The following is a 57,671-nucleotide window of genomic DNA, read 5'->3' on the forward strand; positions in this document are numbered from 1 at the left end:
GGTGTTCGGGGTGTGGTGGTCGGCCCGGCTGGACCGGCCCGCCCGGCCCGGTGGGTGGCCTGCCCGGCCCGGTGGGTGGCCCGACCGGCCAGGTGGCCCGACCGGCCAGGCGTCCCGACCGGCCCGGCGGCCCGACGAAGCGGACGGCCGCGACAGACCCGACGACCGCCGGGGTCAGCCCGCGAGGGCGGCGAGGCGGCGGGTGGCGAGTTCGACGAAGAGGCGGGTGCCGTCTCCGATGACGGAGTCGTCGAACGTCGCGTAGGCGGAGTGGTTGAAGGGGGCGGTGTCCGGGTCACCACCCTCGGGCACGGCGGACAGGCCGATGAACGCGCCGGGGACCTCGGCGAGCACCCGGGAGAAGTCCTCGGAGCCGCCGAGCGGGTTGCGCCAGCGCTCGTGCCGCGCGGGGCCGAACAGGTCCTCGACGACCTCCGCGACGAACTCGGTCTCGGCGTCGTCGTTGACCGTCGGGGGGTACTGACGCTGGAAGTCGATCTCCACCTGGACCCCGTGCGCGTCGGCGATCCCCGTGAGGACGCGGGGGACGAGCTCGAACAGCCGCTCCTGTGCCTGCGGGGAGAACGAGCGGACCGTCGCGTCGAACTCGCCGAACTCCGGGATGACGTTGTTGGTCGACCCCGCGTGCAGCGAGCCCACGGTGATGACGACGGGGTCGAACACGTCGAACCGGCGCGTGACGAGGACCTGCAGGGCGGTGACCATTTCGGCGAGGGCCGGGACCGGGTCCTTGGCGCGGTGGGGGGTGCTGCCGTGCCCACCCTCGCCGACGACCTTGACCTGGAGGCGGTCGGAGGCGGCCATCATCGCGCCCGGCTTGGTGTCGAACGTGCCGCCGGGCTCGAGGGAGGACCACACGTGGATCGCGTACGCGGCGTCGACGCGTCTCCCGGAGGCCTCGAGCACGCCCTCCCGGATCATGTGGCTCGCGCCGTCGTACCCCTCCTCGCCGGGTTGGAACATGAACACGACGTCGCCGGGCAGCTCCGCCCTGCGCTCGCAGAGGTCGCGGACGGCGCCGACGAGCATCGCCATGTGCAGGTCGTGGCCGCAGGCGTGCATCGTGCCGGTGGTCGAGGCGTACTCCACACCCGTCTCCTCGTGGACGGGCAGGCCGTCCATGTCGGCCCGCAGGAGCACCGCCGGGGCGTCGGCCTCGGGACGTCGACCGCCGCGGAGCACCGCGGTGATCGATGTGAGGGAGCTACCCGTCGTGATCTCCAGGGGCAGGCCCTCGAGCGCGCCGAGGAGCGTCCGTTGGGTGCGGGGGAGGTCCAGGCCCACCTCGGGGTCCCGGTGCAGGGTGCGGCGGAGGTCGACGAGCTCGGGTCGGGTGGCGGTCTCGGCGGTCATGACGATGTCCTCTCGGGAGCCGGTCGGCGACGGTGGCGGCCTGCCTCGGAGTCTACGGAGGTGGCGAGGAGGTCCGACCCCGTCGCCACTCAGCGCCCGTCCAGTTGGGAGTAGTGAGATGGGCTCCGCCGTCCCGGGGGAGTCGCGGGGCGCGGGCCTCGCGGCCTGCGGCGATCGAGGTGAGCTCGGCGTCGTGGTGCGCGGGGTTCCCGCGTCCCCGTGCGAATCTGGGGGGGGAGGGACGGGGGCCGCATCGCCCCCGACGTCGTCACGGACGTCGGGACGCCGCGGGGGCGCCGTGTGTCGGTGATTGGTGAGTTGAGCGAGGAAGTGACCGTAGCGATGCCGAGTTCGACAGCTCCACGTGACCGATCCACCGAGGACCGGGCGGTCGGCGGCGAGACCGACGGGAACCGGAGCCCGGTCGGCGTCGCGGATCCCCGGCGGGGGGACGGCCGGGCGTCGCGGGTCGAGCACGGCCCCCGCGACACCACCCGGCGGCAGGAGATCGTCGCCCGCGTGCTCGTGTGGACGTACGCGGTCGCCACGGTCGCGACGGTGTTCCTCTGGCTGTTCGAGCACTGGGGGCGGCGACACGTCTCCTGGCCGGAGATCCTCTTCCAGTTCATCAACGTGCCGGCGAGCAACTCCGCGATCTCCGTCGTCGTCCTCGCCCTCATCACCCGCGCGCTCGTCGGCCGCAAGCGCGTGGGTCTCGTCGCCGTGGCCCTGTTCCAGGTCTTCGGCATGCTCACAGCCCTGCAGGTCGCCTACCTGCTCTTCACCGACGCCGACATCACCTGGCCCCACGGCGGGTGGTGGTTCGCGCTCGCGCTCGTCGACCTCGGGGCGATGGCGCCCGCCATCGTCATCCTCGGGCTCTGCTGGTGGGCGCGACCCGCGTTCCCGGGACGCCTGCGCCGAGGCTCGTGGACGACGCTCGTCGCGGCCCTCGTCATCGGGTTCGGGGTCGCGGTGCTCGTCACCTGGGCGATGCTCACGTGGTTCGAGCGCGACGCCTCCGACCCGGCGCTCGTGCGATCGGTCGTCCTCCGGGCGATCGGGTTCACCGGCTCGTGGGCGCACTCGGTCCTCCCGGTGCCGCCCGCGGTGTCGCAGATCGCCTCGCTCATCGTCGGTGTCACGCTCATCGTCGCGGTCTGGCTGTTCACCCGGTCCTCCCGCGACCACAACGCGTGGACTCCCGACCACGAGGTCGAACTTCGGGCGCTGCTGCGGGAGTACGGAGACCGGGACTCCCTCGGGTACTTCGCCACCCGTCGCGACAAGTCGCTCGTCTTCTCCGGCGACCGACGTGCCGTCGTCGCCTACGACGTCGTCGGGGGCGTCGCCCTCGCGGCGGGCGACCCCATCGGCGACCCGGTCTCCTGGGGCGACGCCATCCGTCGGTGGAAGGCGCAGGCCCGGTGGTACGGGTGGGTACCGGCGATCCTCGGGGTGAGCGAGACCGGCGGCCGGGCCTACGTCGCCGCCGGGTTCGACGCGATCGCGATGGGCGACGAGGCCATCCTCCACACCGACGAGTTCCACCTCGACACGACGACGATGACGCCGGTGCGGCGAGCCGTGCAGCACGCCCGACGCTTCGGGCTCGTCGCCCAGATCCGTCGTCAGCAGGACATGGGGGAGGTCGAGCTCGCCGAGCTCGTCGCGATGGCCGACGCCTGGCGCGAGGGCGGCACCGAGCGTGGGTTCTCCATGGCGCTGGACCGTCGCGGAGACCCTGCCGACGGCCGCACCGTGTGGGTCACCGCCCACGACGCCGACGGCAAGTGCTTCGGCCTGCTCTCGTTCGTCCCGTGGGGGACCGGCGGGATCTCCCTCGACACGATGCGTCGCCATCCCCAGGCGCCCAACGGCACGACCGAGCTCCTCGTCACCACGCTCCTCGAGGGCGGACCCGACCTCGGGATCCGGCGCATCTCCCTCAACTTCGCGTTCCTGCGCAGCGTGTTCGTCGACGCCGAACAGCTCGGTGCCAGCGCCCTCACGAGGTTCAACTCCTCGGTCCTCGGTGGACTCGACCGGTTCTTCCAGCTCGAGCGGCTCTACCGCTCCAACCAGAAGTACCGCCCCCACTGGGTGCCGCGGTACGTGTGCTTCGACTCGCGCCTGTCGCTGCCCCAGGCGCTGCTCGCGATGGGCCTGGCCGAGGGTTTCCTCCCCTCGTTCCTGCGGACCACGCCGGTGCCGCAGCTCGACCCCGAGCACCTCGCCCGGGTGCGGGAGATCGAGGCGCGTCCGACGATCGACGCGGCCTCTCTCGGGCCCCGGCGCGGGGACCAGACCCTCGTTCGCCTCGCGCGCGTGGAGCAGTTGCGTGCCCGCGGTCTCGACCCCTACGCCGTCGGTGTCGCGCCTGCCGAGGGGCTCGCGTCGGTGGCGTCGCGCCCGCCGCAGGAGTGGTCCGGCGAGGTGCGCCTGTGCGGGCGGATCCGCGCGATCCGCAATCACGGGGGCGTCGTGTTCGCCCAGCTCGTCGACGGCCCGGACACCCTCCAGGTGGTGCTCGAACGCGGCTCCCTGACCGGCGACGTGGCCGTCGAGGTCTTCACCGCCTCCGCGGACGGCGGCGACCTGCTCGTCGTCGAGGGCGGCCTCGGCCACTCGCGCAACGGCACCCCCTCGGTGCTCGCGACGTCGTGGCGCATCGTCGCCAAGTCCCTGCACCAGGTGCCGTTCAAGGCGTTCACCGACCCGGAGACCCGCCTGCGCCAGCGTGCCACCGACCTCCTCGTCCACCCCGAGGCCGTCCGGATGCTGCGGGTGCGGAGCGCGGTCGTCGCCTCGCTGCGCCGCACCCTGCACGACGCCGGGTACCTCGAGGTCGAGACCCCGATCCTCCACACCGTCCACGGCGGGGCCTCGGCACGCCCGTTCCGCACCCACTCCAACGCCTACGGCGTCGACCTCTCACTGCGCATCGCGCCCGAGCTCTACCTCAAGCGTCTCGTCGTCGCCGGCATGGGGCCGCTGTTCGAGCTGGGCCGCAACTTCCGCAACGAGGGCGCCGACGCCACCCACAACCCCGAGTTCACCTCGTTGGAGGCCTACGAACCGTTCGGGGACTACACGACGATGCGCCTGCTCACCGAGCGCCTCGTCAAGGACGCCGCGACCGCGATCCACGGCGCGCCGCTCGTGCCCCTGCGCACCGGCGCGGGCGACGACCCCGACGCCTACGAACTCGTCGACGTCTCGGCGCCGTGGCCCGTCGTGCCCGTGCTCGAGGCCGTGTCGCGAGCGGTGGGGCGGGAGGTGAGCCTCGACATGGACTTCGAGTCGCTGCTCGGGATCGCCCGGCGTCACGAGGTCGCCGTCCACGACGGGATGGGACCCGGCGCCGTCATCGAGGAGCTGTACGCCGACCTCGTCGAGGCCACCACCGTCCACCCGACGTTCTACGTCGACTTCCCCGTCGAGACCTCCCCGCTCACCGGCCCGCACCGCAGCGAACCGGGCCTCGTCGAGCGGTGGGACCTCGTCGTGGACCGGATGGAACTGGGGACCGCGTACTCCGAGCTCACCGACCCCATCGAGCAGCGCCGACGTCTCACCGAGCAGTCGCTCAAGGCCGCGCTCGGCGATCCCGAGGCGATGGAGGTCGACGAGAACTTCCTCCGCGCGCTCGAGACCGGGATGCCGCCCACCGGCGGTCTCGGCATCGGCGTGGACCGCCTCGCGATGCTCCTGCTCGCCACCTCCATCCGCGGCGTCCTCACCTTCCCGTTCGTGAGGCCGCAGCGCTGACACGACGCCGGCCCCGCCGGTGTCGGGGCGTTCGTGCCCCGTCCCCTCGGCGTCGGGACACCCGCCGGACCGGGCGGGCCGGGGCGCCCGGGGGCACCGGGACGGGCGAGTTTCAGGGGCGTGGTTGGGTGGAGCCATGAAGATCGGTCCGGTGCGTCTCGACGGATTCCTCCTCGCGATCCTCGCGGCGGTGGCCGTCGCGGCGGTCATCCCGGCGACCGGGGACGCGGTGCCCGCCCTCGATGGCGTCGTCACCGTCGCGATCTTCGTCCTGTTCTTCATGTACGGAGGCCGACTGGAACCGCGTGAGGCGCTCGCGGGAATCCGCCACTGGCGGCTCCACGCGGTGATCCTCTCGTTCACCTATGTCGTGTTCCCGATGCTCGGGCTCCTGCTCGGGATCGCGATGCGACACGTGCTCACCGCGCCGCTCGCGCTCGGGGTGGTCTACCTGTGCCTCGTGCCCTCGACGGTGCAGAGTTCGATCACGTTCACCTCGATCGCCAAGGGCAACGTCGCCGGGGCCATCGTGAGTGCGTCGTTCTCCAACCTCATCGGCGTGCTCGTCACGCCGCTGCTCGTCATGCTCCTCATGACCGGCGGAGCGGGGGGCCTGCATGTCGAGACCTCCTCGATCCTCGATCTCGTCGTCCAGATCCTCGTGCCGTTCGTGCTGGGGCAGGTGTCGCGGCCGTTCACCGCCACGTGGCTCGCGAACAACAACGCGTGGTTGAAGTTCGTCGACCGCGGGGTCATCGTGCTCGTCGTCTACTCCGCCTTCTCCGCAGGGATGCGAGAGGGCATCTGGGGGATGGTCTCGGTCGGGCAGATCCTCATCGTCGCGCTCGTGAGCGCTCTGCTGCTCGCCGTCGTCCTGTGGGCGACCGCCGCCACCGCACGGGCCCTGCGCTTCTCTCGGGGAGACCGCATCGCGATCCAGTTCTGCGGCACCAAGAAGTCCCTCGCCACCGGCCTTCCCATGGCGGCCGTGTTGTTCGCGGGCGAGAAGGTCGGGCTCGTCATCCTGCCGCTGATGATCTTCCACCAGCTCCAGCTCATGGTCTGTTCCGCGCTCGCCTCCCGCTACGCGCGGGAGCTCGACGCCGAGACCGAGGGGGCGACGGCCGCATGACGGCCGGCGTGGCGGACGGGGCCGCAGGGTGTCGTCGACGTTCCGGCGGCCGCCTCTCCACGCTCAGGGCAGGCCGTGTCCGCCGTGAGCGGACAGCACCCGCCGCCTCCCAGGGAACACCCCTGCCCTGCATGACGTTGTGGACCCCGAGACCATCCCGTCTCCGTGCATGGTCGCCCGCCCCGCCGGGCACACATGACAAGTCGAGGATGCGCGAGGAGCACAGATAGCATCGAGTGATCTCGATAGCGAGGAGCGAGTTTTCATGTTCGAGAGGTTCACCGACCGAGCCCGCCGCGTGGTCGTGCTTGCGCAGGAGGAAGCGCGCATGCTCAACCACAACTACATCGGCACGGAGCACATCCTGCTCGGCCTCATCCACGAGGGTGAGGGTGTCGCCGCCAAGGCCCTGGAGAGCCTCGGGATCTCCCTGGACGCCGTGCGCGAACAGGTCGAGGAGATCATCGGCAAGGGTCAGCAGGCCTCCAGCGGCCACATCCCGTTCACGCCGCGGGCCAAGAAGGTCCTCGAGCTGAGCCTCCGCGAGGCCCTCCAGCTCGGGCACAACTACATCGGCACCGAGCACATCCTGCTCGGCCTCATCCGCGAGGGTGAGGGCGTCGCCGCCCAGGTGCTGGTCAAGCTCGGCGCCGACCTCAACAAGGTGCGCCAGCAGGTCATCCAGCTGCTCTCGGGCTACCAGGGCGGCAAGGAGACCGCGTCCGCGGGCGTCGGTGGGCAGTCGACCTCCGGCGAGGGCACCCCCGCCGGGTCCCTCGTGCTCGACCAGTTCGGGCGCAACCTCACCCAGGCCGCCCGCGAGGGCAAGCTCGACCCGGTCATCGGGCGCAGCCAGGAGATCGAGCGGGTCATGCAGGTGCTGTCGCGCCGCACGAAGAACAACCCGATCCTCATCGGCGAGCCCGGCGTCGGCAAGACCGCCGTCGTCGAGGGCCTCGCGCAGGACATCGTCAAGGGCGAGGTCCCCGAGACCCTCAAGGACAAGCACATCTACACCCTCGACCTCGGCGCGCTCGTCGCCGGGTCGCGCTACCGCGGTGACTTCGAGGAGCGCCTCAAGAAGGTCCTCAAGGAGATCCGCACCCGCGGCGACATCATCCTGTTCATCGACGAGATCCACACCCTCGTCGGTGCCGGTGCCGCCGAGGGCGCCATCGACGCCGCGAGCATCCTCAAGCCGATGCTCGCCCGCGGCGAGCTTCAGACCGTCGGCGCCACCACGCTGGACGAGTACCGCAAGCACATCGAGAAGGACCCGGCCCTGGAGCGTCGCTTCCAGCCCATCCAGGTCGCCGAGCCCACGCTCAGCCACGCCATCGAGATCCTCAAGGGTCTGCGCGACCGCTACGAGGCGCACCACCGCGTGTCCATCACCGACAGCGCCCTCGTCGCCGCCGCCAACATGGCCGACCGGTACATCAACGACCGCTACCTGCCCGACAAGGCCATCGACCTCATCGACGAGGCCGGCGCCCGCCTGCGCATCAAGCGCATGACCGCGCCGCCGGACCTGCGCGAGTTCGACGAGAAGATCGCCCACGTGCGCCGCGAGAAGGAGGCGGCCATCGACGGGCAGGACTTCGAGAAGGCCGCCAAGCTCCGTGACGACGAGAAGCAGCTCATCGAGGCCAAGAACAAGCGCGAGAAGGAGTGGAAGGCCGGCGACATGGACGTCGTCGCCGAGGTGAACGAGGAACTCATCGCCGAGGTGCTCGCCGCGTCGACCGGCATCCCGGTCTTCAAGCTCACCGAGGAGGAGTCGACCCGCCTGCTCAACATGGAGGACGAGCTCCACAAGCGCATCGTCGGCAACGACGACGCGATCAAGGCGCTCTCCCAGGCGATCCGTCGCACCCGCGCGGGTCTCAAGGACCCGCGTCGCCCCGGTGGCTCGTTCATCTTCGCCGGACCGACCGGTGTCGGTAAGACCGAGCTCGCCAAGGCGCTCGCCGAGTTCCTGTTCGGGGACGAGGACTCCCTCATCACCCTCGACATGAGCGAGTTCGCCGAGAAGCACACCGTCTCGCGGCTGTTCGGTTCCCCGCCCGGTTACGTCGGGTACGAGGAGGGCGGCCAGCTCACCGAGAAGGTGCGTCGCAAGCCGTTCTCGGTCGTGCTGTTCGACGAGGTCGAGAAGGCCCACGCGGACATCTTCAACAGCCTCCTGCAGATCCTCGAGGACGGCCGCCTCACCGATGCCCAGGGTCGCGTCGTCGACTTCAAGAACACCGTCATCATCATGACGACGAACCTCGGCACCCGGGACATCTCCAAGTCGGTCTCACTCGGCTTCGCCCCCGACGGCAACCAGGGTGGCAACTACGAGCGCATGAAGAACAAGGTGCAGGACGAGCTCAAGCAGCACTTCCGCCCCGAGTTCCTCAACCGCGTCGACGACATCGTCGTGTTCCCGCAGCTCTCGGAGGACGAGATCGTCCAGATCGTCGACCTCATGATCGGCCGTCTCGACGAGCGCCTCAAGGACCGCGACATGGGCGTCGAGCTCACGCCCGCGGCCAAGCGGCTCTTGGCCAAGCGCGGGTACGACCCGGTGCTCGGTGCGCGTCCGCTGCGTCGTGCCATCCAGCGCGACATCGAGGACGTGCTGTCCGAGAAGATCCTCTACGGAGAGCTCGGCACGGGCGAGCTGGTCTCCGTCGACGTCGAGGGTGAGGGTGACGCGGCGACGCTCACGTTCGCCGGCACGAAGAAGGACTTCGGCGACGCGCCGCTGCCCGAGCACGCCGAGGGCAGTGACCACGGCACTTCCGAGCACATCCACGGCACCCCCGGTGGTGCGGCCTGCGCGGCCGGTACCCCCTCGGTGCCGCCGACCCCGCCGTCGGCGCCGACCGGCGGGTCCGATGGTCAGGCCCACGCCTGAGACGTGAGGTCCGAGGTCTGACGGAAGGCCGATCCCCACTCGGGGGTCGGCCTTCCGCCACGTCGGAGTGAGGTCCCGGACGCCGTGTCGGGCGCGGTGTCCCGGGCGGCGTCCCACCCCGTCCTGGGACCCCGGTTTGTGACTCCGGACCCGCACGCTGGAGACTGACCCGCATGACGGACCGTGAGCTGCAGCAGCGCATCATCGACGAACTCGAGGTCATCGACCCGGCGACGTTCGACGCCGCCGCCGAGGCCGAGCACCGCGTCGCCTTCCTCGCCGACTACCTTCGCCGCACGAGGGTCAAGGGATACGTGCTGGGGATCTCCGGCGGTGTCGACTCCAGCCTCGCCGGCCGCCTGTGCCAGCTCGCGTGCGAGCGGGTGCGTGACGAGGGCGGTGACGCGACGTTCGTCGCGATGCGCCTGCCCTACGGCGTCCAGGCCGACGAGGCCGACGCCCAGCGCGCGCTCGGCTACATCCGGCCCGACGAGACCCTCACCGTCGACATCGCCCCCGCCACCGACGCGATGTGGGACGCGTGTCTCGCCGCGGGGATGACCCCGCCGGAGAAGGCCCACTTCGTGCGCGGAAACGTCAAGGCCCGCCAGCGGATGATCACGCAGTACACGATCGCCGGCGCCCGCGGGATGCTCGTCGTCGGCACCGATCACGCCGCCGAGGCCGTCGTCGGGTTCTTCACCAAGTTCGGTGACGGCGCGTGCGATCTCACGCCGCTCGCGGGGTTGCCCAAGCGTCGGGTGCGAGAGATCGCCCGGCACCTGGGTGCCCCCGAGGGCGTCGTCGAGAAGGTCCCGACCGCGGACCTCGAGACCGACAAGCCGCTCTTGCCCGACGAGCAGGCGCTCGGCGTCGCCTACGCCGACGTCGACGACTACCTCGAGGGCAAGGACGTCCCCGCCGAGGCCGAGGAGACGATCACCGGGTGGTACCACCGCACCGCACACAAGCGTGCCCTCCCGGTCACCCCGGGCCGCCGCGCGTGACGCGTCAGCCCATCGAGGTCGTCCGCGCCACGACCGCGGACGTCGACGGCATCCGTGACCTCGTCGAGCCACAGGCGGGTCGACGCATCCTGCTCGCCAAGGAACGGGTCGCCTACTACGAGACCGTGCCCGAGTTCCGGGTCGTGCGTGACGCCTCGGGCGAGGTGCTCGGCTGCGGTGCGCTCCATGTGATGTGGAAGGACCTCGCCGAGGTGCGGACGCTCACCGTGCGCCAGGACCAGCTGGGGACGGGCACCGGCTCGGCGATCCTGCGCCGCCTCCTCGACGACGCCCGCGAACTCGGCATCGCCCGCGTCTTCTGCCTCACGTTCGAGACGGAGTTCTTCGGGCGGCACGGCTTCGAGGCCATCGAGGGCATCCCCGTCGAGCCCCAGGTCTACGCCGAGCTCCTGCGCAGCTACGACGAGGGTGTCGCCGAGTTCCTCGACCTCGAACGCGTCAAGCCCAACACCCTCGGGAACACCCGGATGCTGAGGATCCTGTGAGCCGGCGCCGCACGGGTGTCTCGGGTGGCGCACCGGCGGGGAGCCCGGGTGGCGCTGCCCGCGCGAGTGTGGCGGTGTGCCAGGAGTGTTGGGCCGGCGACGGGCGTGAGGTCGTCGGCCGGGTGCCGTTGTGCGGTCTCGGCGATCGGACCGGGGTGCGCACCCAGGCCGTCGAGTGTTTCGACGTCTGCGAGGGCGACAGCGTCACCGTCGTCCGTCCCTCGCCGCAGGGTCGCCGCGCGGGCGGGCGACCCGGCTGGCTGCGCGAGACCCACGACCCCGACGTCCTCGACGCCGTGGCCTCCTGGCTCGAAGCGGGCGGCCCCGGCGTCGCCGACATGCCCGACCTCGTCGCCCTCCACTCCTTCACCCCACCCCGCCGCGTCCGCGTCGTCCACGAGGAGTGATGACGCGCTCGCCCGCGCCGGTGGGCGATCCGGTGACAGCGACGAGGCGCGGAGGCGTCAGGCCGACGTGACGTCCTCACGAACGGGACGCGGCGTCACGATGACGGTGACGCGGGTGCCCTCACGACCGGGGGCGCCGACGTCACGCCGCCGTCCTCAGGACCGGTTCGCGGCGCCGTAGACGCGGCGGACGACGTCCTCGATGTCGGGTTCCTCGATCGCGAGATCCCGGACGTCGGCGTGGGTGGAGACCGCGGCGAGAACGGCGGCGGCCGAGGTGCGGGTCGGGTCGAAGGCGAACCGGTGACGCAGGCCCTCGCCCTGGACACCGACGTGCGCGACGGACAGCGGCGCCCCACTGACGTCCGTGAGCGTGGGGAGCGCGGGGTGGGGCGTGGTGAGGTCGACGACGAGGACCCGCTTGGCACCGACCGTGCGCGCGAGGGAGGGCAGATCGCCGTCGTGGACGAGACGCCCCCGATCGACGAGCAGCACCCGGTCGCAGAGGTGCTCGATGTCGCTCATGTCGTGGGTCGTGAGCAGCAACGTCGTTCCGCGGCGGGCCCGCTCGCCACGGAGGAACTCGCGCAACTGGGCCTTGCTCAACACGTCGAGACCGATCGTCGGCTCGTCGAGCACGACGAGCTCGGGGGAATGCAGGAGTGCGGCGGTGAGTTCGCCCCGCATCCGCTGCCCGAGGGAGAGCTGCCGTACCGGCGTGTCGAGGAACGCCCCGAGGTCGAGCGCCTCGACGAGCTCGGCCGTGCGGCGGCGCTCCTGCGCGGGCGTCATCCCGTGGATCGCCGCGAGGATCGGGTAGGTGTCGCGTAGGGGCAGGTCCCACCACAGCTGACTGCGCTGGCCGAACACGACGCCCACGCGCCGCGCGAGGTCGCGGCGCTGCCGCGTGGGGTCCAGGCCGCAGGTGCGCACCTGGCCGCGGGTCGGCGTGAGGATGCCGGTGAGCATCTTGATCGTCGTCGACTTGCCCGCACCGTTCGCGCCGATGTACCCGACGGACTCCCCGGCCTCGACGGCGATCGTGAGATCGGCGAGGGCGGTCACCGTCGTCCGCCCGAAGCGACGTCCGGGAGCCCGCACCCGGAACTCCCTCGTGAGGGAACGGGTCTCGATCGCGAGCGGTCGACCGGCGCTCATCCGCCGCCTCCTTGGTAGTGCCGGGTGCCGACGCGCCAACAGGCGAGGGCGACGAGCCATGTCCACGCCGCGACGAGTGGGCACCACCATGCCGCCTGCGGGCCGAGCCAGGGCAGCGCGGGCGGGGCGGGCAGGTCGAGGAGTCCGAGCGTCGGGACATACCCCGTGAACGCGACGGGGACGGCCAGCACGAACGCCGCGATGAGACCCGGGGAGAAGATCGAGGCGGGTTGCTGCGAGGCGTACCGGCCGCCGTAGGTGAACGCGTTCGTCATCTCCTCGCCGTCGACGAGGAAGAACTGCAGTCCCGCCGCCGCGACGAACAAGGCCGCGAACAGGGCGGTCGAGGAGAGCAGCGAGAGGACGAGCAGGACGACCTTCGCCGGCGTCCAGACGAGGTCGACCGCGGTGAGCGCCCAGGAGAGGACGACGACCGAGAGCGCGGCCCACCCGAGGCGCCTCAGGGCGATCTCGCTGGTGATGAGCTGCCCGAGCAGGGACAACGGCCGCAGGTAGAACGCCTCGAGGGTGCCGGCGCGCAGGTACCGGGGGATGCGGTCGACGTGACCGAACATCACCTGCGAGAAGGCGAACCCGACGTGGGCGATCCCGAAGAGCAGACAGATCTGCCCGAATGAGAGACCCCCGAGGGAGCGCACGTTGTGGAAGACGATCCACACCTCCCCGAACTCGACGAGGCCGGTGAGGACCGACCCGACCACGTCGAGCGCGAACGAGGTCGTGTAGACCTGCTGGCTGCGCAGCCGCGACCCGATGAGCACGCGGTAGGCGCGCAGCGACGCGGTGGACACGGCGGACATCTCAACCGCCCTGGACGACGAGTCGCCGTGTGCCGGCGGCGAGGACGACCCTGGCGAGGACGGTGAGGGCGAGCACCCACAGCACCTGCGTGCCGACGAGTTCCCACGCCGCGACCCCGGTGGCCCGCGCCGACAGGACGTCGACGGGGTCCTGCAGCATGGCCGGGAAAGGGGTGCTCCGCGCCATCGTCTGCAGCCACGACGGCATGAGCGCGAGCGGGAACACGAGCCCGGTGAAGAACCCCGAGGCGACCATGTAGAGGGTCTGCAGGCCGCGGGTCTCGACGATCCAGAACGAGGTCAGTTGGAGGAGGAACCGGGCGAGGAAGGACAGGACGAGGCCGAGCACGATCGAGACCGCGCCCAGCACCCAGGGGCCGGGGGTGAGAGGCAGGACGATCCCGACGGTGAGACCGCCGACGAGCAGGGTGGGGAGGCCCCGGAGGAGGGCCACCGCGCCCGCCCGACCGAGGTCCTGGGCGAGGTAGGTGGGAAGCAGTCCGAGGGGTCGCGCGAGGTCGACGGCGACGTCACCGGTCCGCACGCGCTCGCTGAGTTCGGCCGTGCCCCAGAGCGCGAGCGGCCCGATCGCCGCCTGGGTGAGCCAGTTGTACGTCATGAGGCTGCTCGCCGCGTATCCGCTGCTCGCGACGGCGCTCGCGCCCGCGATCGCGAGGAGGACCGCACCGCGCAGGTAGCCGAAGGTGAGGTTCGCGACGATCCCGGCGAGGGCGGCGAGGCGGTAGGACGTCGTGCGTCGGAACCCGGCGACGGCGAGAGCGAGACATGCCCTGACCGGTCCGCCGGTGACGGCGCGGCGAGCGGTACGCCCCGGTCCGGTCGCGAGGGCGGGCACGGGGGACACGAGCGACAACGTTAGAGCACCCTGGGGATGCGGAGGACGCAGACGACCGGTGTCGTGCCCCGCGGGTGCCTCGCTCGATCACCCCCGCCTCCGCGCGGCCCGCCCTCATCGCCCCGAGGTTCGTCGCCCGCCCACGATCGCAGCCGAGGATGCGGTGAGGGGGCTGCCATGACGACCACGTCGCCACGTCCTCACCTGCATCCTCGGCCCGTCGGGGAGAGACCCGGTGCGTCAGCCCCGCGTGGACAGCCTGGACACGAGCGCCTCGGCGCGGTCGGCGACCTTGGCCGCGACGGCGGCGCGCTGGTCGTCCCGCACCGCCGCGACCCATGCCTTGTTCGCGGTGCCGTAGGCGGTCGTGGCGTTCTGCAGCGCGACCAGAGCGCCCAGGGCCCCGACCTGTGCGGTGCCCGCCGCCTGCTTGGCCTGCGAGAGGGCCGTCATGGCGGTCGACAGCGCCGTCTGCGCGGCGGTGAGATCGCCCTTGGCATCGACGGCGGCCTGAGCGAGGGCCACGTCCTGGGGTGCCGCAGCGGCCGCCCGGCTCGCGGCGGTCGCCTTGGCCTCGGCCTGGGTGACCGCGGTCGTCGCAGCGTCGACGGCGGCGGCGCGCTGGGTGACGACCTTCGCCGCGGACGTGGCGGCACTGCGTGCGCCGGCGGCGGACGTGCGGGCGGTCTGCATCGTGGTGTAGGCCTGGATGCGGGCCGAGCGGAGGGCCTCCGCGTCGGTCTTGGCCGCCTCGGCGGCGAGGCGGTTCGCGGTGGCACGCAGCAGGACTGCGCGCTCGGTGGCCTGGGCCAGCGCCCGGGCGGCGGCCGCCTGGCGGTCGAGCCGGAGGTGCGTCGTGACGACGACGTCGGCGGAGGCGGGAGCGGCGGAGGCAGCAGGGACGCCGGCGCCGATCGTCGTCGCGGCGAGGGCGACGGCGACGGCAGTGGTGAATCGACGAGACATGTCGAGACCTTTCGGGCTGGGATCCGGTCCTGGGGAAAGTCGACCGGGCACCAGCTCCTGTCGTCCTCTGGTGGAGCGTTCTGAACGGGAGTCCGAATGGCGCTCGTCACGGTGCCCGCCCGCGACGGCGAGATGCCGCCCCCGTGAGACGCGCCCTAGCGAGGCAGGGTGAAGCGCTCGCCGTCCAGCGCCTCGACCAGCCCATCCTCGAGGAGCCCGAGGAGGCAGCGTTCACGCCGGGCGTCGTCGAGGGGCCAGGCGGCGTGGAGGTCGTCGCCGGTGAGCGGGTCGCGCGTCTGCCGCAGGAGGGCGAGGATCCGGCCGCGGATCTGACGGTCGGTGCCCTCCCACGACTGGCTCCGGCGGGCCGGACCCTCGTAGACGGGCGAGCCGGCGAGCCGCCACACGCATCGGTCCGCGACCGGGCATTCCTCACACCGTGGGGTGCGCGCCGTGCACACGAGGGCCCCGAGCTCCATGACGGCGACGTTCCACCGGGCGGCGTCGGCATCGTCGTCGGGCAACAACTGTGTGGCCAGTCGGGACTCGGCCCGGGTCAACGCCGGGGCGGGGAGGGCGGCCCCCGTGACCAGACGGGCCTGCACCCGTCGGACGTTCGTGTCGACGACGGTCGCGCGCCGACCGTGGGCGAACGCGGCGACGGCGGCGGCCGTGTACGCCCCGACTCCGGGGAGGGCGAGCAACGCGGCCTCGTCGTCGGGAACCTCACCGGCGTGGCGCTCGACCATCACGCAGGCGGCCTCGTGCAGGCGTAGCGCACGTCGGGGATAGCCGAGCCGGTTCCACATCCGCACCGCCTCACCCGGCGCGTCGGCCGCGAGCTCGGCGGGGGTGGGCCACCGTGCCAGCCACGCCTCCCAGGCGGGCGCGACCCGCGCGACCGGGGTCTGCTGGCTCATGACCTCGGAGACGAACACCCCCCAGGGCGTCGTCTCCGCCCGCCGCCACGGCAGGTCACGGCCCGCCTCGTCGAACCACGCGAGGATCCGCTCGTGGAGGAGCGCGAGGTCACGGGGCGGCACGTCGGTCACGACGGGGGAGTCTGCCAGGTTCGAGACCGCACCGAGGTGTCGAGCCGGGCAGCCCGCCGTCAGGTGACGGATGGGGCGAGCCCGGGGTGCCCAGGGGACGACGCGGATCGCGCCGGCGGCACCGCGCCCGGCTCACACGTAGCGTTCGAGGATGCTCGACTCGGCGAGTCGGGACAGGCCGTCCCGGACGGCCCGGGCGCGGCCTTCACCGACGCCGTCCACGCGCTGCAGCTCATCGAGGTTGGCGGCGAGGAGGCGTTGGAGACCACCGAAGTGCTCGACGAGGCGTTCGACGATGATGCCCGGCAGGCGGGGGATCTTGGAGAGCAGCCGGTAGCCGTGCGGACTGATGGATTCGTCGAGCGTCTCGGGCAGCGTCGAGTACCCGAGGGCGGCGCTGGAGGAGGAGAGGTCGATGAGCGCGGACTGCGCGAGCGATTCGAGCGCACCGATGACGTCCTCACGGGTGCGGTCGAACATCGGGCTGAGGTAGTCCCGGATGACGAGATCGCGATCCTGGTCGATGTCACTGGTCAGCTCCGCGAGCTGGAGGCTGAGGAGCCGTCCGTCGGTGCCGAGTTCGACGACGTACCCCGAGATCTCGTCGCGGATGCGCTGCACCATCTCGAGGCGCTGGAGCACGGCGGCGACGTCGCGGATCGTCACGAGGTCCTCGACCTCCAGGGCCGAGAGGGTGCCCATGACCTCGTCGAGGCGGTTCTTGTACCGCTCGAGGGTCTGCAGCGCCTGGTTGCCCTTGCTGATGATCGTGGCCGCGTTCTCGAGCACGTGGCGTCGGCCGTTGAGGTAGAGCGCCGCGATCTGCATCGACTGGCTCACCGAGACGACGGGGAAACCCGACTGCGTCGACACCCGTTCGGCGGTGCGGTGGCGGGTGCCCGACTCGCTCGTCTCGATGGAGGCGTCGGGCAGGAGCTGCGTGGCGGCGCGGAGGATGCGGGTGACGTCCTTGTCGACGACGACGGCACCGTCCATCTTGGCGAGTTCGCGCAGGCGGGTGGCGGAGAACTCGATGTCGAGCGGGAACCCGCCGGTGGCGATGCTCTCGATGACCTTGTCGTGACCGAGGACGATGAGAGCGCCGGTGCGGCCACGGAGGATGCGTTCGATGCCGTCGCGAAGCTCGGTTCCGGGGGCCACGGCAGCGAGGGCCTGACGCAGCTCCTCGTCGATGTCGGCCACGAGCTCTCCTCCCGGGCGGGGCCGCGTGCCGGGCGGCCCGCGTGGTTCCTGCATGGTCCGCTCGGCCAGGGACTGACCGTCCGACGTCTCACCGACAGCTCGTCGAGGGACGGTTCGCACGTGTCGCCGACGGTCATCGACGGCGGGTACCGACGACGAGGTGGACGACGGGTGGCCTGAGCAGGGCGTATTCGGGAGTCTACCGGTCGGATCCGATGAGGCCGCGCACCGCCTCAGCGAGCCGTGCCACCTGGTGGACCTGCAGACCGCGCGGCATGTCCCCGGCCTCGACCGACCCCGCCGGGACGACGGCCCGGGTGAACCCGAGCCGCCCGGCCTCCGCGAGGCGGCGCGCGACGCCGGCGGTGGGGCGCAGTTCGCCCGCCAGCCCGACCTCGCCGATGACGACGGTGCCGCGCGGCAGCGGCCGATCGGCGAGGGAACTGGCCATCGCGAGGGCGGCGGCGAGGTCGCTCGCAGGCTCGGACAGTTTGACTCCGCCGACGGTGGAGACGTAGCAGTCGCATTCGCCGACCGGCATGCGCACGTGCTTCTCGAGCACGGCGAGGACCATCGCGATGCGGGAATGGTCGAGCCCGCTCGTCGTGCGCCTGGGCGACCCGGCCGAGGCGCGGGTCATGAGCGACTGGACCTCGCACACGAGGGGGCGGCGTCCCTCGAGGGTGAGGGTGACACTGGTGCCGGGGACCTCCATGTCACGGCTGGAGAGGAACAGACCGCTCGGGTCGGCGAGCCCGAGGATGCCGTGTTCGCCGAGGTCGAAGCACCCCACCTCGTCGGTGGGGCCGTATCGGTTCTTGACGGCGCGGACCAGCCGCAGCCGGGTGTGTCTGTCGCCCTCGAAGCCGATGACGACGTCGACGAGGTGTTCGAGCACCCGCGGCCCGGCGATGCCGCCGTCCTTGGTGACGTGACCGACGAGCAAGGTCGACATGTCGCGCTCCTTGGCCACGCCGATGACCGCGGCCGCGACCTCCCGCACCTGCGAGACGTTGCCGGCCGCGCCGTCGACCTCGGCCGACGAGATCGTCTGGACGGAGTCGAGGACGAACAGGTCGGGGGAGACCCGCTCGATCTGGGCGAGGACGGTACCGAGGTCGGACTCCGCCGCGAGGTACAGCCCGTCGGCCACGGCGCCGATGCGCTCGGCCCGCAGCCGCACCTGAGCGGCGGACTCCTCGCCGGTGACGTAGAGGACCCGGCGCCCCAGCCGGGCCGTGCGCGCGGCCACGTCGAGGAGGAGGGTCGACTTGCCGATTCCCGGTTCGCCCGTCACCAGCGCGACCGCTCCCTTGACGAGTCCGCCGCCGAGGACGCGGTCGAACTCCCCGACACCGGTGCTCGCCGCCTCGGCGGCCGTCGCGTCGACCGTGCCGATCGGTTGCGCCGGCCGGGCGACCGAGCCCGCGGGCCGCGTGCGCCCGGCCGGCGCACCGTCGAGCTCGACGACCGTGCCCCAGGCCCCACAGCCGCCGCACCGGCCGACCCACTTGACCGAGGTCCACCCGCACTCGGTGCAGCGATGCCCCGTCTGCGCAGGGCGGCCGTTCTTGCGGCGGGAGGAGGTGCTCGTCGTCATGGCCGGCACCCTAGGCGCCGCCCCCGACATGCCTTGGCACGGCGCGAGGACGGTACCGGCGGGACGGCCGCTCGGCGACGTCCGTGCACGGGCGGCGGGGTGGGCCAGGGATGCAGCCGAGGATGTGGCCAGGAGATCGCCATGGCAGCCGCGAACCTGCTTCCTTGCCTGCGATCCAGGAGGGGACGTCGCCGGTGGCGCCGTCGTTCACGCGCGCCTCACCCGGGGTGCCTCGACGGCGCGGGGTCGTGCGGGCGGCATGTGATGATATCAGCGGAGTCGAGGCTCGCCCGCCGCCCACCCTCCCCGCATCACCGCAGGTGACAGACGTTTCCCGCTGTCGCGCTCCCGATCGAGTCCGTCGATGTTGCCACTTACCCCCGCTGCGGAGCGGGCAGCCGTGACCTCATGGGCGAGTGGCCGGTCGGTCGACTCCAGTGCGGGTGGGTGCGGCGACCCGGTCAGAAGGTGCGCCACCAGAGGTCGACCGCGTAGTCGACGGTCGTGCCGGGGTGTTCGGCGAGGATCGCGTCGGCGAGGCCGGGAGTGAACTCGATCCGGACGATGGCCTCGAAGTCCTCGCGTGTGTCGGTCTCCCACGCGACGAGGAGCGGCTCGCGCGTCCAGCCGGACCTCCGCCAGAAGCGCGCGATGGCGGCGGGATCGTACTCGGGGAAGGCCCGTCGGAACCACGAGCCGAACGTCGAGCTCGACGCGTCGTTGTCGATGACGAACGCGACGCCTCCGGGGGCCATCACACGGTCGAGCTCGGCGAGACCCGGCTCGCAACCCGGCCCGAAGAAGTAGGCCCACCGGGCATGCGCGACGTCGATCGAGTGGTCCGCCACCGGCAGGTCCTGCGCCGTTCCCGGCCTCACCTCGATCCTCCCCGCGAGCGCCGGGTCGAGGGACGCGAGGCGCGACCGGGCCTGCTCGACCAGCGGCGGATGCGGCTCGATGCCCGTGACGCGCCTCGCCCGCTCCGCCCAGAGCGGCAGGTGGAACCCCGTGCCGCAGCCGATGTCGAGGACATGACCCCACGTGCCGCCGTGCTCGGCGACGAGGCGGGCCATCGCGGCCGGGATGAGACCCCGACGATCGACGGCGCGGTTCTCCACCTCATACGTGTCGGCGTGATGCCAGATGTTCGGGCTCGGCGTCGCGCCCGTCGCGGGCAGGTGTTCTCCGTGCTTCACGACACCGACCCCTTCACGACACCGGCCCCTTCACGACACCGGCCCCTTCACGACTGACGACCCCTCCCATGCCGCGGACTGCCCGATGCCGCGGCCGCCGCCACGACACGGGCGGCGTCACCACGGCCGACCCCGAAGGACTCCGACCCCCCTCACGATCGTCGTCCCTCGGCCCGCGCCGCGACCGTGGCGGGGTGGACGATCAACGGCAGGAGCCGTGCCCCCTCGGGCACCCGGTGCAGCGCGGCGACCCCGGCGAGGTGCGCCTCGGCGAGCGGGACGAGCACCTCGTACGCCTCCCGCCCCATGAGTTCGACGAGCTCGGCCTCGCTCGTGCGGAACAGGGGCGCGTCCCCGGAGTGCGCGAGGGGGGAGGAGGTGCAGTACCAGTCGAGGTCGTGGCCGCCCGGCCCCCAGCCGCCGCGGGTGTATTCACCGATCGAGACCTCGAGGTACTCGGTCTCGTCGGGCTGCGTCACCGTCCGGTAGGTGCGGCGCAGCGGCAACTGCCAGCAGACGTCGGGCTTGACCGTGTGCGGCTCCAGGCCCCGCGCCACCGCGTACTGGTGCAGCGCGCATCCCGCGCCCATGGGCGCGCCGGGCCCGTTGAGCAGGATGCAGGCGCCGTCGACGACGCGCGTCTTGAGCGCGCCGTCCTCGGTCTCGGTCCACCCGTCGGCGAGGGCGTCCTCGCGCAGCTCCCACTCCTCGTCCCCGAGATCACGCACGACGGCCTCGACGCGGTCGCGGTCCTCGTCGTCGGTGAAGTGCGCGCCGAGGACGCAGCACCCGTCGTCCGGGCGGTCGGCGTCGATGCCGGAGCAGCCCGCGCCGAAGATGCAGCGGTAGTCCGACGTCAGCCACGTGAGGTCGCACCGCAACCGACGCCCCTCCTCCGCCGGGTCGTCGAACTCCACCCACGTCCGGGACGCCGGCTCGCCGACCTCGCGCGCGAGCCCCGGCGCCGGGGACGGCTGTGAACCTCGTGCGGTCATCGCGCCAGGGTATCCGCCCACCTCTTGGCGGCACGGGGGCATGGTGGGTCCCCGGCGAGTGTCGGTGGACACGGCTCGGGGCCCACGCGAGTGGGAGGACCCGCGCAGGGCGGCCGCCGGGCTCTGACCAGCACGCGGGCGCCGGACCGCGGAGCGCGCGCGGTAGGTTTCCGTCCATGCGCATGGGAGTCATCGACGTCGGATCGAACACCGTCCACCTGCTCGTCGTCGACGCGTTCTGGGGCGCGCATCCCATCCCCGCGAGCAAGCACAAGGTGGATCTGCGGCTGTTCGACTACATGGACGAGCACGGCGTCATCAACGGCGAGGGCGTCGATCGCCTGCTCGGGTTCGTGCGCGACTGCCTCGAGGTCGCCGACGACTACGGGGTCGAGTCGCTCATGGGGTTCGCGACGAGCGCGATCCGGGAATCGCCGAACGGCGACGAGATCCTCGACCGCATCCGCGCCGAGACCGGCGTCGAACTCAAGGTGCTCGCCGGGGCCGACGAGTCCCGACTCACGTTCCTCGCCGCCCGCCGCTGGCACGGCTGGTCGGCGGGACGCATCTTCCTCGTCGACATCGGCGGCGGCTCCCTCGAACTCGCCTCCGGCATCGACGAGGACCCCGACGTCGCACTCTCCCTGCCGCTCGGCGCCGGCCGTCTCACCCGCGAACACCTGCCCGGGGACCCGCCCAAGCCCGCGCAGATCAAGAAGGTCCGCAAGCTCGTTCGCACCGAGATCGCGCGCGTCGTCCGCGACCTCAACAAGGTCGGCGCCCCCGACCTCTACGTCGGCACGAGCAAGACCATCCGCTCCCTCGCCCGCCTCACCGGCGCCGCGCCCAGCGTCGAGGGCATCTACACGAGGCGCGTCCTCACCCGCGACTCCCTCAAGGAGGCGCTGCCGCAGCTCGCCGCGATGCCGCAGGCGAAGCGCGCCGACCTGCCGGGCGTCTCGATCACCCGCTCCCGTCAGGTGCTCGGCGGCGCGATGGTCGTCGAGGCGGTGATGGACCTCTTGGACATCGAGGAACTCGTCGTCTGCCCCTGGGCCCTGCGGGAGGGCGTCATCCTCCAGCAGCTCGACCTCATCCCCGCCCCCTGAGCGGTGTGCCGCGACCCACCGTCCGATCGGGCGGTGGGTCGCGGCGTGGGGTGCCCCGGAGTACGGGTGACGGGGACCGCGGCCCTCAGAGGCCGACGGCGTGCCGGACGTCCTCGGACAGACGGACCAGCCGCTCGCGTGCGGCCCGGTGGGGGACGTCCTCGCCCTCGGCGACGGGCATGACGACCTCGAGGTAGCACTTGAGCTTGGGCTCGGTGCCGGACGGGCGGACGATGACGCGGTCGTCGTCCTCGGTGCGGAAGAGCAGGCCGTCGGTGCGGCCGACGTCGCCGTATCCGTCGGCGAGGTCGGCGAACTCGACGACCGGCGATCCCGCGAGGACCGTCGGGGGCGTGGCGCGCAGGCGGGCCATCGCGTCGGCGATGAGCGAGAGGTCGGCGACGCGGAACGACAGCGGGGCGGTCGCGTGCAGGCCGTGGGCCCGGGCGAGGTCGTCGAGGGCGTCGGCGAGCGTGCGGCCGTCGGCGGCGAGATCGGCGACGAGACGGGCGACGCGGACCGCGGCGCTGATGCCGTCCTTGTCGCGGACGGCCTCGGGATCCGTGCAGTAGCCGATCGCCTCCTCGTAGCCGAAGCGCAGGTCGGGCGTGCGGGCGATCCACTTGAACCCGGTGAGGGTCTGCGCCCAGCGCAGGCCGTGCGCCTCGGCGATCCGCCCGAGCAGCCGCCCCGAGACGATCGAGCAGGCCAGGGTGTCGCCCTCGCGGGTGGCGTCGGCGGCGGCCTGTTCGCCGAGGAGCGCGCCGATCTCGTCGCCGGTGAGCTGGCGCCAGGCGCCGTCGCGTCCGCGGGTGCCCACGGAGCACCGGTCGGCATCCGGGTCGAGCGCGATGACGACGTCCGCCTCGACCTCACGGGCGAGCTCGAGAGCGAGGTCGATGGCCCCCGGCTCCTCGGGGTTGGGAAAGCTCACGGTGGGGAAGTCCGGGTCGGGATCGGCCTGCTGGGCCACGACGTGGACGTCCCCGAACCCGGCCCGCCGCAACGCCTCGACCGCGGTCTCGCCGCCGACGCCGTGCATGGGGGTGAGGACGATCCGGATGCTGCCCGGTGCGGTCGGCGCGGCGTCCCCGTCCGGGGTCGCTCCCGCTGCGGGGCCGCCGGGCGCCTCCACGCGCCCGAGGGAGCCGACACGGTCGAGGTAGGCCTCGAGGAGTTCCGGCCCGAGGGATTCGATGCGCTCGCGGTCGCGGGGCACCTCGTCGGCGGGGGGCGCGGCGGCGATGGCGTCCGCGATGCCGGCGTCGGCCGGCGGGACGATCTGGACGCCGCACCCCTCGCCGGAGGCCGCGCGTCCGCCGAGGTAGACCTTGTACCCGTTGTCCGCGGGCGGGTTGTGCGAGGCCGTGACCTGCACTCCGGCGTCGGCGTTCAGATGTCGCACCGCGAACGCCGTGACCGGCGTCGGCAGCTTCTCGGGGAGCACGAGGGCGGTGCCGCCCGCCGCGGAGACGACCTCGGCCGCGGCCCGCAGGAAGTCGCTCGACCCGTGCCGGGCGTCGCAGCCGAGAACGACGCGCGGGCCCGCGCCGACCGTCTCCGTCAGCCAGGCCGCCAGTCCGGCCGTGGCCCGCGTGACGACCGCGACGTTCATCCGCGACTCCCCGGCGCCCACGGCCCCGCGGAGGCCGGCGGTACCGAACTGCAAGGGCCCGGCGAAGCGGGACGCGAGGTCGGCGGCGGCCGCCTCGTTCCCCTCCAGGGCGCCGTCGGCGAGGGCTCGCAGTCGCCTCGCCGTCGTCTCGTCCGGGTCGTGCTCCGCCCACGCCTGCGCGGCGCGGACGAGATCCTCGATGGTCGATCCGCTCATGCTCAACTCCGTCTCCTCGGTCACGTCGTCCGTCACGTCGGCCCGACTTGCCGGGCCGTCATCTCTCGGCGGCCGGTCTCCCGGCCACTGTCGCTCGCGCCTCCTTGCGGGTGATCTCTCCTCGGGCGAGGTGTCGGGCAGGCCCGACCGCGCGCCCCGCCGCGACGCCTGGTGCCTCATCGCCCGCCGTGCCGGCCGACGGCGTGATCCTCGCCCGGCCCAGGCGGTGACGTCTCCGGCGGGGGCGCGGCGTCGGCCCTCGGCATGGACGACCGAAACCGGCCGCGCGCCGCGCCCCCGGCGTCAGTCGCCCAGACCGTCGAGGACGGCCTTCGAGCCCGAGAGCCCGAGGCGGGACGCGCCCGCCTCGACCATCGCCAGGGCCGCCTCGGTCGTGCGGATGCCGCCGCTCGCCTTGACCCCCAGCCGGTCGCCGACGGTCCGACGCATGAGGGCGACGGCCTCGACGCTCGCGCCGCCCGCGGGGTGGAAGCCCGTCGAGGTCTTGACGAAGTCGGCCCCGGCCCGCTCTGCCGCCTCGCAGCAGCCGACGATCTGCTCGTCGGTGAGCGCGGCGGACTCGATGATGACCTTGAGCAGGACGGGGTGTTCCCCGTCGGTGGGGCAGGCCTCGCGGACCGCGCGGATCTCGGCTTCGACCGCCTCGAAGCGTCCGGTGAGGGCCTGGGCGAGGTCGATGACCATGTCGACCTCGTCGGCGCCGTCGCGAACCGAGCGGGCGGCCTCGGCGGCCTTGACCTCGGGCTTGTGGGCGCCGGAGGGGAATCCGCACACGGTCGCGACCTTGACGCCCGCGGGCACGCTGACCGGCAGCAGGCTCGGTGAGACGCAGATCGAGAACGTCCCGAGTTCGCCGGCCTCGGCGGCGAGCGCCGCGACCTGCTCGGGCGTGGCCTCGGGCTTGAGGAGCGTGTGGTCGATGAGGCGCGCGATGCTCTCGCGCGTGGGCTGCGTGGACACGGGGTCTCCTGTCGATGGGGGCGCTGAGCCGTGAGGGCGGGGGTGGGGGAGCGAGGGGGGTGAGATCGCAGCCGAGGATGCGGTCGGGTGGTCGTCATGGCGACCGCCTCATCACATCCTCGACTGCGATCCTGCGCTCGGTCAGCCGAGACGTTCGAGGACGACGTCGCCACGGGCTCCGGTGCCCTCGGCGGCATCGGGGTCGATCGTGTAGCCGCCGTCGAGGGACTCCAAGGACCGCTCGAACAACTCGGGGATGTCGGTGTGCAGGGTCATGAGCGGGCTGCCGGCGGTGACGCGCCGCCCCGGCTCGACGTGGATCTCGATGCCCGCACCGGCCTGCACCGGGTCCTCCTTGCGGGCGCGCCCGGCACCGAGGCGCCAGCTGGCGACACCGACGGCGAGGGCGTCGAGCTCGGTGAGGACGCCGTCGTGCTCGGCGACGACGTCGTGGGTGTGGGCCGCGGTCGGCAGCGGCGCGTCGGGCTCGCCGCCCTGGGCGCGGATCATCGCCTTCCACGTGTCCATCGCGCGGCCGTCGGCGAGCGCGCCGCGCAGGTCGTCCTCGGTGACCTCGACGTCGGCGAGGTGGAGCATCTCGCTCGCGAGGGCGACCGTGAGGTCGACGACGTCGGCCGGTCCGCCGCCGGCGAGCACCTCGACGGACTCGCGGACCTCGAGCGCATTGCCGACGGTGCGGCCGAGCGGACGCGACATGTCGGTGAGGAGCGCGACCGTGCGCACGCCGGCGTCGGTCCCGAGGTCGACCATCGTGCGGGCCAGTTCACGGGCGTCGTCCTGCGTCTTCATGAAGGCGCCGGAGCCGACCTTGACGTCGAGGACGAGCGCGCCGGTGCCCTCGGCGATCTTCTTGCTCATGATCGAACTCGCGATGAGGGGGATGCAGTCGACGGTGCTCGTGATGTCGCGGAGGGCGTAGAGCTTCTTGTCGGCGGGCGCGAGGCCCGAGCCCGCGGCGCAGATGACGGCGCCGACCTCGTCGAGGATCTCCATCATGCGGGCGTTCTCGAGGGAGGCCTGCCATCCCGGGATCGCCTCGAGCTTGTCGAGGGTGCCACCGGTGTGGCCGAGACCGCGGCCGGACAGCTGGGGCACCGCGACGCCGAAGGAGGCGACGAGCGGGGCCAGCGGCAGGGTGATCTTGTCACCGACACCGCCGGTGGAGTGCTTGTCGGTCGTGACCCGCGAGAGCTGGGAGAAACTCATCCGCTCGCCGGACTCGATCATCGCGGCCGTCCAGCGGGCGATCTCCTCGCGGTCCATGCCGTTGAGGAAGATCGCCATGGCGAGGGCCGCCATCTGCTCGTCGGCGACGACGCCACGGGTGTAGGCGTCGACGACCCAGTCGATCTGCGCGTCGGACAGACGCTGCGAGTCCCTCTTCGTACGGATGACATCGACGGCGTCGAACTTCTCGGCCACGGTTTCGTCCCTCTCCTCGTCGAGTGGTGGTGTCGTGCGGTGCGGTCGTGTGCGTCGGTGTCGCGGGGGCCTGCGGTGGTCCTCGCACTCGGCCGACCCGCAGCGGGGTGGCCGTGGTGCGGCAGGGGTGTCGCGGACCGGTCCGGTGTCGCCGACACCGGCATCCTCCCGATCCCGGAGAACCTTTGTCAACCCTCTTGCTTACATATGTGCCGCCTGGCAGGATGCCCACCACGACCGACGTCATGACGCGTCGGCGCAGACGACGAGGCCGTCGGCGAGGTCGGCGACGGCGGGAAGAGTGGCGACGATGACGACTCCCACCACGAGTCCACCGCAGGTCCCCGACGACGCCCACCTGTTGGATCTCGCGCGCGAGGCCGCGGGCCGGGCCTACGTCCCCTACAGCGCGTTCCCCGTCGGTGCCGCCCTGCTGCTCGCGAACGGCGAGGTCGTCACGGGCTGCAACGTCGAGAACGCGAGCTACGGCCTCACGATCTGCGCCGAGCGCACGGCCGCGACCCGCATGATCGCGGCGAGCCGCGGCGAGGTCGGCGAGAACGGAACGACGCGCACCGACGACCGGGTCGTCGTCAAGGCGGCCGTCGTGGGGCTCAAGGCCTCCCCCTGCTTCCCGTGCGGTGTCTGTCGGCAGGTGCTCCACGAGTTCGGCTGCCAGAGCGTCGTCGTCGAGGAGGACGGCCACCCCCGCGCCTACCCCTTCGCGCAGATCCTGCCCCACGGCTTCGGCCCCGCCGACCTGCCCGGACAGGAGGCCTGAGCCGTGGAACGCTTCCAGGGTCTGCTCGGCATCGCCGCCATCCTCGGCCTCGCGATCGCGATGTCGCGCCACCGTAGCCGCATCAACTGGCGCACCCTCGGCGTCGGCCTCGCCCTCCAGGTGTTGTTCGCGCTGCTCGTCCTCAAGTGGGAGCCCGGCTTCCGCGCCCTCGAGGCGGTCGCCACGGCGTTCACCGACGCCATCCACTTCGCCGACCGGGGCACCGAGTTCGTGTTCGGCAGCCTCATGCCCGAGGAGGGCAAGGGATTCGTCTTCGCGCTCAACGTGCTGCCGGTCATCATCTTCCTCGGCGCGATCATCGGGGCGCTCTACTACCTGCGCGTCATCCAGTTCATCGTCGACATCATCGGCACGGCGCTGCAGAAACTCCTCGGCACGAGCAAGGTCGAGGGCATCTGGGCCTCGACCGTCATCTTCCTCGGCCAGTCCGAGGCGCCGCTCATGATCGCCCCGTACATCCGCACGCTCACCACGGCGGAGCTGTTCACGTGCATGACCGGCGGGTTCGCCGCCGTGGCGGGGTCGACGCTCATCGGGTACTCCCTGCTCGGGGCGCCGCTGCCCTACCTGCTCGCGGCCTCGATCATGAACGCCCCCGGCTCGCTGCTCATGGCCAAGGCGTTCTTCCCCGAGACCGAGGTCCCGACGAACGACGCGAGCGTGCGCGACGTCCGCGACACCGAGTCCCGCAACCTCATCGACGCCATCGGCCGCGGTGCCATGAGCGGGGGCAAGATCGCCGTCATCGTCGCCTGTCTCCTCATCGCGTTCGTCGCGCTCATCGCCATGGGCTCGGCCCTGGTCGGCGGGATCGGGTCGCTGTTCGGGCAGGAGGGATGGTCGCTCGAAGGCCTGTTCGGTCTGGTCTTCGCGCCGATCGCCTGGCTCATCGGCACGCCGTGGAACGAGGCCATGACGGTCGGCAACTTCATCGGTCAGAAGACCGTCCTCAACGAGTTCGTCGGGTTCACCGCGTTCTCCCAGGAGGTCGGCACTCTCTCGCCGAAGGCCGTGATGATCTCGACGTTCGCCCTCGCCGGGTTCGCGAACCTGTCCTCGATCGCGATCCAGATCGGCGCGTTCGGCGGGCTGTGCCCCGAGCGACGCGGCGACGTCGCCAGGCTCGGCCTGCTCGCCCTGCTCGCCGGCACGTGCACCAACCTGCTCAACGCGGCGATCGTCGGGGTCGTCGCCAGCTGACACCGTCGTGACGGTGCGGGCGCGCCTCTCAGGCGACCCTCGGGCGCGCCTGTCGCGCACCCCGCCCCGCGCCGTCGACACTGGTGACCACCCACGACGGCCGTCCGGTCCCACCGTCCGACAGGCGCACGCCCTGCTCGGTCGGGACCGGGCGGCCCGTCCCGTCCCGAACGGAGCTCCCCCCGTGAACCCCCGCGACGAGCAGGCCATCGACGCCGCGAAGCTCTACTACCGCGACGGCCTCTCCCAGGGTGAGGTCGCCGATCGCCTCGGGGTCTCCCGCCCCACGGTGAGCAAGCTCGTGCAGCACGCGAAGGAGCGCGGTTTCGTCGCCATCGAGATCCGCGACCCGCGCGAGACGGGCTCGGCGCTCGCCGACCGGCTCGCCCAGCGGTTCGACCTCGCCGAGGTGCGCCTCGCGCACACCGCGCACACCGGCGCGGCTCTCACCCGCGAACTGGGCCGCCTCGGGGCCGAGGTGCTCACCGAGGAGATCGCCGACGGAGATCTCGTCGGCGTGGGCTGGGGAGAGACGATGTACGCCGTCGCCCGCGCCCTCACCCCCCAACCGCGGCACGGAGTCGAGTTCGTGCAGCTCAAGGGCGGTCTGTCGCTGACGCCGCGGTCGACGAACGACGTCGAGACGATGACGTCGTTCTGCCGGGCCTTCGACGCGCACCCCCGCATGCTGCCGCTGCCGGTCATCTTCGACTCCGCCGAGGTCAAGCGCATCGTCGAGGGCGAGCGGCACATCCGGCACATCCTCGACCTCGGGCGGGAGGCGCCGACGGCGATCTTCACCGTCGGCGGCATCTCCCCGCAGGCGATGCTCTTCAACCTCGGCCACCTCACCGACGAGGAGCGCGAGGCCCTCCAGGTGCGTGCCGTCGGGGACATGTGTTCGCGCTTCTTCGACGAGAACGGCGACATCGCCCTCCCCGAACTCGACGAACGCACCGTCGGGATCTCCCTCGCCGACCTGCGCGCCAAGCCCACGCGCATCCTCGTCGCGGGGGGTCCCTCGAAGATCCGGCCCCTCGAGGTCGCGCTCGCGAGCGGGTACGCCACCCATCTCGTCACCGACGCGGGCACGGCCGCCCGCGTCCTCGGCGAGGACGTCGCCGACCGTGACGCGAGTCCCGACCCTCCTCACGGCGTGGACGGGGACGCAGCCGCCCGCGGCGACACCTAGGCTGAGCGCCATGAGTGAGTCCACCGGGGTAACGGTCACGCTGTCGACGTCATCCGTGTATCCCCTGGGGCCCGCCCAGGCCTTCGAGATCGCCGAGTCCCTCGGCTACGACGGCATCGAGGTCATGGTCCTCGCCGATCCCGCCACCCAGGACGCCGCGGGTCTCCGGGAGCTGTCGGAGCGGCACGGTCTGCCGATCCGCTCGATCCACGCCCCCACGCTGCTCGTCACCCAGCGGGTCTACGGCACGAGTCCGTGGGACAAGGTCGACCGCTCCATCGAGCTCGCGCACGACGTCGACGCCGACGTCGTCGTCCTCCACCCGCCGTTCCGGTGGCAGAAGGAGTACGCCGCGTCCTTCGTCGAGGGGGTCGCCGCTCGGGAGAAGGAGTTCGGTCTCATCCTCGCCGTGGAGAACATGTACCCCTGGCGGGCCGGACGTCACGTGCAGGCCTACCTGCCGGGCTGGGACCCGGTGCCGCAGCCGTACGAACACGTCACCCTCGACCTCTCCCACGCGGCGACGGCCCGCAGCGACGTCCTGCAGATGCAGGCCGACCTCGGCTCCCGTCTCGCGCACGTCCACCTCACCGACGGGTCCGGGTCGCCCAAGGACGAACACCTCGTCCCCGGCCGTGGCTCCCAGCCGTGCGAGGAGTTCCTCCACCGCCTCGCCCGTGACTCCTACGAGGGCGTCGTCGCCGTCGAGGTCGGCACCCGCAAGCAGAAGGCCGAGGGGCGCGAGGCCTACCTGCGCGAATCCCTCGAGTTCGCCCGCACGCACTTCGCCCGGGGCCTCGCCGACCGCTGACTGTGAGGGTGTGAAGGCGGTCCATCGGTGATGGGCTGTGGTCGTCGGTCTCGTTCGTGACTCATCGTCTGACTGGCTTCGTGCCTTGCTCGGGACTTGTCCGTTCGGGATCGACGACCCGGCCCGGTCGAAGTCTTACTGGCCTGATCAGGAGCTTGACCGGCGACGTTCTCGGCGTCGTCGTGTCCCATCACAGTCCTGCCGTGACTCCTCCCGGACCGGATCAACGTCCATCCGGAGCTAGTGGAGGAACGCATGACCAGTCTGTCCGATGTCGCCGACATCGTCATCGGGGTCGACACCCACGTCGATACCCACACCGCCGCGATCGTGGACACTGCGACCGGCGCCGTCCTGGACCAGATGACCATCCCGACCACCCCGACCGGGTATGAGGACCTGCTGGCCTGGGCCGGCGAACACTCCCCGGCCCGGGCCTGGGCGATCGAGGGCACCGGCGGGCACGGCGCCGGACTGACCCGCGTGCTCGCCAGGGACGCCGAGGTCGTCTTCGAACTCGACCGCCCGCAGCGGATCGCCCGCCGCCACGGCGCCAAGTCCGACCCGCTCGACGCGGTCCGGGCAGCTCGCGAAGCGATGAGTCGTCCCGTGCGGGGAACTCCCCGCGCCGGCGGACAACGCCAAGGCCTCTCGGTGCTGCTGGCTGCGCGACGCTCGGCCGTCGAGGCCGCCACCATCGCGCAACGACAAATGTTCTCCCTGATCGTGGCCGCCCCGGAAACCCTGCGCGCCACCCTCGGGCAGGCCACCGGCACCGAACGGGTCCAGCGTGCCGCCACGCTGCGCGCCCACCGCAGCGATGACGTCGAGACCGCGACCACCCGGCACGTCCTGCGGACCCTGGCCCGCCGGGTTCAGGCCCTCACGGCCGAGGCCGCCGACCTGGAGAAGCAGATCACCGTGCTGGTCAAGGCGTGGCATGCTGACCTGCTCGACCTGTTCGGCGTGGGCCCGATCGTGGCCGCGACCGTGCTGTGCGCCTGGTCCCACCCCGGCCGGATCCACTCCGAGGCCGCGTTCGCGATGCTCGCCGGCATCGCGCCCATCCCCGCCAACAGCGGCCGAGTCACGACGCGATACCGGCTGAACAGGTACGGCGACCGACAACTCAACCGCGCGATCCACACCATCGTCCTGTCCCGCCAACGCTACGACGCCACCACCCAGGCCTACACCGCCCGACGCACCAGCCAAGGCAAGACCCCACGCGAAATCCGCCGATGCCTCAAGCGCTACATCATCCGAGACCTCTACCGAATCCTCGAATCAGGCCCACCCACGGCTTGACGAACCATAGGAGCGTCCCCCACGGCCGCCCCGACCGCCGACGCCGGGCCGTGAGGGGCGTTCCGCCCGGCCGCGCCCGATCGGGGTGACACCCCGCATGGCCGACTCCACCGGCCACGCCGCTCGGATCCGCGGCCGTGATCGGGTGGGGACGGGGCGTGGCGGATAGCCTGGCGTCGTTCGCCCGTGAGCCTCGCGCGTCGAGGCAGGACCGACAGGAGACGGCGTGGGATCCGCTCGTCCGACCGTGCAGGACACCTTGCTCCGCGTGGCCACCGACGCCCGACTGAGGCGCGCCGCCGAGAACCGCACGATGAGTCACGAGATCGTGCGCCGGTACGTCGCCGGGGAGTCGATCTCGTCGGCGATGGATGTCGCTCAGTGGCTCGCGGCGCGGGGCCGTGCCGTGAGCGTCACCCACCTCGTCGCCGAACCGCAGGACCTGCCGGGCGTGGAGAAGCGCGCCAAGCGGGTGCGCAAGCTCATCCGCCGCCTCACCGACGCCGGGTTGACGGACGACGGTGCCGCGGACGTGAGCGTGCGTCTGTCGACGTTCGGCGCCGGGCTCGGCGGCCAGGGTCGCACCGGCGCCCGGGACAGGCTGCGTGAACTCACCGAGCTCGGCGCCGAGCACGGCATCACCCTCACCCTCGAGGTCGAGGACGCGATCTCCCCCGACGTCACCGTCGAGGCCTTCCACGAGCTGCGCGCGGACCACCCCACCCTCGGCATCTCCCTGCCCGCGTGCCTGCGCCGCACCGAGGCCGACGCCCACGACCTCGCCGGCACCGGCGCCCGGGTCCGCCTCACCAAGGGCGCCGCCGCCGCCCGCGAGGAGGGGCACTTCACCCGCCGCAGCGAGGTCGACAAGGCGTACGTGCGCGCGATCCAGCCGCTGATCGAGGGCGCCGGACGCGTCGTCGTCGCCACCCACGACGAGCGGCTCATCCACCTGTCCGAGACCCTCGCCGCCCACGTCGGGCGCCCCCGCACGAGCATGGAGTTCCAGCTCCGCTACGGGGTGCGCACCGAGAAGCAGGCCGAGATCGCCGACCGCGGCGACACCATGCGCATCTACGTCCCCTTCGGCGAGGACTGGTACCCCTACCTCGCTCGTCGTGTCGCGGACAGCCCCCGCGAGATCCTCGAACTCATGCGTGCCACGGCGTTCTGACGTCCGAACCGGCACCGAGCGCCACCGCCGTGACGGAGCCGCGCCCGCCCCACGGGACCGGCGCCCTCGCCGCAGGCCGCGCGTCCGCCCCGAGCGGCCCACGTCCCCACCGCACCCGCAACCCACCCAGGAGGATCGATGAGCACCGACGCCCCCGACCTGTCCGGCTTCACCGGCACCGTGACCTTCCTCGGCGCCGGCAACATGGGCGGGGCCGTTCTCGGACGGCTCCTCGCCGCCGGTCTGCCGCCGGAGCACGCCCGCGTCACCGACCTCGCCGACCGCACGCGCGCCCGGTGGGAGGAGCAGGGGGTGTCCACCGGCACCGACAATCCCGAGGCCGTGCGCGGCGCGTCCGTCGTGGTCCTCGCCGTGAAGCCCTACCTCGTCGCGGACGTGCTCGACGAGATCGCGGACGAACTCGGCGGCGACTCGATCGTCGTGTCGCTCGCCGCCGGGGTCACCCTCGCCACCCTCGAGAGCCACGCAGGAGACGGGGTCCCCGTCGTGCGGGTCATGCCGAACACTCCGGCCCTGGTGGGGGAGGGGATGTTCGTCGTCACCGCCGGCCGCGACTGCACGGCCGAGCAGCTGGAGGTCGTCGACACCCTCCTGCGCGCGTGCGGGCAGACGGAGGTCGTGCCCGAGTCCCAGCAGAACGCCGCGAGTGGTCTGTCCGGATCGGGACCTGCGTACATCTTCTACGTCGCCGACGCCCTCGCCGAGGGCGGCGTCCACGAGGGACTGCCGCGGGATCTCGCGGTACGCCTCGCCGCACAGACGATCCTCGGCGCGGCGCGCATGCTCGTCGAGTCCGACGAGCCCGCCTCGACGCTGCGCGAACAGGTGACGAGCCCCGGCGGCAGCACGGCCGTCGCGCTCCGGCTGCTCGATGAGGGGGCCGTGCGGTACCGGATGTCCGCCGCTGTGTCCGCCGCCACACGCCGCGCCGGCGAGCTGGGCGCCTGAGCCCGATCCCGCTGGTCCCGAGGGCACCTCGTCGTTCCCCACGCGTCACCGGGGTGTCTCCGGGCGCTGTTACGCTGCTTGTCGATCCGCCGGCGGGGGCCTGCGGTGCCGCGATGAAAGGAAACCGATGTCGGAGATCACGATCCGCACCCTCGCGGAGGACGAATGGGAGCAGTACCGCGACATGCGCCTGCGAGCCCTGCGTGAGTCCCCGGACGCCTTCGTCGCCGACGTGGAGACCGAGGAGCAGTACGACGAGCAGCTGTGGCGCGACCGCATGAACCGGTCGACGCGCCTGCTCATCCGCAAGGGCTCGGAGTCCGTCGGCATCGCCTCGCTCCGCATGGACGAGGCGCTCTTCGACGACGCGGCGGAGCTGTTCAGCCTCTGGGTGACGCCCGAGCTGCGCGGTGAGGGCATGGCCGCCAAGCTCGTCGTCGCCGCGAGCGAGGCCGCAGAACGCCAGGGTGCGCGTCAGCTCGTGTACTGGGTGGGCACGGAGAACGTCCCGGCCGTCGCGTTCGCGAGCAGCTACGGGTTCCGTCCCACCGAGCACCGCCGCGAGCCGCGCACCGACGCCGGGCGCGCGAACGGAATGACCGAGGAGATGGCGATGGTCCTGGCGCTGCGTCGCTGACCTCGACCTCACGACCGCCACGGCCGCGCCCCCCACTCACGGGGGCGCGGCCGTCGTCGTCACCACCCCACCCGAATCGCCGGGACCACTCCCGGCCGCCGAGGTGGTCGCGGCCGATAGCGTTCTGGCCATGACGACACAGGCCCGCATCGTCTGGGACGACTCCTTCACCGGCTACGACTTCGGTGAGGGCCACCCGATGAACCCGATCCGGCTCGATCTCACGGCGCGGTTGTGTCGTTCGTTCGGCCTGTTCGACTCCGAGTGCGAGATCATCGCGCCCGACACCCCGGACGACGCCCTCCTCACCCGGGTCCACTCCACCGACTACATCGACGCGGTCAAGCGGGCCTCGGTCGATCCCGGTCACGCCGACCTGCGTTTCGGCCTCGGCACCGAGGACGACCCGGCGTTCGCGGGAATTCACGAGGTGAGCGCCCGCATCGCCGAGGGCAGCCGCGCCGTCGCCGAGGGGGTGTGGCGGGGTGAGGTCAAGCACGGCGTGAACTTCACCGGCGGTCTCCACCACGCGATGCGGGACTCGGCCTCCGGCTTCTGCATCTACAACGACGCGGGCGTCGCCATCGACTGGTTGCTGGAGCAGGGTGCCGAACGGATCGCCTACGTCGACATCGACGCCCACCACGGCGACGGCGTTGAGCGGATGTTCTGGAACGACCCGCGGGTCCTCACGATCTCGGTCCACGAGACCGGCACGATCCTGTTCCCCGGCACCGGATTCCCCAACGACATCGGCGGTCTCGACGCTCCCGGCAGTGCGGTCAACCTCGCCCTGCCCCCCGGGGTGGGCGACGCAGGATGGCTGAGGGCGTTCCACGCCGTCGCGCCCGCGGTGCTCCGAGCGTTCCGACCGCAGATCATCGTCAGCCAACACGGCGCCGACTCCCACTTCCGCGACCCACTGGCTCACCTGTCGGTGTCGGTGGACGCCCAACGCATCCTCGCCGAATCCCTCCACGACCTGTCCCACGAGCTCTGCGACGGGAAGTGGATCGCGCTCGGCGGCGGCGGTTACGAGGTCGTCTCGGTGGTGCCGCGCACGTGGACCCACCTCACCGCGGTCGCCCTGCACCGACCCATCCCCGTCGACACGGCGGTGCCGCAGGGATGGCTCGACGACGTCACCGCCCGACTGGGCGAACAGGCCCCCGACATGATGGGCGACGGGACCTCCGACGACGGACGCATCTGGTGGCGATCGTGGGAGGTCGGCTACGACCCCGAGGACCCCATCGACCGCGCCGCGATGAAGACGCGGGAGGCCGTGTTCCCTCACCACGGCCTGGACCTCTGGTTCGACTGACGCGCCGCCCCCGTCGCGCGGACGGGGGTGAAGCGGGGTCTTCCACCGGCTGGTGGGAGACCCCGCTTCGTCGTTCAGCCGGCCGGGGCCGGGTCGTGGCGGCCGCGTGCGCGGCCGAATCGAGCGCGTCACGGCCGGCGGTGATCGGGTCGATGTGACGACATCGGCGGAGTCGATGACACCGCCCACCGCCGCGCGCCCCGCCGACCTGCGGAATCGCCGCGACCCATCGACGGGGAGCCGATCGACTCCGCTGTCGTTGCCACATCGGTCGGCGCAGGCGACGCGAGGGGCGTGCCGGGCGGCCGTCGGGGCGAAGGGGAGCGAGGGGTCCTCGACCGGGTTTCCCCCGGGGCTCGGGCGCACGGTACGCTCGTGTGGATCACCCGCCGCGGTGTCGTCCGCGCGACGCCGAGGCCGGGTACGAAGCGCGCAAAGCATGACCGCCGGTGCACGGCCGACCATGTCCGCCGTTTCACCCGCCGCGGAGGTCGACTCGCGCCGACCCTCGCACCACCCCAGTCACCGGGCCTCTCCGGTGCGAATCGATGAGGTTTTGTCTATGGGCTCTGTCATCAAGAAGCGCCGCAAGCGCATGGCGAAGAAGAAGCACCGCAAGCTGCTTCGCAAGACGCGCCACCAGCGTCGCAACAAGAAGTAGTCGGCCCCGCCGACTCACGGGCCGTGGTCGTCCTCACCGGACGGGCACGGCCTTCGTGTCCTCCTCGGCGGCGGTCCGGTGCCGCCCGCACGGCGTGGTGCCCGCGATGCCGGGGGTCGCGCCACGGACGAGGTACTCACCCTCGGTCATGCCCGGAGGGTGAACGGCCCTCTCGTTCGGGTGGTCCGGGCGCATCGAATGGCTAGGATCGGGCGCGACCACCGGTGAGGAGGCGTGATGACGACAACGGTCCTGGTCACCGGCGTGTCCAGCTACCTCGGCGCAGGGGTGGCGCGGGAGCTCGCCCGTCGAGACGACGTCGGGCGCGTCATCGGCGTCGATGTCATGGCGCCACGCTTCTCCCTCGGGGAGGCGGAGTACCTACGCGTCGACGTCCGTAATCCCCTCCTCGGTCGTGTCGTGCGCGAGGCGCGCATCGACACCCTTGTCCACGTCACCGGCGTCTCCACCGAGCCCTCGACGCGGTCGGCGCGCACCTCGGCCCGTGAGGCCACGGTCATCGGCACGATGCAGCTCCTCGGGGTCTGCCAGGCCGTGCCGGAGTTGCGGCACGTCGTCCTCGCCTCGACCGGCTCGGTGTACGGCGCCTCGCCGGCCGCCGCGGCCGTGGTCTCCGAGACGAGCGCCGTCGACACCCGCGCCCGCAGCGGCCACGTGCGCGACGCCGTCGAGGTCGAGTCCTACGTGCGGGCCGTGGCGCAGCGGCGCCCGGACGTCGGGGTGAGCGTCCTGCGGTTCGCGCAGGTCTTCGGCCGATCCACGCGCAGCGCGATGACGGACTACCTGCGCGCCCCGGTCGTCCCGCTGCCGTTCGGGTTCGATGCGCGCGTCCAGGCCCTCGCGGAGGACGACGCCGTCGCCGCGCTCGCCCTCGCCGCCTGCGGCGACCCGGTCGGGACGGTCAACGTCGCCGCGGAGGGCGTCCTCACCCTGCGGCAGGTCGTGCGCATCGCGCATCGGCCCACCATGCCCGTCCTCACGACGACGGGCCGCGCACTCGGAGCGCTCACCCGATGGGCCGGCGTCTCGGGGATCGAGCCCGACCACATCGACTTCGTCATGTACGGCCGTTGCCTCGACCTCACCCGGATGCGGGAGGTGCTGCGTTTCACGCCGGCGGCGACGACCCGTGAGGCGGTCGAGCGGTTCGCCCAGCAGGTGTGGGGAATCGTGCCGTCGCCCTATGCGGAGGCCGGAGGCTCCCGGCCCATCGGCGCCCGGCCCGCCGGGGTGCGCGAGGGGGGCAGGGGCGCCGACCTGCTCGACACCCACGGCCACGACGCCGATGGCGACGACGCGCACGACGAGTACATGGACGCCCGCTTCATGGGCGACGTGGACACCGACGAGGCGATGGGCGCCGACGGCCGGCTCCGTCACGGCTCCGGGCCCGACGACCACGGCGCCGACGACCACGGCGCCGACGACCACGGCGCCGACGTCCCCGCGACCGCCGACGACCAGGCCGTCGCCGACGACCACGCCGTCGCCGACCACGACGTCCGCGACTCGGCACCCCGGCGGCGTTCCCGTCCCTCGGTGTCCCGCCGCGGCGGGGCGCCCACCGTCTCGACCGGGACGATCGAGGACGAGTCCGGTGTGCTGTTCCCCACGACTGCGGAGCGGGAGGCCCAGTGAACGAGCTCATCCGTCAGGTGCTCGCGCTCGTGCCCACCGGCGCCGAGGGGGACCTCGTCGAGCGTCTCGCCGGGGCGATGCACGCCGCGGCCGACCTCGTCGGGCTCGACGGCGAGGCGGCCGACCGCGTCGTCGCCGCGACGCTTGCGTTCCTCCGTCGCCGCCTCGAGGGTGACTACGACATCGACGAGTTCGGGTTCGACCGGGAGTTCACCGAGATCGTCTACCTGCCGGTGCTGCGGCCGCTGTACCGCCGCTGGTTCCGGGTCGACGTCCGCGGCATCGAGAACATCCCCGCCGAGGGGGGCGCGCTGGTCGTGTCCAACCACTCGGGGACCATCCCGGTCGACACGCTCATGACGGCCGTCGCCATCCATGACGCCCACCCGGCGCACCGGTTCCTGCGCCCCCTCGGCGCCGACCTCGTGTTCGGGATGCCGCTGGTCGGCGAGTTCGCCAGGCGTACGGGAACGACACTCGCGAGCCAGGACGACGCCGCGCGCCTGCTCGCCGCCGGGGAGGTCGTCGGCGTATGGCCGGAGGGGTTCAAGGGCGTCGGCAAGCCCTACAGCGAGCGATACCGGTTGCAGCGGTTCGGCCGCGGCGGGTTCGTCGCGACCGCGCTGCGCGCCGAGGTCCCGATCATCCCGTGCTCGGTCGTCGGCGCCGAGGAGGCCTATCCGCGGATCGCCGACCTCTCCTCGATCGCCCGACTGTTCGGCCTGCCCTACTTCCCCGTGACCCCCACCTGGCCGCTGCTCGGGCCGCTGGGCCTCGTGCCGCTGCCGTCGAAGTGGATCATCGAGTTCGGCACTCCGATCGACACCCGCGCCCTCGGCCCGGAGGCCGCGGACGACCCGCTCACCGTGTTCCACCTCACCGACGAGGTGCGGGCGACCATCCAACGCACCCTGCACGCGTTGCTCGTCGTGCGGGGTTCGCCGTTGTGACGAGTCTCTCGGGAGCGCCGGGCGCCGGGGCCGACCCACTCGCCCTGTCCATGCGGGAGCACGAGGGAGGGCGGTCGTCCTGGACGGGCGATCCATCCCGGTGATGTCGGAGTTCTCGGACGCTCGTCATACAGTGTCGGCATGGAGAGCACGCAGACCCCCGTGGTCACCCTCATCACCAAGCCCGGGTGTCATCTGTGCACGCTGGCCCGTGACGTCGTGACCCGGGTGACCGGTGAGCTCGGCGTGGAGTTCGAGGAGAAGTCGCTTCCCGACATCACCGATCCCGACCCGATGTGGTGGGAGCAGATCCCCGTGACGCTCATCGACGGTGAGACGCACGACTACTGGCGGGTCAGTGAACGCCGCCTGCGCACCGAGCTCTCCCAGCGGCTGAGCGCGGCTCGCAGCGCTTGAGGCGTCCACGTGGGGGCGCCGCAGGCGCCTGATCTCGCGGGCTCGTGGAGCCCGCTCATTTGGCGCGGACGTGGGGTGGAACTAAGGTGAACGAAGTCCTGGCCGGGACGAGACCGTCCCATCGCCGGTACGTCGTCTATGAAGAGACGGAGACACCGTTGACCGTTCACGCCCTCTCGGCCACGGACGGGCGACGCCGCCATCGTAATGTGGTGCTCCCCGACTGTGTGCGGGGGGTGGCCCGATGAGCCTCGTGGTCATGGGAATCTCCCACCACAGTGCACCGGTGTCCCTGCTCGAGCGCATCTCGCTCGACGCGGCCGCCGCCGACGCCCTCACCGAGGTCCTCCTCGCCGGCGAACACATCGACGAAGTGGCGCTGCTCGCCACGTGCAACCGTCTCGAGGTGTACGCCGAGGTGAGCGCGTTCCACGGAGCGGTCGCCCACATCGGCGAGGCCGTGTCGCACGCCACCGGTGTCGACCGGGATGAGCTCAACCCCGTCTTCTACGTCCACTACGAGGACCGGGCCATCGCCCACGTCTTCTCCGTGGCGTGCGGGCTCGACGCGATGGCGGTGGGTGAGGCGCAGATCCTCGGCCAGATCCGCGACGCGCTCGCTCGCGGGCAGGCCTCGGGTGCGGTCGGTCACGAACTCAACCTCCTGCTGCAGCACGCGCTGCGGGTGGGCAAGAAGGCGCACTCCGACACCGAACTCGACCGCTACGGTTCCTCGCTCGTCGGCACCGGTCTCGATCGCTCCGAGCAGCACGTCGGGCCGATCACGGGAGCCTCGGTGCTCGTCGTCGGTGCGGGCGCGATGAGTTCGCTCGTCGCCACCACCGCCGCGCGTCGCGGCGCGGCCTCGCTCGCCGTCGTCAACCGCACCCCCGAGCGCTCCACACGTCTGGCCGCCGCGACCGGGGCCACGGCTCTCGCCTGGGACGACCTTCCCGACGCCCTCGCCGAGGCCGACATCGTCGTCTCGTGCACCGGCGCGATGGGTCACGTCCTCGACGTCGCCACCGTGTACGCCGCCATGTCCCGCCGCCCGCACCGTCCCCTCGCCTTCGTCGACCTCGCGCTCCCGCGGGACATCGAACCGGAGGTCGCAGAGCTGCCCGGCTGCGCCGTGTCGGCCCTCGAGGACCTCGGCCGCGAGCTCAAGGAGGCCAGCATCGGGGGTGAGACCCTGCGCCAGGTCGAGGATCTCGTCGTCGCCGAGGTCGCCACGTTCCTCGTCTCGCGCCGCCAGGAGGCCGTGGGCCCGGCCGTCGCCGCCCTGCGTCAGCACGCGGCCTCCGTCGTGCGCTCGGAGATGGCGCGGCTCGACGCGCGCGCCCCCGACATGGACCCCGTGGTCCGCGCGGAGGTCAAGCTGGCGGTCCACCGAGTCGTCGAGAAACTGCTCCACACCCCCACCGTGCGCGTCAAGGAACTCACCGCCCGCGGTCGCGGCGTCGAGGGCGGGTACGCCGATGCCCTGCGTGAGCTGTTCGACCTCGACCACGCCCACGTCTCCGTCGTCACCCGCCCGCCGAAGCGCGGGGGAGCGGGGGACCTGTCGTGACCGACACCGTTCCGCCCGCGACCACCGCCGACCCGGCCCTGAGCGCCGGGAGCACCCGCGACGACGTCCGTCAGGGGCGCGTCCTGCGCCTCGGCACCCGGCGCAGTGCGCTCGCGACGACCCAGTCGGGATGGGTCGCCGACCTGCTCCGGCAGGGCGGGCACACCGTCGAGCTCGTCGAGGTCGTCACCGAGGGCGACGTCAACCACGCCCCGCTCACGCAGATCGGCGGGACGGGGGTGTTCGCCTCGGCCCTGCGGCAGGCGCTGCGTGCGGGTGAGGTCGACCTCGCCGTGCACTCCCTCAAGGACCTGCCGGTCCTGCCCGAGCCCGGTCTGCTCGTCGCCGCCGTGCCGACGCGCGAGGACCCGCGCGACGTGCTCGTCGCCCGCGACGGGCTCACGCTCGCGGACCTGCCCGCCGGGTCGCGCATCGGCACCGGGTCCCCCCGGCGCGCCGCGCAGCTCGCCGCCCACCGGCCCGATCTGCACGTCGAGCCGATCCGCGGCAACGTCGGCAGCCGAATCCGCCGTGTGACCGACGGCGACCTCGACGCCGTCGTCCTCGCCGGAGCAGGCATGCGCCGCCTCGGCCGGCACGCCGAGATCACCGACATCCTGCCGACGGACATCATGCTTCCCGCCCCCGGCCAGGGTGCCCTCGCGGTCGAGTGCCGCGAGAGCGACCCCGAGGTCGTGGCGGTGCTCGCCGCCCTCGAGGACGCGGCGACGCGGACGGCGGTCACCGCCGAACGCGCGATGCTGCGGGCCCTCGAAGCCGGGTGTACCGCACCGGTCGGCGCCCTCGCCACGATCGACGAGGACGACCGCCTCACCCTCTCGGCCTTCGCGGGCAGCGACGACGCTGCGATCGCCCTGCGCCGCAGCGCCACCGGCGACGCGTCCGCCCCCGAAGACCTCGGCGTGGCACTCGCGGAGGAACTCCTCGCGGCGGGAGCGGACCGCATCCCGGCGAGTCTCCTCGCCCGTACCCCCGAACGAACGAGGTCACCGGAGCACTCCGGGGGCCACCCGCACAGCCCGAACGACGTGGGCGCCCCCAAGGAGCAGAAACCGTGAGCACCCCCCGCCGGACCTCCACGCCCCGCCCGGCCTCCGGCAGCCCCGCGACCCGAGTCGCCTTCGTCGGAGCCGGACCGGGCGACCACTCCCTCCTCACCGTCCGTGCCGCCGAACTCCTCGCCGCCGCGGACGCGGTCGTCGTCGACGACGCGGCCACGGAGGCCCTCGCCCGCCAGTACGGGCGTCCCGACGTGACGATCATCGAGACGAGCGACGGCGACCGCACCAACGCCCTCACGCACGCCTCGTGGGCCAAGCTCGTCGCCCGCGCCGCCACGCAGGTGGGCAAGGACGCCGCGCGCGAGGGCAGGGGCGGCGGCCTTCTCGTCCGGCTCATGACCGGTGACCCGACGGCCTTCCACGGCCTCGCCGCGGAGCTCAGCGCCTCCCACAAGGCGGGGCACACCACCGAGATCGTCCCGGGCGTGAGCACCTCCACGGGCGTGGCCGCCTACGCCGGCATCCCGCTCACCTCGCGGGAGTCGGGCTCGGTGCACATCGTCGACGCCGGCGCCTCGACCGCCGACTGGAGCGGCGGCGTGGGCGAGGCGACCACCGTCGTCGTCCTCGGCGACGCCGACCAGCTCGCCGACGGCCTCGAGCGGCTCCTCGAGGCCGGCCGCGACGCCGACACCCCCGTCGCCCTCACCGAGAACGCGACGACGACCGACCAGCGCACGACGACCTCCACGCTCGCCGACGCCCCCGAACTGCTCCGCGCCGGGGATCTGCGCCCCGAGGCCGCGCTCGTCGGCGCCACCGTGCCGCTGCGCGACGAGATGTCCTGGTACGAGACCAAGCCGCTGTTCGGGTGGCGTGTCCTCGTGCCGCGCACGAAGGACCAGGCCGGGGCGACGATCGACCGGCTCGCCGAGTATGGCGCGCGCGGCGAGACCGTCCCCACGATCAGCGTCGAGCCCCCGCGCACCCCGCAGCAGATGCAGCGCGCGATCAAGGGACTCGTCACCGGCCGCTACGAGTGGGTCGGGTTCACCTCGGTCAACGCCGTGCGCGCCGTGCGCGAGAAGCTCGAGGAGATCGGCCTCGACGTGCGGGCCTTCGCGGGGCTCAAGATCGCCGCCGTCGGCGGGGTCACGTGCGACGCGCTGCGCGAGATGGGCCTGGAGCCCGACCTCGTGCCGAGCGGGGAACAGTCCGCCAAGGGCCTGCTCGAGGTGTGGCCCGCCTACGACGAGGTCCTCGACCCCATCAACGGGGTGTTCCTCCCGCGCGCCGACATCGCGACCGACACCCTCGTCGCCGGCCTGCAGGACATGGGCTGGGAGGTCGACGACGTCACCGCGTACCGCACCGTGCGCGCGGCGCCGCCGGCCGTCGAGATCCGCGACGCGATCAAGCAGGGCGCGTTCGACGCCGTGATCTTCACGTCGTCCTCCACCGTGCGCAATCTCGTCGGCATCGCCGGCAAGCCGCACCCGACGACCGTCGTCGCCTGCATCGGACCCGCCACCGCGCGGACGGCCGAGGAGAACGGGCTCACGGTCTCGGTCATCGCCGAGGAGGCGTCGTCGGACTCCCTCGTCGACGGCCTCGCCGCCTACGGGCGGCAGATGCGCGCCGCCGCCCTCGAGGCGGGGGAGGACGTACGCCGTCCGAGCGACCGTCGTCCCGTGCGCAGCCGGAAGGCCCGTTGATGTCCGGCCCCCACTCCACCGCGGACCCGGCCTCCTCGCGCAGCGTGCGAGGCCCCTCGGGCGACCCCGTCGGCCGCGTACGACCCCGGCGTCTGCGCAGCTCGGCGGCGATGCGCAACCTCGTCGCCGAGACGCGTCTGCACCCCGCCGACCTCATCCTGCCGATGTTCGTCCGCGAGGGCGCGACCTCCCCGGTGCCGATCACCTCGATGCCCGGCGTCGTGCAGCACTCCCTCGACTCCCTCGTGGCCGCGGCGCGCGAGGCGGCGGATGCGGGCGTCGGCGGGGTCATGCTCTTCGGCGTGCCCGAGACCCGGGACGCCACCGGCACCGGCGCCGACGACCCCGACGGGATCCTCAACCTCGGGCTGGCCCGGGTGCGCGAGGCCGTCGGGGACGACACGATCGTCATGGCGGACCTGTGCCTCGACGAGTTCACCGACCACGGCCACTGTGGCGTCCTCACCACCGACGCCCGCGGCGAGACCGTCGTCGACAACGACGCCACCCTCGGGCGCTACGCCGCGATGGCGAGGGCGCAGGCCGACGCAGGCGCCCATGTCCTCGGGCTGTCGGGGATGATGGACGGCCAGGTCGGGGTCGTGCGTGACGCGCTCGACGACCACGGCCGTGCCGACGTCGCGATCCTCGCCTACGCCGCCAAGTACGCCTCGGGCTACTACGGGCCGTTCCGCGAGGCCGTCGAGTCGACCCTCGAGGGCGACCGTTCGACCTACCAGCAGGATCCGCGCAACCTGTCGGAATCGCTGCGGGAGGTGCGTCTCGACATCGAGCAGGGCGCCGACATCGTCATGGTCAAGCCGGCGCTGCCCTACCTCGACGTCCTGCGGGCCGTCAGCGAGGTCGCGCGCGAGGCGGGGGTGCCCACCTCGGCCTACCAGGTGTCGGGCGAGTACGCGCAGATCGAGGCCGCCGCGGAGCGCGGTTGGATCGACCGCGACCGGGTCGTCATGGAGTCGCTCGTCTCGATCGCCCGCGCGGGGGCGGGGTCGATCCTCACGTACCACGCCCTCGAGGTGGCTCGCCGACTCCAGGCGTGACCTCCGCTGGAACGAACGGGATCCCACATGGCCCAGCAGCGACCCGTCCCCCCGGGCACCTGGCTCACCGACGACGAGCAACAGTCGTGGCGGGCCTACCTCGCGGCCACGCGCCTCATCCAGGACGCGCTCGAGGAGGACCTCGGCGGGCACGGACTCACCTTGGGGGAGTACGAGATCCTCGCCGTCGTCTCGGAGACCGAGGGGCGGCGTATCCGGATGTCGGTCCTCGCCGGGTCCGTCGTGCAGTCCCGCAGCCGGCTCACCCACACGGCGAGCCGTCTGGAGAAGCGGGGTCTCGTGCGCCGACGACCCGCGCAGGACGACGGGCGGGGCGTCGAGCTGTGGCTCACCGACGCCGGCGCGGACCTGCTCGACGAGGTCGCACCCGTGCACGTCGCCAGCGTGCGACATCACCTCATCGACCGCCTCGGACCGGAGGGGTTCCGGCGCCTGGGCACGGCGATGGCCCACGTCAGAGACAGCATCACGAGCGAGCGGGGCCCCGGTGCGCCGGGCCGCGCCACCTGAGCGAGGATGACCGCATGAGCAGTTCGCACCCGACCACCGACCGCTCGGCCGAGCTCATGGAGCGCGCCTCCCGGGTGACCCCCGGCGGCGTCAACAGCCCCGTCCGCGCCTTCCACGCCGTCGGCGGCACGCCCCGGTTCATCCACGAGGCCTCGGGGCCGTGGCTCACCGACGTCGACGGCAACCGTTACGTCGACCTCATCGCCTCCTGGGGTCCGATGATCCTCGGGCACGCCCACACCGACGTGCTCGCGGCGGTCCGCGAGGCCGCGGCGCGGGGCACGAGCTTCGGCACCCCGAGCGAGAACGAGGTCGCGCTCGCGGCCGAGATCGTCGCCCGCGTCGACCCCGTCGAGCAGGTGCGCCTCGTGAGCAGCGGCACCGAGGCGACGATGAGCGCCGTGCGTCTCGCGCGCGGGTTCACCGGCCGCAGCAAGGTCGTGAAGTTCGCCGGGTGCTACCACGGCCACGTCGACGCACTCCTCGCCCACGCGGGCAGCGGCGTCGCGACGTTCGCCCTGCCCGACTCCGCGGGCGTCCCCGCCTCCGCGGCGGGGGAGACGATCGTGCTGCCCTACAACGACGTCGACGCCCTCGAGGCGGCCTTCGAGAAGCACGGGGCCGAGATCGCCTGCCTCATCACCGAGGCCAGCCCCGGCAACATGGGCGTCGTGCCGCCCGCCCCCGGGTTCACCGAGGCGATGCGTCGGGTCACCGCGGCGCACGGCGCCCTGCTCATCTCCGACGAGGTGATGACCGGATTCCGGTGCAGCCGCGCGGGGTGGTACGGCCTCGAAGGGCCGTACGAGGGCGGCGCACCCGACCTGTTCACCTTCGGCAAGGTGATGGGCGGGGGGTTCCCCGCCGCGGCCTTCGGCGGACGCGCCGACGTGATGAGCCGCCTCGCGCCCCTCGGCCCCGTCTATCAGGCCGGCACCCTCTCGGGGAACCCCGTCGCCACCGCCGCGGGTCTCGCGACCCTGCAGGGCTGCACCGCCGAGGTGTACACGCGGCTGGACTCCGTCGCGCACACGATCGCCGACGCCGCGACCTCCGCCCTCGACGAACAGGGCGTCCCGCACGTGCTCCAGTGGGCGGGCAGCATGTTCAGCATCTTCTTCGTGGCCGAGGGCACCCGCCCCGCGCAGACCGGCGTGGTCCGTGACTACGACGACGCCCGTGCCCAGGACCTCCCCGCGTACTCCGCGTTCTTCCACTCGATGCTCGACGCCGGCGTGCATCTCCCCCCGAGCGCCTTCGAGTCCTGGTTCGTCGGTGCCTCGCACGACGACGACGCCGTCTGTGTGGTGCTCGCGGCATTGCCGGCCGCTGCCAGGGCGGCCTCAGAGTCTCGTGCCAGGATGGGACGATGACCCGCACGCTCGTCCATCTCGTCCGCCACGGCGAGGTCGAGAACCCCGACCGGGTGCTGTACGGCCGGATGCCCGGCTACCACCTCTCCCAGCGCGGCCGCGCCATGGCCGACTGTCTCGCGGAGTACTTCGAGGGGCACGATCTCGCCGCCGTCACCGCCTCCCCCATGGAGCGCGCCCAGGAGACCGCCGAACCCACGGCCCGCGCCCACGGGGTGTCGGTGCGCAGCGACGCCCGGTTGCTGGAGGCGGGCAACCACTTCGAGGGGAGCACGATCGGGTCCAACCCGCGTCAACTCCTCCACCCCAAGTACTGGGGGCTGATCGTCAACCCGTTCCTGCCCTCGTGGGGTGAGTCGTACTCCGCCATCGCCGCACGCATGATGGACGCCATCGAGGCCGCCCGCGTGTTCGCCGAGGGACGCGAGATCATGCTCGTCTCCCACGAGCTGTGCGTGTGGACGGCCCGTAGTCACGTCGAGGGACGGTCGCTGTGGCACGACCCCCGCAAGCGGGAGTGCGCGCTCGCCTCCGTCACCACGCTCACCTACCACGACGACGCGCTCACCTCCGTCACCTACTCCGAGCCGTGCGGCGATCTGTGATGCCGGTCCGATCCGTGAGGCCGTTCAGCACCGTGAGGCCGTTCAGCACCGATAGGCACGCGCGCCCGTCGAGCATCGTGCGGGGACCGGTCCGGTCCGCGAGCCGTACCGCGGTGTCGACACGTCTGCCCGGTTCCCCCCACCGACGGCCTCGCGCGCTGCTCGCGGGCGTGGCCGTCGCCGGTCTCGTCGTGCTGGGCGGCTGCACGGGGCAGGGCGACAACACCGTCGCCGGCCAGGCACAGGAGGTCGCCGACCGCGCCTACGTCAGTGGTGACGGCCGCATCGAGAAGCTCGCCGCCGACGAGCGGGGCGAACCCGTCGACCTCACCGGCACGACCCTCGACGGCACGGCCTGGTCGAGCGCCGACCACCGCGGCAAGATCGTCGTGCTCAACGTGTGGGGATCATGGTGTCCTCCGTGCGTCGCCGAGATGCCCGAGCTGCAGAAGGCGCACGAGACGCTGGAGAAGTCGGACGAGCCCGTGGAGTTCATGGGGGTCGACATCAACGAGTCCCCGGAGACGGCGGCGGCGTTCATGAAACGCGTCGGCACGACCTATCCGTCGTTGCGTGACGACGGCGGCGCCGCGCTCATCGCCCTGCAGGACAAGGCCTCCACACCGCCCGCCACCCTCCTGCTCGACAAGCAGGGGCGCATCGCCGCCCGGGTCACCGGCGAGACCACCGCCGCCACCGTCACCGGGCTCGTCGACGACGTCCTCGCCGAGGGCTGAGGTGCTGCTCGCGGATGCCCGCGGCGTCACCGACGTCCTCGCCGACGGGAACCTCCTCCTCGCCGCCGTCGTCGCCGTGGTGGCCGGACTCGTCTCGTTCGCCTCCCCGTGCGTCCTGCCGCTCGTGCCGGGGTTCCTCGGGTTCGTCACCGGCACGGCCGAACGCCCCCTGCAGGACCAGCCCCGCAGCCGGGTCGTCCTCGGGGCGCTGCTGTTCGTCCTCGGGTTCACCGCGGTGTTCCTCACCGGGTCGGTGTTCGCCGCCGTCGCCGGGTCGTTCCTCGACGTCCACCAGGACACCCTCGTGCGCGTGGGTGGCGTCGTCGTCATCCTCCTCGCGTTCGTGTTCCTCGGGTGGGCGGGCTCCCTCGGTCGCCGCACGTGGTCGCCGCGGTGGCGACCGGCCGCCGGACTCGCGGGTGCGCCGCTGCTCGGAGTCGTGTTCGGCCTCGGCTGGGCGCCGTGCATGGGCCCGACGCTCGCGATGATCTACGCCCTCGCGACCAATCTGCGCGGCGACGAACACCTCATGGCCCGCGGCGCCGTCCTCGGCCTCGCGTACTGCCTCGGGCTCGGCATCCCGTTCCTGCTCATCGCCGCCGGCTGGTCACGCGCGCTGACGACATCGGCCTGGCTGCGACGTCACCAGCGCGGCATCCACCTCTTCGGCGGGGCGCTGCTCCTCCTCGTCGGGGTCCTCCTCGTCACCGGCGGGTGGACCGAGCTCGTCGCGCGCTTCCAGGCCCGCCTCGTCGACACCCTGCAACTCCCGCTGTGACCGAGGACGCCGGCCCACGACGCCCGCGCATCCCGTCCCGGCCGTCCCACCCACCCACCCACCCCGACGACAAGGAGGACGCGGTGAAGCCCGCCCCGAGCCCGGAGTCGCCCCAGCCGTCGGAGACGTCCGCCACCACGCCCGACGCCACCTCCTCGCCCGCGACTCCGGCGTCCGTCACGTCCGCGCCCGGCGGGCCCGACGCCCCGGGTGCGAGCGGGGCGCGTGAGGCGCGGGGGGTGCCACGAGACGCGCGCGAGGCGCACGAGTCGCGGACCCCGGTCGCGACGTTGGACTCCCTGCCCGAGGACGGTACCGACGGTGCGAGCACACTGCGGGGCCCGCGCCTGGGGGTGCGCGGCTGGGCCCGATTCCTGTGGCGGCAGCTCACGAGCATGCGCACGGCTCTGCTCCTGCTGCTGCTCGTCGCCCTCGCCGCGATCCCCGGCTCGGTGTTCCCCCAACGGAGCATCGACGTCTCGGCCGTGCAGACCTTCCTCGAGGACCATCCCGCGGCCGGTCCGATCCTCGACACCCTCGGGTTCTTCGACGTCTACACCTCGGCCTGGTTCTCGGCGATCTACCTGCTGCTCGTCATCTCGCTGGTCGGCTGCATCCTGCCGCGGACCGCGACCTACCGACGCACGCTCACCGCGCCGCCGCCGGCCGTCCCCCGCCGGCCCGAACGCCTCGGCACGAGCCTGGTCCTCGAGACCGCGGCGAGTCCGGACGAGGTCGAGGAGGCCGCGCGGGCGTTGTTGCGGCGTCGCCGTTACCGGCTGCGCAGGCGCGACGAGGACGGCGTCGGCCGGGACGGTGTCGATGCCGGTCGCGGGGGGGCCGGGGCGTCCCGCGACGTCACGGAGGTCGCCGGCGAGACCGGCTACCTGCGTGAGGCGGGCAACCTGCTGTTCCACTACGGCGTCGTCGCGGTGATCCTCTCCCTCGCGGCGGGCTACCTCGTCGGGTGGAAGGGGGACCGCATCGTGCCGATCGGCGAGAGTTTCGCCAACAACCGGGCGGCCTACCACACGTTCTCCGGCGGTCCACTCGTCGACCCGACACGCATGCAGCCGTTCGTCGTCACCCTCGACTCGATGATCGCGCGGTTCGAGGACCAGGTCGGCACGGGGCAGCTCGGCGCCCCGCGGGAGTTCCGCGTCGAGGCCACCGTGCGGGACACCCCCACGAGCGCACCCCGGCACGAGACCCTCGGGGTCAACTCGCCGCTGCACTTCTCGGGCGCGGAGGTCTACCTCCTCGGCAACGGGTACGCCCCCGTCGTCACCGTCCGTGACGCCGCCGGCCAGGTGCTCTATCGCCAGGCGACGCCGTTCCTGCCCGACGACGGCAACTACCGTTCCACCGGCGCGATCAAGGTGCCTGCGGCCTCGCCCAAGCAGCTCGGGTTCTCCGGAGTGTTCCTTCCGACCGTGGTCGACAAGAGTGCAGGGGGCGGCGGCGCGGAGGGGACGTCGGGCGATCTCACCGACCTCGCCTCCGGGTTCCCCGGCCTCAACGATCCGATGCTCGTCCTGTCCGTCTACGAGGGGACGCTCTTCCCGCAACCCGAGGCGCAGTCCGTCTACCGCCTCGACACGCGGGGCATGACGCCCGTTCCCGCCCCCGACGACGCGCCGCTCACCCTGCAGTTGCGGCCCGGCCAGACCGTCACCCTGCCCGACGGACGCGGCAGCGTCGAACTCTCCGGCATCGACCGGTGGGCCGGGATCTCCACGCGGTACGACCCCGTCAAGGGCGTCGCGCTCGGCTCCTCGATCGTCATGCTGCTCGGGCTGCTCGCCTCCCTCGTCATCCCGCGGCGGCGCGTCTTCCTGCGGGCGCGGCGGACCGGGAGCTCGTCGGGGGGCGTGGCCGCTGCGGGACCGGCGACCGCGGAGACCCCCGCGGGCGGGTCGACCAGCGCGGCAGTGGCGGATGACGGGGAACGGACACGCGTCCTCCTCGCGGGTCTCGCGCGACGCGACGACGCCGGACTGGGCGGGATGCTCACCGAGTTCGCGAACGACCTCGCCGACCGGCTCGGCGGCGCCACTATCATCGAGACGACCGACGGGACGGATCGCACATGACCACCATGCAGATGGCGCAGCTCGCCACGTATGCCCTCTACGGCGCGATGGCGGCCCTCGCCTGCGCGCTCATGGCCTTCACGCTGTACACGGCGCGTCTCGCCTCCGGCCGCGACGCCCGCCGCACCGCCGATGCGGCGCTCACCTCCTCGGGGGAGGGTCGTGAGGACTCCCGAGTGCTCGTCTCCGCCGGCGCGGTGCAGGGCGGGGAGTCGAGCCCCACGGCGAAGGCCGGCCGTCGCGGCACGACGTCGTCCACACCGACCGGCGGTGACGGCGTCGCGGTGGCCCCCGATCCGCGGCAGGCGGCGTCCGGGAGCTTCGGGATGTCGCTGAGCTGGCTCGGTGCCCTGCTCCTCATCGTCTCGATGACGTTGCGGGGGCTCGCGGTGTCACGAGTGCCGGTCGCGAACCTCTTCGAGTTCGCCGTCGCCGGCGCGACGGCGACGCTGCTCACCTATCTCGTCCTCGCGCAGCGTCGGCCGCTGCGGTGGCTCGGGTTGTTCGTCGTCGTCCCCGTGCTGTCGATCATCGGTCTCGCGCTCGTCGCCTGGTACGTCCCCGCCGCCGAGCTCGCGCCCGCCCTGCAGAGCTACTGGATCGCGATCCACGTGCCGATCGCGATCATCTCGATCGGCATCTTCACGGTCGCGTTCTGCGTGCTCATGATGCAGCTCGCCGTCGAGCGCCGGGAGCAGCGGCGGGCCGCCGGCGTCGAGGTGCGCGACTCTCGGCTCGGGAGGCTGCTCGACGCCGTCCCGTCCTCCGAGCGCCTCGACCGCCTTGCCTACTCCCTGCACGTCGCGGCGTTCCCGCTGTGGACGTTCACGATCATCGCGGGCGCGATCTGGGGCCAGAAGGCGTGGGGGACGTACTGGAGCTGGGACCCCAAGGAGGTGTGGAGCTTCGTCATCTGGGTGCTCTACGCCGCCTACCTCCACGCCCGCGCGACGAGCGGCTGGAAGCGGCGCACCGCCAACATCATCGCCATCGCCGGGTACGTGGGGATCATCCTCAACGTCACCGTCGTCAACTTCTTCTTCTCCGGCCTGCACTCCTACTCGGGGCTCTGATGTCGTACACGTTCCGCTACTCCCTCTTGCGCATCCTCATCTTCGTGGCCTGCCTCGTGCTGTTCCGCCTCATGGGCCTGCAGAACCCGCTTCTGCTGTTGCTCGCCGCCACGACCGTCGCGATGCTCATCTCGGTGTTCGCCCTCGACGGCATGCGCGACCACATGAGCGAGGAGATCGTCGAACGCTCCGCCCGCCGTCGTGAGGCCGGCGAGGCCGCTCACGACGGTGACGAGGGTCCAGTGGTCGACGGCACCGAGACCGGTACCGACATGTCGGCCGCCCCCGAGGCGACCCGTGGGCGTCGTCGCCGGAATGGCGTCGTCCCTCCCGTCACCGACGAGGACGTCGAGGACCAGGCCTTCCGCTGACCCACCTCTCCCCACACACCCGAGATGGCATCTGCCATCTCGGGTGTGTGGGGCTTTCGGCGTCGATGCCCCGGCCGTGACGGGTGATCGCGGCGCGAGGCGTGGGCTCGACACCGAGGGCGCCTCAGCCGACCGCCGTGCCCTCGATCTCCACCAGTTGGCCGGGGATCGCGAGTCGGCAGACGCCGAGCATGGTGGTCGTGGGGGCGACGTCCGCTGCCGCGAGACGTGCTGCCACCCTCCCGTAGTGAGACACGAGGGCGTCCACGTCCGTGGTGTAGACGTTCAGACGCACGAGGTCGGCCAGACTCATGCCGGCCTCGACGAGGACGGCCTCGAGGTTGTCCATCGCCAACTCCACCTGCGCGGCGATGTCCCCGTCGTGCTCGGGGCGACCCTCGCGACTCGTCGCGGTCTGCCCGGAGATGTACAGCGTCCGGGACTGCCCGGTGACGACCTCTCCCTGATTGAACCCGAATGCCAGCGACCAGGTCACCGGGTTCACTGCTTCGCGCTTCATGACAACTCCCCTCGTCGTGCTCGGCGGGTGTGGTGGCCATGCGGCCGTCGTTTCGCCGGCGCCGTCATCCTGCGAGGGGATACCTGACACCTTGTGTCATGGATGACGAGACGATGAGCAGGTGCGCGCGGATCGGTTGGTCGCTCTCGTCCTGTTGCTCCGCCGGCGAGGCCGGATGACGGCGACCGAGCTGGCCGGTGAGCTCGACGTCTCGACCCGTACCGTGCTGCGTGACATCGAGGCCCTGTCCACGGCCGGTGTTCCGGTCTATGCCGATCGCGGCCGCTACGGCGGCTTCTCGCTCCTCCCCGGTTTCCGCACGGAACTCACCGGCCTGACTCACGACGAGGCGCTCGCGCTTCTCGTCGTGGCGTCGGGTCGGGGGCGGGACGTCCTCGGTCTCGCCTCGCCGCTGGCCTCCGGGATGCGGAAGATCATCGACGCGCTGCCCGAGGATCACCAGGCGACGCTGGACCAGACCGCCCGCAGGCTGCTCGTGGAACCGGCCGCCGACCTGCTCTCCAGACGTGTCGTCGCCGAGGATCTGGCCGACGGGGTCATGGCCGAGGTTCGCCGTGCCGTGCTCACCGGCCACAGGCTCCGATTCGACTACGCCGCCCCGGGCGCGACGTCACGCTCCCGCACCGTCGATCCGATCGGACTGGTCACGGTGCGCGGTCGTACGTATCTGCTGGCGACGAGGGACGGAGAGGACCGCACCTACCGACTGTCGCGGATGGCCTGCGCGGAGGTGCTGTCCGAGCCGGCGGATCGGCCCGCGCCGGTCGATCTCGACCGGATCTGGGCAGAGCGCACCGCGCGGTTCCTCTCGGAGGGGCACCTCCCCGTGGTCCTCCGAGTCAGGTCCTCCCGGCTGGAGGAACTCGTCGAGACAGCCCGGGCCGTCCGGGCCGAGGAACCGGAGTCCGCCGACTGGGTTCGCGTCGATCTGTCCTTCGACGATCTGCGACATGCGGTCTGGGCGGCGTGGCAACTCGGCGAGGACGTCGAGGTCCTGTCCCCCGACGAGGTAAGAAGTGCCCTCCACGAGCGCGCCCGCGTCGTGTCGGACCGCCACCGACCGCGGGAGTGAGGACCGGCGGGCGAAGGGGCAGGGGGCGGCGAACCGCGCCTGTCTCAGGGCAGGGAGGGGAGGAGGACGACGCCGAGGCTCACGGCGACGGCGTAGGCGAGGGTGAGGCGACCGGTGCCACCGAGCACGGGGATGAGATCACGCCCGCCGGCGCCGCCGAGAACCCCGCGGGCGGGGCCGAGCGCGAGGGGGATCGCCGCGAGTCCGAGCAGGGCGCCGGGGTGCTGCATCGCCGCGATCGCACATGCGAGGAACGCCCCGCCCAGCATCCCCACGTAGGTGCGGCGGGCGAGGGGATCGCCGAGGCGCACGGCGAGAGTCCGTTTGCCCGCGGGGCGATCGGTCGGGATGTCCCGGATGTTGTTGGCCATGAGGATCGCGCACGACAGCAACCCGACCCCGGTGGCGGTGGCCCACGAGGCGGGGGTCGTCGTCAGGGCCTGGGTGTATGTCGTGCCCACCGTCGCGACGAGGCCGAAGAAGACGAAGACGAAGATCTCCCCGAGGCCGAGGTAGCCGTAGGGGCGGCGACCGCCCGTGTAGTACCAGGCCGCGACGACCGCGGCCGCACCGACGAGCAGCAGCCACCACGCCCCGCAGAGCGCGACGAGCACGAGCCCGGCGAGGGCCGCGACGCCGAAGCACGCGAACGCGGCGAGCTTGACGTGTCGGGCGGGCGCGAGGCCCTGACCGACGAGACGCACCGGACCGGAACGGACCTCATCGGTGCCGCGAACCCCGTCGGAGTAGTCGTTGGCGTAGTTGACGCCCACCTGCAGCGCGAGGGCCACGACGAGGGCGAGCATCGCGCGACCGATGTGCCCGCCGCCGACGGCGAACGCACAGGCGGTGCCGAGGAGCACGGGCGCGAGGGCCGCGGGGAGGGTGCGTGGGCGCGCACCCTCGACCCACTGGGCGAGGGTGGCCACGTCAGAGCCGCCCGAGGAAGTCGGGGTCGTCGTCGGGCCCGATCGGCCCACGCCGTGGCTCCGGACGGCGCGGCAGCGGAAGACCGGCGGCGCGCCCGGCGAACCACCACGCGATCCCCCCGACGAGGGGGAACAGGAGGATCACGAACACCCACACGAGCTTGGGGAGTCCCTTGACGCGCTCGTCCTCGGTCTGCACACAGTCGACGAGCGTGTAGACCGTGAACACGAGGAGCGCGACGGCGGCGACGACGCGGAGCAACCCTCATCCTTCCTTCGGGGCCCGCACGGGGCCCGGTACGGCAGAGGATTCATCATCCCACTCCGTCGCGGCGAGCAGCTCGGCGATCCGGCGGCGGTCCGGCTTGCCGAGGCCGACGCGCGGCATCGCCGCGACGACGCGGACGATCCGCGGTCTCGCATGTCGGGGGAGCACATCACGAGCGCGGGTGTCGAGCGCGGCGACGACCCGTGCTGCTGGGTCGTCGGTGGGACGAGGGCCACCGGGGCCACCAGGTCCGTCGCTCCGACCAGCGTCACCGTTGCTCTCGGTCCGACCAACGTCACCGTCGGCCTCGGCGTCGGCGTCGGCGTCACCGCTGCCCGCGGTGCCGGCGCCGTCGTCGACGTCACCGGCGTCGGTGGACCAGGCGGCCGTCGTGGCGGGGGCGTGGCGGGACCGTGCGACGTCGGGGCGGAGCGCGGGGTCTGGTCCTCGCAGCGGCGTGGTGCTCACCCCCGGCAACTCGACGAGAGCAGCGACGCGGTGGCCCCACTCCGGGTCCGGGATCCCGACGACGACGACCTCCCCACCGGGTGGCAGCGCGGGTGTGAGCGCGGCGGCGACCTCCGAGGGCCACACCTTGAGCCCGCCGGTGATGACGACGTCGTCGACCCGACCCGAGATGACGAGGCGATCCCGGCCGTCGTCCCCGCGCTCCAGACGGCCGAGGTCGTCCGTGCGGAACCATCGGCGGCCCTCGTGGACGACGAACGGGTCGTCCGCCGGGGGCGCGAGGTAGCCGGTGGCGAGCAGGGGGCCGGTGAGGTGGATCCGGGAATCCGCGTCGAGGTGGACGTCGACGCCGTCGAGGGGGAGGCCGTCGTAGACGCACCCGCCGCACGTCTCGCTCATGCCGTAGGTGAGGACGATCGGTAGCGCGACGCGGAGGGCACGGTCCAGGAGGTCGGGGCCGACGGCGGATCCCCCGACGAGGATCGCGTCGAGGCCCGCGGCCGCGGCGGTGGCGTCGGCGTCGTCGAGGAGGCGGCGCAGTTGGGTGGGGACGAGCGAGGTGTAGCGGCGGGGCCCGGTCATCGTCGCGACGCCTGCGGTGAAGGCCGCCGGCGTGAACGAGCCGGGGGGCACGACCGCCGGGATCTCGTCCGCGCGCAGGGAGCGCAGAAGGACCTGCATGCCGGCGACGTGGTGGGGCGGGAGGGCGAGAAGCCACTGCCCGGGACCTCCGAGACGGTCGTGCGTGGCGTCGGCGGACGCCGCGAGTGCCGCGGGCGACAGCACCGCCCGTTTGGCGACTCCCGACGACCCCGAGGTGCCGAGGGCGAGACCGCCGCCGGGCAGCGGGGAGGGGCCGGGACCGCTCGGAGGCGGCTCGTCGGCGGCATGGGGGAGGAGAAGCGGACCGTCACCGGCCGCCGCCGCGGCGAGCCGGGTGAGCACGGTGGGATCGCCCGTCGGGTCGGGAGGGACGGCGAGCGGCACGATCGTCACCCCGGCACGGTAGCGCCCCCGGGACGTGCGTTCTCGCGGCCACTCCCGCGGTGCCGCAAGACCGTCTCACCGTGCCCTCCCGTCGTACACCGATCGGCCCGGACGCCTGAGCGGCCTCATCGGCGTGGCGAACAGGCTGGTCACAGGGGCGCACCTCCGCCGCGTCGGACGCCCCCGTCATCGGTGTACGACGGAAGGGCAGGGTTGCCGTCGAGAGGCCGGGGCGGAGTGGACAGAATGGAGCCATGACGACGGCAGTGGTGACGGGTGCGAGCAGTGGGATCGGCAAGGCGACGGCGCGGGCGCTCGCCGCGGACGGCTATCGGGTCGTCCTCGCGGCACGACGGGCGGACAAGCTCGCCGGCATCGCCGAGGAGTTCGGCGGCGTCGCCGTCACGTGTGACGTGACGAAGCCCGAGGACGTCGCACGGCTCGCGGAGGCGGCAGGTGAGGACGTGGCGGTCCTGGTGAACAACGCCGGGGGAGCCTTCGGTCTCGAGCCGGTCGCGGAGGCCGAGCTCGACAAGTGGCGGGCGATGTACGAGGTCAACGTCCTCGGCACCGTCGCGGTGACGACGGCCCTGCTCCCGGCGTTGCGGGCGAACGGCGGCGGCACGATCGTCACCGTCACCTCCATCGCCGGGGACGGCGCCTACGAGAAGGGTGCCGGGTACTGCGGCGTCAAGGCCGCCGAGCGGTACGCCTCCGACGCGCTGCGCCTCGAACTCAACGGCGAACCGATCCGCATCTGCGACCTCGCGCCGGGTCTCGTGGAGTCCGAGGGCTTCTCCCTCGTGCGTTTCGACGGTGACGAGGCCAAGGCCAAGGCGGTGTACGAGGGCGTCGAGAACCCCCTCACCGAGGAGGACGTCGCCGAATGCGTGCGCTGGGTCGTCTCCCTGCCCGCCCACGTCAACATCGACAGGATGACCGTCAAGCCCGTCGCCCAGGCCGCTCCGCACAAGCTCCACCGAGGCCCGCTCGCCCGCGGCTGAGGTCGCGCCCGACCGGCCCCGTCGAGAACCCCGTCCCGGCCGTCAGCCGCGGTAGA

At 72.4% G+C, this 57,671-nt stretch carries 52 protein-coding genes (1 of these 52 running past the window's edge); 34 read left to right on the forward strand and 18 right to left on the reverse strand.

Annotation, left to right across the window (positions count from 1 at the left end; all coding sequences use genetic code 11):
* Positions 1-174: 174 nt before the first annotated feature.
* On the reverse strand, positions 175-1,374 hold the full coding sequence (locus RT054_RS02330) for a M20 family metallopeptidase (RefSeq protein ID WP_313021975.1): 1,200 nt from the start codon (positions 1,372-1,374) through the stop codon (positions 175-177).
* A 342-nt stretch (positions 1,375-1,716) separates the two neighbouring features.
* On the opposite strand from RT054_RS02330, the gene lysX reads away from it, so the two are divergent.
* The 6 genes from lysX (at position 1,717) to RT054_RS02360 (ending at position 11,102) form a co-directional block, all read left to right on the forward strand.
* Complete coding sequence (gene lysX / locus RT054_RS02335; protein ID WP_313021976.1) at positions 1,717-5,145, forward strand: bifunctional lysylphosphatidylglycerol synthetase/lysine--tRNA ligase LysX; 3,429 nt, start codon at positions 1,717-1,719, stop codon at positions 5,143-5,145.
* Between the two features lie 136 nt (positions 5,146-5,281).
* Positions 5,282-6,277, forward strand: coding sequence for a bile acid:sodium symporter family protein (locus RT054_RS02340; protein WP_312721678.1), 996 nt, complete (start codon positions 5,282-5,284; stop codon positions 6,275-6,277).
* Between the two features lie 265 nt (positions 6,278-6,542).
* A complete protein-coding gene (locus tag RT054_RS02345) occupies positions 6,543-9,182 on the forward strand; it encodes an ATP-dependent Clp protease ATP-binding subunit (protein WP_312721676.1) in 2,640 nt (879 codons plus the stop codon).
* Between the two features lie 173 nt (positions 9,183-9,355).
* On the forward strand, positions 9,356-10,189 hold the full coding sequence (nadE, locus tag RT054_RS02350; protein ID WP_312721674.1) for an ammonia-dependent NAD(+) synthetase: 834 nt from the start codon (positions 9,356-9,358) through the stop codon (positions 10,187-10,189).
* Entirely contained in the window at positions 10,186-10,695 is a 510-nt protein-coding gene (locus RT054_RS02355) for an amino-acid N-acetyltransferase (protein WP_312721673.1), read from the forward strand. Before nadE ends, RT054_RS02355 begins: the two co-directional genes overlap by 4 nt.
* A gap of 74 nt (positions 10,696-10,769) precedes the next feature.
* Positions 10,770-11,102, forward strand: a complete 333-nt coding sequence (locus RT054_RS02360; RefSeq protein WP_313021980.1) for a (2Fe-2S) ferredoxin domain-containing protein — start codon at positions 10,770-10,772, stop codon at positions 11,100-11,102.
* A gap of 156 nt (positions 11,103-11,258) precedes the next feature.
* On the opposite strand, the gene RT054_RS02365 is transcribed toward RT054_RS02360, so the two are convergent.
* The 9 genes from RT054_RS02365 to RT054_RS02405 form a co-directional block, all read right to left on the reverse strand.
* Positions 11,259-12,260, reverse strand: coding sequence for an ATP-binding cassette domain-containing protein (locus RT054_RS02365; RefSeq protein ID WP_313021982.1), 1,002 nt, complete (start codon positions 12,258-12,260; stop codon positions 11,259-11,261).
* The gene (locus RT054_RS02370; RefSeq protein ID WP_313021984.1) at positions 12,257-13,081 is read right to left on the reverse strand and encodes an ABC-2 family transporter protein; all 825 of its coding nucleotides are present in this window, start codon (positions 13,079-13,081) and stop codon (positions 12,257-12,259) included. Before RT054_RS02370 ends, RT054_RS02365 begins: the two co-directional genes overlap by 4 nt.
* 1 nt (position 13,082) lies before the next feature.
* Positions 13,083-13,946, reverse strand: a complete 864-nt coding sequence (locus RT054_RS02375; RefSeq protein WP_313021986.1) for an ABC-2 family transporter protein — start codon at positions 13,944-13,946, stop codon at positions 13,083-13,085.
* 231 nt (positions 13,947-14,177) lie between these two features.
* Positions 14,178-14,903: a hypothetical protein gene (locus tag RT054_RS02380; RefSeq protein ID WP_313021987.1), complete on the reverse strand. Its 726-nt coding sequence runs from the start codon at positions 14,901-14,903 to the stop codon at positions 14,178-14,180.
* 155 nt (positions 14,904-15,058) lie between these two features.
* Complete coding sequence (locus RT054_RS02385) at positions 15,059-15,946, reverse strand: A/G-specific adenine glycosylase (RefSeq protein WP_312721684.1); 888 nt, start codon at positions 15,944-15,946, stop codon at positions 15,059-15,061.
* Between the two features lie 141 nt (positions 15,947-16,087).
* Positions 16,088-17,158 carry a DNA integrity scanning diadenylate cyclase DisA gene (gene disA / locus RT054_RS02390; protein WP_312721660.1) on the reverse strand — a complete coding sequence of 357 codons (1,071 nt, stop codon included), beginning with the start codon at positions 17,156-17,158 and terminating at the stop codon, positions 16,088-16,090.
* Between the two features lie 199 nt (positions 17,159-17,357).
* Positions 17,358-18,758, reverse strand: coding sequence for a DNA repair protein RadA (gene radA, locus RT054_RS02395; RefSeq protein WP_313021990.1), 1,401 nt, complete (start codon positions 18,756-18,758; stop codon positions 17,358-17,360).
* Between the two features lie 461 nt (positions 18,759-19,219).
* Positions 19,220-19,954, reverse strand: a complete 735-nt coding sequence (locus RT054_RS02400) for a class I SAM-dependent methyltransferase (protein ID WP_313021992.1) — start codon at positions 19,952-19,954, stop codon at positions 19,220-19,222.
* Positions 19,955-20,106: 152 nt separating this feature from the next.
* Positions 20,107-20,949, reverse strand: coding sequence for a hypothetical protein (locus tag RT054_RS02405; protein ID WP_313021994.1), 843 nt, complete (start codon positions 20,947-20,949; stop codon positions 20,107-20,109).
* A gap of 176 nt (positions 20,950-21,125) precedes the next feature.
* Between RT054_RS02405 and RT054_RS02410 the strand changes: the two genes are divergently transcribed.
* Entirely contained in the window at positions 21,126-22,058 is a 933-nt protein-coding gene (locus tag RT054_RS02410; protein ID WP_313021996.1) for a Ppx/GppA phosphatase family protein, read from the forward strand.
* 85 nt (positions 22,059-22,143) lie between these two features.
* Here the strand turns inward: RT054_RS02410 and RT054_RS02415 are convergent, their stop codons facing one another.
* The 3 genes from RT054_RS02415 to RT054_RS02425 all read right to left on the reverse strand — a co-directional run bounded on the left by RT054_RS02415 (position 22,144) and on the right by RT054_RS02425 (position 26,313).
* The gene (locus tag RT054_RS02415; protein WP_313021998.1) at positions 22,144-23,889 is read right to left on the reverse strand and encodes a phospho-sugar mutase; all 1,746 of its coding nucleotides are present in this window, start codon (positions 23,887-23,889) and stop codon (positions 22,144-22,146) included.
* A 303-nt stretch (positions 23,890-24,192) separates the two neighbouring features.
* Entirely contained in the window at positions 24,193-24,870 is a 678-nt protein-coding gene (gene deoC, locus RT054_RS02420) for a deoxyribose-phosphate aldolase (protein WP_313022000.1), read from the reverse strand.
* Positions 24,871-25,011: 141 nt separating this feature from the next.
* Positions 25,012-26,313 carry a thymidine phosphorylase gene (locus RT054_RS02425; protein ID WP_313022001.1) on the reverse strand — a complete coding sequence of 434 codons (1,302 nt, stop codon included), beginning with the start codon at positions 26,311-26,313 and terminating at the stop codon, positions 25,012-25,014.
* A 310-nt stretch (positions 26,314-26,623) separates the two neighbouring features.
* On the opposite strand from RT054_RS02425, the gene RT054_RS02430 reads away from it, so the two are divergent.
* From RT054_RS02430 to RT054_RS02550, 25 genes are all read left to right on the forward strand, one after another.
* The gene (locus tag RT054_RS02430) at positions 26,624-27,094 is read left to right on the forward strand and encodes a cytidine deaminase (RefSeq protein ID WP_313022004.1); all 471 of its coding nucleotides are present in this window, start codon (positions 26,624-26,626) and stop codon (positions 27,092-27,094) included.
* 3 nt (positions 27,095-27,097) lie between these two features.
* Complete coding sequence (locus RT054_RS02435; protein WP_312721699.1) at positions 27,098-28,315, forward strand: nucleoside transporter C-terminal domain-containing protein; 1,218 nt, start codon at positions 27,098-27,100, stop codon at positions 28,313-28,315.
* A 184-nt stretch (positions 28,316-28,499) separates the two neighbouring features.
* Positions 28,500-29,507 carry a sugar-binding transcriptional regulator gene (locus RT054_RS02440; RefSeq protein ID WP_313022006.1) on the forward strand — a complete coding sequence of 336 codons (1,008 nt, stop codon included), beginning with the start codon at positions 28,500-28,502 and terminating at the stop codon, positions 29,505-29,507.
* A gap of 10 nt (positions 29,508-29,517) precedes the next feature.
* On the forward strand, positions 29,518-30,318 hold the full coding sequence (locus RT054_RS02445; protein ID WP_313022008.1) for a sugar phosphate isomerase/epimerase: 801 nt from the start codon (positions 29,518-29,520) through the stop codon (positions 30,316-30,318).
* Between the two features lie 255 nt (positions 30,319-30,573).
* The gene (locus tag RT054_RS02450) at positions 30,574-31,626 is read left to right on the forward strand and encodes an IS110 family transposase (RefSeq protein WP_313022010.1); all 1,053 of its coding nucleotides are present in this window, start codon (positions 30,574-30,576) and stop codon (positions 31,624-31,626) included.
* A 226-nt stretch (positions 31,627-31,852) separates the two neighbouring features.
* Positions 31,853-32,800 carry a proline dehydrogenase family protein gene (locus RT054_RS02455; RefSeq protein ID WP_312721693.1) on the forward strand — a complete coding sequence of 316 codons (948 nt, stop codon included), beginning with the start codon at positions 31,853-31,855 and terminating at the stop codon, positions 32,798-32,800.
* Between the two features lie 138 nt (positions 32,801-32,938).
* The gene (gene proC / locus RT054_RS02460) at positions 32,939-33,769 is read left to right on the forward strand and encodes a pyrroline-5-carboxylate reductase (protein ID WP_312721691.1); all 831 of its coding nucleotides are present in this window, start codon (positions 32,939-32,941) and stop codon (positions 33,767-33,769) included.
* A 127-nt stretch (positions 33,770-33,896) separates the two neighbouring features.
* Positions 33,897-34,406 (forward strand): GNAT family N-acetyltransferase, encoded by a 510-nt coding sequence (locus RT054_RS02465; RefSeq protein WP_312721689.1) that lies wholly within the window; start codon positions 33,897-33,899, stop codon positions 34,404-34,406.
* 130 nt (positions 34,407-34,536) lie between these two features.
* On the forward strand, positions 34,537-35,730 hold the full coding sequence (locus tag RT054_RS02470; protein WP_313022015.1) for an acetoin utilization protein AcuC: 1,194 nt from the start codon (positions 34,537-34,539) through the stop codon (positions 35,728-35,730).
* 562 nt (positions 35,731-36,292) lie between these two features.
* Entirely contained in the window at positions 36,293-36,391 is a 99-nt protein-coding gene (locus RT054_RS02475) for a 30S ribosomal protein bS22 (RefSeq protein WP_003792170.1), read from the forward strand.
* A gap of 237 nt (positions 36,392-36,628) precedes the next feature.
* The gene (locus RT054_RS02480; protein ID WP_313022019.1) at positions 36,629-38,050 is read left to right on the forward strand and encodes an NAD-dependent epimerase/dehydratase family protein; all 1,422 of its coding nucleotides are present in this window, start codon (positions 36,629-36,631) and stop codon (positions 38,048-38,050) included.
* On the forward strand, positions 38,047-39,000 hold the full coding sequence (locus RT054_RS02485; protein ID WP_312722459.1) for a lysophospholipid acyltransferase family protein: 954 nt from the start codon (positions 38,047-38,049) through the stop codon (positions 38,998-39,000). The genes RT054_RS02480 and RT054_RS02485 overlap by 4 nt, the downstream gene beginning before the upstream one ends.
* A gap of 141 nt (positions 39,001-39,141) precedes the next feature.
* Positions 39,142-39,417 (forward strand): glutaredoxin family protein, encoded by a 276-nt coding sequence (locus RT054_RS02490; protein WP_312722458.1) that lies wholly within the window; start codon positions 39,142-39,144, stop codon positions 39,415-39,417.
* A gap of 259 nt (positions 39,418-39,676) precedes the next feature.
* The gene (locus RT054_RS02495) at positions 39,677-40,987 is read left to right on the forward strand and encodes a glutamyl-tRNA reductase (RefSeq protein WP_396837186.1); all 1,311 of its coding nucleotides are present in this window, start codon (positions 39,677-39,679) and stop codon (positions 40,985-40,987) included.
* Between the two features lie 38 nt (positions 40,988-41,025).
* Positions 41,026-42,066 (forward strand): hydroxymethylbilane synthase, encoded by a 1,041-nt coding sequence (hemC, locus tag RT054_RS02500; protein WP_312722461.1) that lies wholly within the window; start codon positions 41,026-41,028, stop codon positions 42,064-42,066.
* Complete coding sequence (locus tag RT054_RS02505) at positions 42,063-43,724, forward strand: uroporphyrinogen-III synthase (RefSeq protein WP_313022023.1); 1,662 nt, start codon at positions 42,063-42,065, stop codon at positions 43,722-43,724. The genes hemC and RT054_RS02505 overlap by 4 nt, the downstream gene beginning before the upstream one ends.
* A complete protein-coding gene (hemB, locus tag RT054_RS02510; RefSeq protein WP_312722455.1) occupies positions 43,724-44,785 on the forward strand; it encodes a porphobilinogen synthase in 1,062 nt (353 codons plus the stop codon). The genes RT054_RS02505 and hemB overlap by 1 nt, the downstream gene beginning before the upstream one ends.
* Positions 44,786-44,812: 27 nt before the next feature.
* Complete coding sequence (locus RT054_RS02515) at positions 44,813-45,316, forward strand: MarR family transcriptional regulator (RefSeq protein ID WP_312722453.1); 504 nt, start codon at positions 44,813-44,815, stop codon at positions 45,314-45,316.
* A 14-nt stretch (positions 45,317-45,330) separates the two neighbouring features.
* A complete protein-coding gene (hemL, locus tag RT054_RS02520; protein WP_313022026.1) occupies positions 45,331-46,689 on the forward strand; it encodes a glutamate-1-semialdehyde 2,1-aminomutase in 1,359 nt (452 codons plus the stop codon).
* Positions 46,686-47,294: a histidine phosphatase family protein gene (locus RT054_RS02525; RefSeq protein WP_312722449.1), complete on the forward strand. Its 609-nt coding sequence runs from the start codon at positions 46,686-46,688 to the stop codon at positions 47,292-47,294. Before hemL ends, RT054_RS02525 begins: the two co-directional genes overlap by 4 nt.
* A 113-nt stretch (positions 47,295-47,407) precedes the next feature.
* The gene (locus RT054_RS02530; protein WP_312722447.1) at positions 47,408-48,031 is read left to right on the forward strand and encodes a TlpA disulfide reductase family protein; all 624 of its coding nucleotides are present in this window, start codon (positions 47,408-47,410) and stop codon (positions 48,029-48,031) included.
* A gap of 1 nt (position 48,032) precedes the next feature.
* Positions 48,033-48,809 carry a cytochrome c biogenesis protein CcdA gene (locus RT054_RS02535; protein WP_312722445.1) on the forward strand — a complete coding sequence of 259 codons (777 nt, stop codon included), beginning with the start codon at positions 48,033-48,035 and terminating at the stop codon, positions 48,807-48,809.
* A gap of 239 nt (positions 48,810-49,048) precedes the next feature.
* Positions 49,049-50,902: a cytochrome c biogenesis protein ResB gene (locus RT054_RS02540; RefSeq protein WP_313022030.1), complete on the forward strand. Its 1,854-nt coding sequence runs from the start codon at positions 49,049-49,051 to the stop codon at positions 50,900-50,902.
* A complete protein-coding gene (gene ccsB, locus RT054_RS02545; protein WP_313022032.1) occupies positions 50,899-51,975 on the forward strand; it encodes a c-type cytochrome biogenesis protein CcsB in 1,077 nt (358 codons plus the stop codon). Before RT054_RS02540 ends, ccsB begins: the two co-directional genes overlap by 4 nt.
* Positions 51,975-52,346: a DUF4229 domain-containing protein gene (locus RT054_RS02550; RefSeq protein WP_313022040.1), complete on the forward strand. Its 372-nt coding sequence runs from the start codon at positions 51,975-51,977 to the stop codon at positions 52,344-52,346. The genes ccsB and RT054_RS02550 overlap by 1 nt, the downstream gene beginning before the upstream one ends.
* A 124-nt stretch (positions 52,347-52,470) precedes the next feature.
* Here the strand turns inward: RT054_RS02550 and RT054_RS02555 are convergent, their stop codons facing one another.
* Positions 52,471-52,866 (reverse strand): RidA family protein, encoded by a 396-nt coding sequence (locus tag RT054_RS02555; protein ID WP_313022042.1) that lies wholly within the window; start codon positions 52,864-52,866, stop codon positions 52,471-52,473.
* Positions 52,867-52,987: 121 nt separating this feature from the next.
* Between RT054_RS02555 and RT054_RS02560 the strand changes: the two genes are divergently transcribed.
* On the forward strand, positions 52,988-53,959 hold the full coding sequence (locus RT054_RS02560; RefSeq protein ID WP_313022045.1) for a WYL domain-containing protein: 972 nt from the start codon (positions 52,988-52,990) through the stop codon (positions 53,957-53,959).
* Positions 53,960-54,003: 44 nt separating this feature from the next.
* Here the strand turns inward: RT054_RS02560 and RT054_RS02565 are convergent, their stop codons facing one another.
* The 3 genes from RT054_RS02565 to RT054_RS02575 are packed head-to-tail and all read right to left on the reverse strand — an operon-like array spanning position 54,004 to position 56,620.
* Positions 54,004-54,888 (reverse strand): 1,4-dihydroxy-2-naphthoate polyprenyltransferase, encoded by an 885-nt coding sequence (locus RT054_RS02565; RefSeq protein WP_313022047.1) that lies wholly within the window; start codon positions 54,886-54,888, stop codon positions 54,004-54,006.
* Between the two features lies 1 nt (position 54,889).
* Positions 54,890-55,150 carry a PLD nuclease N-terminal domain-containing protein gene (locus RT054_RS02570; protein ID WP_312720756.1) on the reverse strand — a complete coding sequence of 87 codons (261 nt, stop codon included), beginning with the start codon at positions 55,148-55,150 and terminating at the stop codon, positions 54,890-54,892.
* 3 nt (positions 55,151-55,153) lie between these two features.
* Positions 55,154-56,620 carry an AMP-binding protein gene (locus RT054_RS02575; protein ID WP_313022050.1) on the reverse strand — a complete coding sequence of 489 codons (1,467 nt, stop codon included), beginning with the start codon at positions 56,618-56,620 and terminating at the stop codon, positions 55,154-55,156.
* Positions 56,621-56,865: 245 nt separating this feature from the next.
* On the opposite strand from RT054_RS02575, the gene RT054_RS02580 reads away from it, so the two are divergent.
* Entirely contained in the window at positions 56,866-57,615 is a 750-nt protein-coding gene (locus RT054_RS02580; RefSeq protein ID WP_313022052.1) for an SDR family NAD(P)-dependent oxidoreductase, read from the forward strand.
* Between the two features lie 42 nt (positions 57,616-57,657).
* On the opposite strand, the gene RT054_RS02585 is transcribed toward RT054_RS02580, so the two are convergent.
* A protein-coding gene (locus tag RT054_RS02585) for an acyltransferase family protein (RefSeq protein ID WP_313022054.1) crosses the window boundary here: on the reverse strand, positions 57,658-57,671 show its end. Its footprint extends 1,318 nt past the window's final position; the window shows 14 of its 1,332 coding nt (coding positions 1,319-1,332); its start codon lies off the right edge, out of view; it ends in the stop codon at positions 57,658-57,660.

This window comes from Mobilicoccus sp., from assembly GCF_032060985.1.
Classification (GTDB): Bacteria; Actinomycetota; Actinomycetes; order Actinomycetales; family Dermatophilaceae; genus Mobilicoccus.

Bases quoted from the DNA above. Each gene is read 5' to 3' on its own strand.
- RT054_RS02330 (WP_313021975.1), bottom strand. From the start codon at position 1,374: ATGACCGCCGAGACCGCCACCCGACCCGAGCTCGTCGACCTCCGCCGC.
- lysX (WP_313021976.1), top strand. From the start codon at position 1,717: ATGCCGAGTTCGACAGCTCCACGTGACCGATCCACCGAGGACCGGGCG.
- RT054_RS02340 (WP_312721678.1), top strand. From the start codon at position 5,282: ATGAAGATCGGTCCGGTGCGTCTCGACGGATTCCTCCTCGCGATCCTC.
- RT054_RS02345 (WP_312721676.1), top strand. From the start codon at position 6,543: ATGTTCGAGAGGTTCACCGACCGAGCCCGCCGCGTGGTCGTGCTTGCG.
- nadE (WP_312721674.1), top strand. From the start codon at position 9,356: ATGACGGACCGTGAGCTGCAGCAGCGCATCATCGACGAACTCGAGGTC.
- RT054_RS02365 (WP_313021982.1), bottom strand. From the start codon at position 12,260: ATGAGCGCCGGTCGACCGCTCGCGATCGAGACCCGTTCCCTCACGAGG.
- RT054_RS02370 (WP_313021984.1), bottom strand. From the start codon at position 13,081: ATGTCCGCCGTGTCCACCGCGTCGCTGCGCGCCTACCGCGTGCTCATC.
- RT054_RS02380 (WP_313021987.1), bottom strand. From the start codon at position 14,903: ATGTCTCGTCGATTCACCACTGCCGTCGCCGTCGCCCTCGCCGCGACG.
- radA (WP_313021990.1), bottom strand. From the start codon at position 18,758: ATGACGACGAGCACCTCCTCCCGCCGCAAGAACGGCCGCCCTGCGCAG.
- RT054_RS02405 (WP_313021994.1), bottom strand. From the start codon at position 20,949: ATGACCGCACGAGGTTCACAGCCGTCCCCGGCGCCGGGGCTCGCGCGC.
- RT054_RS02410 (WP_313021996.1), top strand. From the start codon at position 21,126: ATGCGCATGGGAGTCATCGACGTCGGATCGAACACCGTCCACCTGCTC.
- RT054_RS02415 (WP_313021998.1), bottom strand. From the start codon at position 23,889: ATGAGCGGATCGACCATCGAGGATCTCGTCCGCGCCGCGCAGGCGTGG.
- RT054_RS02430 (WP_313022004.1), top strand. From the start codon at position 26,624: ATGACGACTCCCACCACGAGTCCACCGCAGGTCCCCGACGACGCCCAC.
- RT054_RS02445 (WP_313022008.1), top strand. From the start codon at position 29,518: ATGAGTGAGTCCACCGGGGTAACGGTCACGCTGTCGACGTCATCCGTG.
- RT054_RS02450 (WP_313022010.1), top strand. From the start codon at position 30,574: ATGACCAGTCTGTCCGATGTCGCCGACATCGTCATCGGGGTCGACACC.
- proC (WP_312721691.1), top strand. From the start codon at position 32,939: ATGAGCACCGACGCCCCCGACCTGTCCGGCTTCACCGGCACCGTGACC.
- RT054_RS02465 (WP_312721689.1), top strand. From the start codon at position 33,897: ATGTCGGAGATCACGATCCGCACCCTCGCGGAGGACGAATGGGAGCAG.
- RT054_RS02470 (WP_313022015.1), top strand. From the start codon at position 34,537: ATGACGACACAGGCCCGCATCGTCTGGGACGACTCCTTCACCGGCTAC.
- RT054_RS02475 (WP_003792170.1), top strand. From the start codon at position 36,293: ATGGGCTCTGTCATCAAGAAGCGCCGCAAGCGCATGGCGAAGAAGAAG.
- RT054_RS02480 (WP_313022019.1), top strand. From the start codon at position 36,629: ATGACGACAACGGTCCTGGTCACCGGCGTGTCCAGCTACCTCGGCGCA.
- RT054_RS02490 (WP_312722458.1), top strand. From the start codon at position 39,142: ATGGAGAGCACGCAGACCCCCGTGGTCACCCTCATCACCAAGCCCGGG.
- RT054_RS02495 (WP_396837186.1), top strand. From the start codon at position 39,677: ATGGGAATCTCCCACCACAGTGCACCGGTGTCCCTGCTCGAGCGCATC.
- hemB (WP_312722455.1), top strand. From the start codon at position 43,724: ATGTCCGGCCCCCACTCCACCGCGGACCCGGCCTCCTCGCGCAGCGTG.
- RT054_RS02515 (WP_312722453.1), top strand. From the start codon at position 44,813: ATGGCCCAGCAGCGACCCGTCCCCCCGGGCACCTGGCTCACCGACGAC.
- hemL (WP_313022026.1), top strand. From the start codon at position 45,331: ATGAGCAGTTCGCACCCGACCACCGACCGCTCGGCCGAGCTCATGGAG.
- RT054_RS02525 (WP_312722449.1), top strand. From the start codon at position 46,686: ATGACCCGCACGCTCGTCCATCTCGTCCGCCACGGCGAGGTCGAGAAC.
- ccsB (WP_313022032.1), top strand. From the start codon at position 50,899: ATGACCACCATGCAGATGGCGCAGCTCGCCACGTATGCCCTCTACGGC.
- RT054_RS02550 (WP_313022040.1), top strand. From the start codon at position 51,975: ATGTCGTACACGTTCCGCTACTCCCTCTTGCGCATCCTCATCTTCGTG.
- RT054_RS02555 (WP_313022042.1), bottom strand. From the start codon at position 52,866: ATGAAGCGCGAAGCAGTGAACCCGGTGACCTGGTCGCTGGCATTCGGG.
- RT054_RS02580 (WP_313022052.1), top strand. From the start codon at position 56,866: ATGACGACGGCAGTGGTGACGGGTGCGAGCAGTGGGATCGGCAAGGCG.